The organism is Bradyrhizobium sp. WSM2254, from assembly GCF_000472645.1.
Classification (GTDB): Bacteria; Pseudomonadota; Alphaproteobacteria; order Rhizobiales; family Xanthobacteraceae; genus Bradyrhizobium; species Bradyrhizobium niftali.
This window is the reverse complement of the sequence record NZ_AXAB01000013.1, coordinates 55105-110992: the sequence shown is the minus strand read 5'-3', so window position 1 is coordinate 110992 and position 55888 is coordinate 55105. Positions and strand designations below refer to the sequence as shown.

Annotated in this window: 55 protein-coding genes (2 of these 55 running past the window's edge); 26 read left to right on the top strand and 29 right to left on the bottom strand. The window is 65.3% G+C overall.

The features are described 5' to 3' along the window. The 3 genes from A3M7_RS0110055 to xth form a co-directional block, all read left to right on the top strand. Window positions 1-1503, top strand: the 3' portion of a protein-coding gene (locus A3M7_RS0110055; RefSeq protein ID WP_027543807.1) for a DNA translocase FtsK. 966 nt of this gene lie to the left of the window's left edge; 1503 of the gene's 2469 nt are visible here — the last part of the coding sequence; its start codon lies off the left edge, out of view; the stop codon is at window positions 1501-1503. 151 nt (window positions 1504-1654) lie between these two features. Next, complete coding sequence (locus tag A3M7_RS0110050) at window positions 1655-2410, top strand: outer membrane lipoprotein carrier protein LolA (RefSeq protein ID WP_027543806.1); 756 nt, start codon at window positions 1655-1657, stop codon at window positions 2408-2410. 125 nt (window positions 2411-2535) lie between these two features. Continuing rightward, a complete protein-coding gene (xth, locus tag A3M7_RS0110045; RefSeq protein ID WP_027543805.1) occupies window positions 2536-3351 on the top strand; it encodes an exodeoxyribonuclease III in 816 nt (271 codons plus the stop codon). 119 nt (window positions 3352-3470) lie between these two features. Here the strand turns inward: xth and A3M7_RS0110040 are convergent, their stop codons facing one another. Together A3M7_RS0110040 and A3M7_RS0110035 are read right to left on the bottom strand one after the other, a co-directional pair. Then, window positions 3471-3914 carry a cyclic nucleotide-binding domain-containing protein gene (locus A3M7_RS0110040; RefSeq protein ID WP_027543804.1) on the bottom strand — a complete coding sequence of 148 codons (444 nt, stop codon included), beginning with the start codon at window positions 3912-3914 and terminating at the stop codon, window positions 3471-3473. A 58-nt stretch (window positions 3915-3972) separates the two neighbouring features. After that, on the bottom strand, window positions 3973-4659 hold the full coding sequence (locus tag A3M7_RS0110035) for a response regulator transcription factor (protein ID WP_008142830.1): 687 nt from the start codon (window positions 4657-4659) through the stop codon (window positions 3973-3975). Window positions 4660-4862: 203 nt separating this feature from the next. On the opposite strand from A3M7_RS0110035, the gene A3M7_RS0110030 reads away from it, so the two are divergent. Beyond that, on the top strand, window positions 4863-5432 hold the full coding sequence (locus A3M7_RS0110030) for a L,D-transpeptidase (protein ID WP_027543803.1): 570 nt from the start codon (window positions 4863-4865) through the stop codon (window positions 5430-5432). A 6-nt stretch (window positions 5433-5438) separates the two neighbouring features. Beyond that, the gene (locus A3M7_RS0110025) at window positions 5439-6224 is read left to right on the top strand and encodes a 2-keto-4-pentenoate hydratase (RefSeq protein WP_027543802.1); all 786 of its coding nucleotides are present in this window, start codon (window positions 5439-5441) and stop codon (window positions 6222-6224) included. 179 nt (window positions 6225-6403) lie between these two features. Here the strand turns inward: A3M7_RS0110025 and A3M7_RS0110020 are convergent, their stop codons facing one another. Further along, window positions 6404-7093 carry a YggS family pyridoxal phosphate-dependent enzyme gene (locus A3M7_RS0110020; RefSeq protein WP_027543801.1) on the bottom strand — a complete coding sequence of 230 codons (690 nt, stop codon included), beginning with the start codon at window positions 7091-7093 and terminating at the stop codon, window positions 6404-6406. 108 nt (window positions 7094-7201) lie between these two features. On the opposite strand from A3M7_RS0110020, the gene A3M7_RS0110015 reads away from it, so the two are divergent. From A3M7_RS0110015 to holA, 4 genes are all read left to right on the top strand, one after another. Further along, window positions 7202-8899, top strand: coding sequence for a diguanylate cyclase domain-containing protein (locus A3M7_RS0110015; protein WP_027543800.1), 1698 nt, complete (start codon window positions 7202-7204; stop codon window positions 8897-8899). Between the two features lie 279 nt (window positions 8900-9178). Beyond that, window positions 9179-11815, top strand: coding sequence for a leucine--tRNA ligase (leuS, locus tag A3M7_RS0110010; RefSeq protein ID WP_027543799.1), 2637 nt, complete (start codon window positions 9179-9181; stop codon window positions 11813-11815). Continuing rightward, complete coding sequence (locus tag A3M7_RS0110005) at window positions 11802-12353, top strand: LPS assembly lipoprotein LptE (protein WP_027543798.1); 552 nt, start codon at window positions 11802-11804, stop codon at window positions 12351-12353. Before leuS ends, A3M7_RS0110005 begins: the two co-directional genes overlap by 14 nt. 132 nt (window positions 12354-12485) lie before the next feature. Continuing rightward, the gene (gene holA / locus A3M7_RS0110000; RefSeq protein WP_027543797.1) at window positions 12486-13514 is read left to right on the top strand and encodes a DNA polymerase III subunit delta; all 1029 of its coding nucleotides are present in this window, start codon (window positions 12486-12488) and stop codon (window positions 13512-13514) included. A gap of 203 nt (window positions 13515-13717) precedes the next feature. On the opposite strand, the gene A3M7_RS0109995 is transcribed toward holA, so the two are convergent. The 7 genes from A3M7_RS0109995 to hemJ form a co-directional block, all read right to left on the bottom strand. Beyond that, window positions 13718-14605: a ParB/RepB/Spo0J family partition protein gene (locus A3M7_RS0109995; protein WP_027543796.1), complete on the bottom strand. Its 888-nt coding sequence runs from the start codon at window positions 14603-14605 to the stop codon at window positions 13718-13720. A gap of 160 nt (window positions 14606-14765) precedes the next feature. After that, window positions 14766-15632, bottom strand: coding sequence for a ParA family protein (locus A3M7_RS0109990; protein ID WP_027543795.1), 867 nt, complete (start codon window positions 15630-15632; stop codon window positions 14766-14768). 28 nt (window positions 15633-15660) lie between these two features. Continuing rightward, window positions 15661-16302: a 16S rRNA (guanine(527)-N(7))-methyltransferase RsmG gene (gene rsmG / locus A3M7_RS0109985; RefSeq protein ID WP_198033730.1), complete on the bottom strand. Its 642-nt coding sequence runs from the start codon at window positions 16300-16302 to the stop codon at window positions 15661-15663. Window positions 16303-16443: 141 nt separating this feature from the next. Further along, on the bottom strand, window positions 16444-18324 hold the full coding sequence (gene mnmG, locus A3M7_RS0109980) for a tRNA uridine-5-carboxymethylaminomethyl(34) synthesis enzyme MnmG (RefSeq protein WP_027543793.1): 1881 nt from the start codon (window positions 18322-18324) through the stop codon (window positions 16444-16446). Between the two features lie 540 nt (window positions 18325-18864). Beyond that, window positions 18865-20223, bottom strand: coding sequence for a tRNA uridine-5-carboxymethylaminomethyl(34) synthesis GTPase MnmE (mnmE, locus tag A3M7_RS0109975; protein WP_027543792.1), 1359 nt, complete (start codon window positions 20221-20223; stop codon window positions 18865-18867). A 315-nt stretch (window positions 20224-20538) separates the two neighbouring features. Further along, window positions 20539-21804 (bottom strand): transcription termination factor Rho, encoded by a 1266-nt coding sequence (gene rho, locus A3M7_RS0109970; protein WP_011083462.1) that lies wholly within the window; start codon window positions 21802-21804, stop codon window positions 20539-20541. 249 nt (window positions 21805-22053) lie between these two features. Next, window positions 22054-22476 carry a protoporphyrinogen oxidase HemJ gene (gene hemJ, locus A3M7_RS0109965; protein WP_027543791.1) on the bottom strand — a complete coding sequence of 141 codons (423 nt, stop codon included), beginning with the start codon at window positions 22474-22476 and terminating at the stop codon, window positions 22054-22056. Between the two features lie 520 nt (window positions 22477-22996). Here hemJ and A3M7_RS0109960 point away from each other — a divergent pair. From A3M7_RS0109960 to dnaQ, 4 genes are read left to right on the top strand one after another with little or no spacing between them, the layout of a single operon-like run. Next, on the top strand, window positions 22997-23836 hold the full coding sequence (locus tag A3M7_RS0109960; protein WP_027543790.1) for a pyruvate, water dikinase regulatory protein: 840 nt from the start codon (window positions 22997-22999) through the stop codon (window positions 23834-23836). An 8-nt stretch (window positions 23837-23844) separates the two neighbouring features. After that, window positions 23845-24453: a Maf family nucleotide pyrophosphatase gene (locus A3M7_RS0109955; RefSeq protein WP_027543789.1), complete on the top strand. Its 609-nt coding sequence runs from the start codon at window positions 23845-23847 to the stop codon at window positions 24451-24453. 23 nt (window positions 24454-24476) lie between these two features. Continuing rightward, window positions 24477-25076 (top strand): dephospho-CoA kinase, encoded by a 600-nt coding sequence (gene coaE / locus A3M7_RS0109950; protein WP_027543788.1) that lies wholly within the window; start codon window positions 24477-24479, stop codon window positions 25074-25076. A 27-nt stretch (window positions 25077-25103) separates the two neighbouring features. Beyond that, entirely contained in the window at window positions 25104-25823 is a 720-nt protein-coding gene (gene dnaQ, locus A3M7_RS0109945; RefSeq protein WP_027543787.1) for a DNA polymerase III subunit epsilon, read from the top strand. Here the strand turns inward: dnaQ and secB are convergent. Further along, window positions 25820-26305, bottom strand: a complete 486-nt coding sequence (secB, locus tag A3M7_RS0109940; protein ID WP_027543786.1) for a protein-export chaperone SecB — start codon at window positions 26303-26305, stop codon at window positions 25820-25822. The genes dnaQ and secB overlap by 4 nt on opposite strands. 415 nt (window positions 26306-26720) lie before the next feature. On the opposite strand from secB, the gene A3M7_RS0109935 reads away from it, so the two are divergent. Genes A3M7_RS0109935 through A3M7_RS0109925 form a run of 3 tightly spaced genes read left to right on the top strand, consistent with a single transcriptional unit; the run spans window position 26721 to window position 29546 of the window. Continuing rightward, the gene (locus A3M7_RS0109935; RefSeq protein ID WP_027543785.1) at window positions 26721-27428 is read left to right on the top strand and encodes a Tim44/TimA family putative adaptor protein; all 708 of its coding nucleotides are present in this window, start codon (window positions 26721-26723) and stop codon (window positions 27426-27428) included. Beyond that, a complete protein-coding gene (locus A3M7_RS0109930; RefSeq protein WP_027543784.1) occupies window positions 27406-28959 on the top strand; it encodes a murein transglycosylase A in 1554 nt (517 codons plus the stop codon). Before A3M7_RS0109935 ends, A3M7_RS0109930 begins: the two co-directional genes overlap by 23 nt. Next, window positions 28956-29546, top strand: a complete 591-nt coding sequence (locus A3M7_RS0109925; protein ID WP_027543783.1) for a Smr/MutS family protein — start codon at window positions 28956-28958, stop codon at window positions 29544-29546. Before A3M7_RS0109930 ends, A3M7_RS0109925 begins: the two co-directional genes overlap by 4 nt. Here the strand turns inward: A3M7_RS0109925 and A3M7_RS0109920 are convergent. From A3M7_RS0109920 to hslV, 5 genes are all read right to left on the bottom strand, one after another. After that, the gene (locus tag A3M7_RS0109920) at window positions 29543-30667 is read right to left on the bottom strand and encodes a hypothetical protein (RefSeq protein WP_027543782.1); all 1125 of its coding nucleotides are present in this window, start codon (window positions 30665-30667) and stop codon (window positions 29543-29545) included. The genes A3M7_RS0109925 and A3M7_RS0109920 overlap by 4 nt on opposite strands. 180 nt (window positions 30668-30847) lie before the next feature. Continuing rightward, entirely contained in the window at window positions 30848-32152 is a 1305-nt protein-coding gene (gene hslU / locus A3M7_RS0109915; RefSeq protein WP_027543781.1) for an ATP-dependent protease ATPase subunit HslU, read from the bottom strand. A 52-nt stretch (window positions 32153-32204) separates the two neighbouring features. Next, window positions 32205-32822, bottom strand: a complete 618-nt coding sequence (locus A3M7_RS0109910; RefSeq protein ID WP_027543780.1) for a DUF2585 domain-containing protein — start codon at window positions 32820-32822, stop codon at window positions 32205-32207. Then, window positions 32819-33304, bottom strand: a complete 486-nt coding sequence (locus A3M7_RS0109905; RefSeq protein WP_027543779.1) for a GNAT family N-acetyltransferase — start codon at window positions 33302-33304, stop codon at window positions 32819-32821. The genes A3M7_RS0109910 and A3M7_RS0109905 overlap by 4 nt, the downstream gene beginning before the upstream one ends. Before the next feature lie 3 nt (window positions 33305-33307). Continuing rightward, window positions 33308-33868, bottom strand: a complete 561-nt coding sequence (hslV, locus tag A3M7_RS0109900) for an ATP-dependent protease subunit HslV (RefSeq protein WP_027543778.1) — start codon at window positions 33866-33868, stop codon at window positions 33308-33310. 240 nt (window positions 33869-34108) lie between these two features. On the opposite strand from hslV, the gene hisB reads away from it, so the two are divergent. From hisB to coaA, 7 genes are all read left to right on the top strand, one after another. Continuing rightward, window positions 34109-34702, top strand: coding sequence for an imidazoleglycerol-phosphate dehydratase HisB (gene hisB / locus A3M7_RS0109895; RefSeq protein WP_027543777.1), 594 nt, complete (start codon window positions 34109-34111; stop codon window positions 34700-34702). Between the two features lie 65 nt (window positions 34703-34767). Next, window positions 34768-35298, top strand: coding sequence for a DUF2628 domain-containing protein (locus A3M7_RS0109890; protein ID WP_027543776.1), 531 nt, complete (start codon window positions 34768-34770; stop codon window positions 35296-35298). Beyond that, on the top strand, window positions 35295-35945 hold the full coding sequence (gene hisH / locus A3M7_RS0109885; protein WP_027543775.1) for an imidazole glycerol phosphate synthase subunit HisH: 651 nt from the start codon (window positions 35295-35297) through the stop codon (window positions 35943-35945). Before A3M7_RS0109890 ends, hisH begins: the two co-directional genes overlap by 4 nt. Further along, window positions 35933-36676, top strand: a complete 744-nt coding sequence (gene hisA, locus A3M7_RS0109880; protein WP_198033728.1) for a 1-(5-phosphoribosyl)-5-[(5-phosphoribosylamino)methylideneamino]imidazole-4-carboxamide isomerase — start codon at window positions 35933-35935, stop codon at window positions 36674-36676. Before hisH ends, hisA begins: the two co-directional genes overlap by 13 nt. 10 nt (window positions 36677-36686) lie before the next feature. Next, window positions 36687-37460, top strand: coding sequence for an imidazole glycerol phosphate synthase subunit HisF (hisF, locus tag A3M7_RS0109875; protein WP_027543773.1), 774 nt, complete (start codon window positions 36687-36689; stop codon window positions 37458-37460). Between the two features lie 89 nt (window positions 37461-37549). Then, window positions 37550-37870 carry a phosphoribosyl-ATP diphosphatase gene (locus A3M7_RS0109870; RefSeq protein WP_011083482.1) on the top strand — a complete coding sequence of 107 codons (321 nt, stop codon included), beginning with the start codon at window positions 37550-37552 and terminating at the stop codon, window positions 37868-37870. Between the two features lie 26 nt (window positions 37871-37896). Further along, window positions 37897-38853, top strand: a complete 957-nt coding sequence (gene coaA / locus A3M7_RS0109865; RefSeq protein WP_027543772.1) for a type I pantothenate kinase — start codon at window positions 37897-37899, stop codon at window positions 38851-38853. A gap of 253 nt (window positions 38854-39106) precedes the next feature. On the opposite strand, the gene A3M7_RS0109860 is transcribed toward coaA, so the two are convergent. The 3 genes from A3M7_RS0109860 to A3M7_RS0109850 all read right to left on the bottom strand — a co-directional run bounded on the left by A3M7_RS0109860 (window position 39107) and on the right by A3M7_RS0109850 (window position 43649). Beyond that, complete coding sequence (locus A3M7_RS0109860; protein ID WP_027543771.1) at window positions 39107-41332, bottom strand: ATP-binding protein; 2226 nt, start codon at window positions 41330-41332, stop codon at window positions 39107-39109. A gap of 213 nt (window positions 41333-41545) precedes the next feature. After that, window positions 41546-42013 carry a hypothetical protein gene (locus A3M7_RS0109855; RefSeq protein ID WP_027543770.1) on the bottom strand — a complete coding sequence of 156 codons (468 nt, stop codon included), beginning with the start codon at window positions 42011-42013 and terminating at the stop codon, window positions 41546-41548. A 97-nt stretch (window positions 42014-42110) separates the two neighbouring features. Beyond that, complete coding sequence (locus A3M7_RS0109850) at window positions 42111-43649, bottom strand: YifB family Mg chelatase-like AAA ATPase (protein ID WP_027543769.1); 1539 nt, start codon at window positions 43647-43649, stop codon at window positions 42111-42113. A 225-nt stretch (window positions 43650-43874) separates the two neighbouring features. Between A3M7_RS0109850 and A3M7_RS0109845 the strand changes: the two genes are divergently transcribed. Both A3M7_RS0109845 and A3M7_RS0109840 read left to right on the top strand, forming a co-directional pair. Further along, window positions 43875-44120, top strand: coding sequence for a PilZ domain-containing protein (locus tag A3M7_RS0109845; RefSeq protein ID WP_011083489.1), 246 nt, complete (start codon window positions 43875-43877; stop codon window positions 44118-44120). A gap of 78 nt (window positions 44121-44198) precedes the next feature. Beyond that, entirely contained in the window at window positions 44199-44972 is a 774-nt protein-coding gene (locus tag A3M7_RS0109840; protein WP_027543768.1) for a tetratricopeptide repeat protein, read from the top strand. Window positions 44973-45007: 35 nt separating this feature from the next. Here the strand turns inward: A3M7_RS0109840 and A3M7_RS0109835 are convergent, their stop codons facing one another. The 7 genes from A3M7_RS0109835 to rsmI form a co-directional block, all read right to left on the bottom strand. Then, complete coding sequence (locus A3M7_RS0109835) at window positions 45008-46297, bottom strand: AAA family ATPase (protein ID WP_027543767.1); 1290 nt, start codon at window positions 46295-46297, stop codon at window positions 45008-45010. Beyond that, window positions 46294-47028: a CpaD family pilus assembly protein gene (locus tag A3M7_RS43945; protein ID WP_049823314.1), complete on the bottom strand. Its 735-nt coding sequence runs from the start codon at window positions 47026-47028 to the stop codon at window positions 46294-46296. Before A3M7_RS43945 ends, A3M7_RS0109835 begins: the two co-directional genes overlap by 4 nt. A gap of 56 nt (window positions 47029-47084) precedes the next feature. Next, the gene (locus A3M7_RS0109820) at window positions 47085-48602 is read right to left on the bottom strand and encodes a type II and III secretion system protein family protein (protein ID WP_027543766.1); all 1518 of its coding nucleotides are present in this window, start codon (window positions 48600-48602) and stop codon (window positions 47085-47087) included. Between the two features lie 10 nt (window positions 48603-48612). Beyond that, window positions 48613-49425 carry a Flp pilus assembly protein CpaB gene (cpaB, locus tag A3M7_RS0109815; RefSeq protein ID WP_027543765.1) on the bottom strand — a complete coding sequence of 271 codons (813 nt, stop codon included), beginning with the start codon at window positions 49423-49425 and terminating at the stop codon, window positions 48613-48615. 472 nt (window positions 49426-49897) lie between these two features. Beyond that, a complete protein-coding gene (gene gshB, locus A3M7_RS0109810) occupies window positions 49898-50842 on the bottom strand; it encodes a glutathione synthase (RefSeq protein ID WP_027543764.1) in 945 nt (314 codons plus the stop codon). 10 nt (window positions 50843-50852) lie between these two features. Further along, on the bottom strand, window positions 50853-51254 hold the full coding sequence (locus A3M7_RS0109805) for a YraN family protein (RefSeq protein WP_027543763.1): 402 nt from the start codon (window positions 51252-51254) through the stop codon (window positions 50853-50855). Continuing rightward, complete coding sequence (gene rsmI / locus A3M7_RS0109800; protein WP_027543762.1) at window positions 51241-52191, bottom strand: 16S rRNA (cytidine(1402)-2'-O)-methyltransferase; 951 nt, start codon at window positions 52189-52191, stop codon at window positions 51241-51243. Before rsmI ends, A3M7_RS0109805 begins: the two co-directional genes overlap by 14 nt. A gap of 363 nt (window positions 52192-52554) precedes the next feature. On the opposite strand from rsmI, the gene A3M7_RS0109795 reads away from it, so the two are divergent. Next, window positions 52555-53790 carry a penicillin-binding protein activator gene (locus A3M7_RS0109795; protein WP_027543761.1) on the top strand — a complete coding sequence of 412 codons (1236 nt, stop codon included), beginning with the start codon at window positions 52555-52557 and terminating at the stop codon, window positions 53788-53790. Window positions 53791-53907: 117 nt separating this feature from the next. Here the strand turns inward: A3M7_RS0109795 and hemW are convergent, their stop codons facing one another. The 3 genes in view from hemW to rph are tightly spaced (at most 11 nt apart) and all read right to left on the bottom strand, a layout consistent with a single transcriptional unit that may run on beyond the window. Next, a complete protein-coding gene (hemW, locus tag A3M7_RS0109790; RefSeq protein ID WP_027543760.1) occupies window positions 53908-55065 on the bottom strand; it encodes a radical SAM family heme chaperone HemW in 1158 nt (385 codons plus the stop codon). After that, window positions 55052-55687: an RdgB/HAM1 family non-canonical purine NTP pyrophosphatase gene (rdgB, locus tag A3M7_RS0109785; protein WP_027543759.1), complete on the bottom strand. Its 636-nt coding sequence runs from the start codon at window positions 55685-55687 to the stop codon at window positions 55052-55054. Before rdgB ends, hemW begins: the two co-directional genes overlap by 14 nt. 11 nt (window positions 55688-55698) lie before the next feature. Then, window positions 55699-55888: the 3' portion of a ribonuclease PH gene (gene rph, locus A3M7_RS0109780; RefSeq protein ID WP_027543758.1), read on the bottom strand. The gene runs 524 nt beyond the window's last position; the window shows 190 of its 714 coding nt (coding positions 525-714); its start codon lies off the right edge, out of view — the gene reads right to left on this strand; its stop codon occupies window positions 55699-55701.

Here is a 55888-nt window from a genome sequence, read left to right as displayed (position 1 = left end):
GTGTCCGTGCTCGCCGCGCCCAAGGCCGGTGATCGCCAACCGCTCAGCAAGGCCGAGCTGGAAGCCAATTCGCGCGCGCTCGAAGGCGTGCTGCAGGACTTCGGCGTGCGCGGCGAGATCGTGAAGGCCAATCCGGGTCCCGTCGTCACGCTGTACGAGCTGGAGCCGGCGCCCGGCATCAAATCGTCGCGCGTGATCGGACTTGCCGACGACATCGCCCGCTCGATGAGCGCGCTGTCGGCGCGCGTCGCTGTCGTGCCCGGCCGCAATGCCATCGGCATCGAATTGCCGAACGCCCATCGCGAAAAGGTCTATCTGCGCGAGCTGCTGGTCGCCAAGGAAACCGTCGACACGGTTGCCAAGCTGCCGCTCTGCCTCGGCAAGACCATCGGCGGCGACCCGGTCATCATCGACCTCGCGCGCACCCCGCACATGCTGATCGCCGGTACCACCGGCTCGGGCAAGTCGGTCGCCATCAACACCATGATCCTCAGCCTGGTCTACCGGCTGCGTCCGGACCAGTGCCGCCTGATCATGGTCGATCCGAAGATGCTCGAACTCTCCGTCTATGACGGCATTCCCCATCTGCTCACGCCGGTCGTGACCGACCCGAAGAAGGCCGTGGTCGCGCTGAAATGGGCCGTGCGCGAGATGGAAGAGCGCTACAAGAACATGGCCAAGCTCGGCGTGCGCAACATCGACGGCTACAACACGCGCCTGCTCGAGTTGAAAGCCAAGGGCGAGGAGCCGACGCGCACGGTGCACACCGGCTTCGACAAGGAGACCGGCAAGGCGATCTACGAGGAAGAGAAGCTCTCGCTCGACCCGCTGCCCTACATCGTCATCATCGTCGACGAAATGGCCGACCTGATGATGGTCGCCGGCAAGGACATCGAAGGCGCGGTGCAGCGCCTCGCGCAGATGGCGCGCGCCGCCGGCCTGCACGTGATCCTGGCGACGCAGCGTCCGTCGGTCGACGTCATCACCGGCACCATCAAGGCGAACTTCCCGACCCGCATCGCCTTCCAGGTCACCTCCAAGATCGACAGCCGCACCATCCTGGGCGAGATGGGTGCCGAGCAGCTGCTCGGCCAGGGCGACATGCTCTACATGGCCGGCGGCGGCCGCATCAGCCGCGTGCACGGACCGTTTGCGTCGGACGACGAAGTCGAGAAGGTGGTGCGCCACCTCAAGACACAGGGCCAGCCGGAATATCTCGAGGCTGTCACGGCCGAAGAGCCGACCGAGGACGAGGACGGCGGCGCCGTGTTCGACGCCAGCGGCATGGGCGCGGATGGCGGCGGCGATCTATTCCAGCAGGCCGTTGCGATCGTCAAACGCGACCGCAAGGCCTCGACCAGCTACATCCAGCGCCGCCTGCAAATCGGCTATAACCGCGCCGCATCGCTGATGGAGCGCATGGAACTGGAAGGCATTGTCGGTCCCGCCAACCACGCCGGCAAACGCGAGATCCTGGTCGAGGAAGAAGACAGCCATATGTGAGGCGAGCCGCCTCAAAACACTATTTCACGCAAAATCGATATCTGCTTTTGCCCGAAATCACGCTAAAAGGCGCCTAGCCATACAGGACGACGCGTTGATCAGACATCCGGACATTCGATTCGCTGCCACCATCGCCGCGCGAAGCGCGCGCATGGCCGGCGTGCTTCTCGTCACCGCCGCGATGGTGACCGCGGCGTCGTCCGCGCAGAACGTGCCCGTGCCGAAGCCCGCGCCGAAGGGACGCGACAACGGTGCGGCCGCCGGCGGGCCCGCGGTCACCGGCGCGACCCAGACGCCGCCGAATCCGGTCATCCCGGATCCGCGCCGCAACGTGCCGAGCAGCATCTTCCAGACCTTCGACGCCAACCAGAAGGCGCAGGCGGCCAAGGTCAGCGCCTATCTGTCCTCGCTGTCGACGCTGGTCGGGAATTTCGTCCAGGTCGGCCCCGACGGCAGCAAGACGCAGGGCGATTTCTACATCCAGAAGCCGGGCAAGGTGCGCTTCGAATATGACGCGCCGAGCCCGATCGACATCGTCGCCGACGGATCGTCGCTGGTGGTGCGCGACCGCAAGCTCGCCACCCAGGACGTCTATCCGCTGTCGCAGACGCCGCTGCGCTTCCTGCTGTCCGATCGCATCGACCTGATGAAGGACACCAATGTCGTCAACGTCTCGGCCGACGACGTCTTCGTCAGCGTCACCATCGAGGAGAAGCAGGCGCTGGTCGGCACCAGCCGCCTCTTGCTGATGTTCGGCGCGAAGGACGGCCAGCTGAAGCAGTGGACCGTCACCGACCCGCAGGGCTACGACACCACGATCGCGATCTACAATCTCGACGCAACCAAGAAGCTCGATCCCGGCATGTTCAAGATCGACTTCACCAATTACGGCCCATCGCCGGGCTGACTGTGCGTAGGGTGGGTTACGCCAGCGGACTGCGCTTCGCGCAGCCGCGGGCTAACCCACCCTACAATTTCGGCCCTGTGGACAAGCATTTTCCCCGCGCCAATCCATGCTAAGACGCATCCCTCATGCGTTTTTCCCTGACAACCTGGAACATCAATTCGGTGCGGCTGCGCATCGATCTGGTCGCGAAATTTCTCAAGAGCGCGCGGCCGGACGTGCTGTGCCTCCAGGAAACCAAGTGCATCGACGACGCCTTTCCACTGAAGCGTTTCAAGCGGCTCGGCTATGAGCATGTCGCGCTGAACGGGCAGAAGGGCTATCACGGCGTCGCCATCGTCTCGAAGATCCCGTTCGAGTCCAAGGACATCCGCACCTTCTGCGACAAGGTGGATTCGCGCCACATTTCCGTGTCCTTCGGCGACAAGGCCAGCATCGCGAAGCCGCTGGTGCTGCATAATTTCTATGTGCCGGCCGGCGGCGACATTCCCGATCCCGCGCTGAACGAGAAGTTCGATCACAAGCTGCGCTTCCTCGACGAGATGAAGGCCTGCGAGCCGCTGCATCCGCGCGGTGAGGACCGCCACATCCTGGTCGGCGATCTCAACGTCGCCCCGCATGAGAACGACGTGTGGTCGCACAAGCAGCTTCTGAAAGTGGTCTCGCACACGCCTGTCGAAACCGAGAAGCTGAACGCGGCGCTCGCAGCCGGCGAGTGGGTCGATGTCGCGCGCGAGCGCATCCCGATGTCGGAAAAGGTCTACACGTGGTGGAGCTACCGCTCCGCCGACTGGACCGTCGGCGACCGCGGCCGCCGCCTCGACCACATCTGGGTCTCGCGCGCGCTGAAAGATGCGGTCCAGGACTTCAAGATTCTCCGCGACGCGCGGAGCTGGGAGCGGCCGTCGGACCATGTGCCTGTCACGGTGACGCTGGAGGTCTAGCGTCACGTCATTCCGGGGCGCGCGCAGCGCGAGCCCGGAATCCATAGAGCTGCAGAGTTGGTGGATGAATGGATTCCGGGTTCGCGCGTCGCGCGCCCCGGAATGACGAGCGGAGAGACCTACGTCGTCAGCTTCGCACCGGCCATCAGGATATCGCTCGCGATCTGGCTGGAGCGAACCGCGAATTCGTCGCGCAGGCGAACGGCGGCGGCGGGGTCGCTTTCGAGCACGCGCTGAAACAGGCTGCGCGCGACGCGGATGACGGAGGAATGCTCCAGCGCGATCGCGCTCGACGGCCGCTTCATCGGCACCACCAGCGCGAGCTCGCCGATCAGCGCGCCGGGACCTGCGATCATCTCGGCGCCGGCGCCGTCCTCGACCCGGAAGGCGCCGCGCTGGACCACGTAGCCGGCATCGGCGTCGTCGCCGAGATTGAACAGGATGTCGCCGCGGACGAAGTCACGCTGCTCGGAGCCGATCGCCAGCATGCGCAACGAGGCGTCTCCCAACAGGCGCAATGTCGGGACCCGCTCGAGAAGCGCTACGTCGTCGTCGATTGACATTCAGATCCGAGGCTCAAGGGCACGCGATCTAAAACGATTCGCACGCCCTTTAAGCGTATCACGGCACCAGCTTGTAGCCACCGGCTTCCGTGACCAGGATCTCCGGGTTGGCGGCGTCCTTCTCGATCTTCTGGCGGAGGCGGTAGATGTGGGTTTCCAGCGTGTGGGTGGTGACCCCGGAATTGTAGCCCCAGACCTCCTGGAGCAGGGTCTCGCGCGACACCGGCATCTGGCCGGCGCGGTAGAGGAAGCGGAGGATGGCGGTTTCCTTCTCCGTCAGCCGGACCTTGCGCGCATTGGCGGCGGTCAGCATCTTGGAGCCGGGCCGGAAGCTGTAGGGGCCGACCGAGAACACGGCGTCCTCGCTGGCCTCGTGCTGGCGGAGCTGGGCGCGGATGCGGGCCAGCAGCACGGCGAAGCGGAAGGGTTTTGCGACGTAGTCGTTGGCGCCGGATTCCAGGCCCAAAATCGTGTCGGAATCGGTGTCATGCCCGGTCAGCATGATGATGGGAGCCTTGAAGCCGCCCTTGCGTAAGGAGCGGACCACCTCGCGGCCATCGGTGTCGGGCAGGCCGACATCCATCAGGACGAGATCGGGGGAATTGGCCTTTGCGGCGCTCGCGCCCTTGGCGCCGGTATCGACGGCGGAGGCTTCGAATTCTTCGTGCAGCGATAATTGCTCCACCAACGTATCGCGCAGATCGGTATCGTCATCCACGATCAGGATCTTGCGGGCATTGGCCATAGGGTATCATCCTTTTGGGGTCCGGCTCGGCGCGCATGCATGCCGCGCCCAGCCGCGAGGGGAAGTTTAAGGGTCGCCGTTATTATTGTTGTTCGTGTTGAAGTAGTGGGCTGTTACCGATTCACAAGCCAGAAGCACTCTAACCTAGAATAGCAGGGCGTCTTGATGAATGTCCTGTAATGAATGCGACATCGCACGGTCACATGAAAAACAACGCTGCTTCAGCTACTTACACCAAGACCGGAACCTCCGGGCCGCTTCGAACGATCCGCGTTAAGCCTGCCGCCGGTAATCCGCGCCGGGGCTGGCTGACCGCCGGAGCGCTGACGATTCCGGTGGCGCTGGGGCGGGGCGGCATTCTCGCCAACAAGCGCGAGGGCGACGGCGGCACGCCCAAGGGCAGCTTCCGGCCGCGGCGACTGTGGTGGCGGGGCGACCGGCACAGCCGGCCGCAGACCTTCCTGCCGGCGCGGATCATCACCGGCGAGGACGCCTGGTGCGAGGATCCCCGGGATCGTCACTACAACCAGGGAATCCGGCTCGGCGAGGGGCAGGGCGGTGACCGGCTCAAGCGGGCCGACCATCTCTATGACTTCATCATCGAAATCGACCACAACACGCGCCCGCGTATCGCCGGCCGCGGCAGCGCGGTGTTTCTGCACCTGGCCCGCGACAATTTCGGCCCGACCGCGGGCTGCGTCTCCATGACCAAATCCGCAATGCTGCAATTGCTGCGGCGGCTGGGCCCGCGAACAAGAATCATCATCGGGTGAGGGCACGTGCTCGAGAAGGATCAGATCGTCGCCGCATCGCGGGTCCTCGTTCAACACTGGCGTGACGGCACCAAGCTCGACGCGCTGGAGAGACATCTGCGGCCGCAGACCCGCGCCGAGGGCTACGCCATTCAGGCCGCGCTCGAGGCGCAATCGCCCGGAAAACTGTTCGGCTGGAAGATCGCGGCAACGAGCTCGTCCGGACAGAAGCACATCAATGTCACGGGACCGCTGGCCGGGCGCATCATGAGCGACACATTGATTGCCGACGGCGGCACCGCGTCGATGAAGGGCAACGCAATGCGCGTCGGCGAGCCGGAATTTTGCTTCCGCATGGGACGCGATCTGGCGCCGCGCGCGGCGCCGTTTGCCGTCGACGAGGTACTGGCCGCCGTCGACAGCCTGCATCCCGCGATCGAGATTCCGGATTCACGCTTCGTCGATTTCGCCGGCGCCGGCGAGGCGCAGCTCATCGCCGACAATGCCTGCGCGCATCTGTTCGTGCTGGGTGCAGCGACGCCTGCGAACTGGCGCGCGATGGATCTCATCGCGGAACGGCCGCAGATCACGCTGCGCGGCGAGCGCTTTATCGGCCACGGCAAGAACGTGCTCGGCGATCCCCGCGTTGCGCTCGCCTGGCTCGCCAACGAGCTGCGCGGGCTCGGCATCACCTTGCGGGCAGGGGAGGTGGTGACCACGGGCACGTGCCATCCACCGCTGCCGATCCAGGCCGGCGATCACCTGGCGGTGGATTTCGGCGTGTTGGGGAAGGCGTCGGTGGGGTTTGCGTAGACGCACACTCAGCTGTCGTCCCGGCGAAGGCCGGGACCCATAACCCCAGGGAGAAATTTGGCGAAGACTAGCCGTTATCGAATCTTCGCCGGGACTAACACCACCAGCCGCCGAGAGATCACGCGGTATGGGTCCCGGCCCCCCGTGCGCAATTGCGCACTAGGCCGGGACGACAGTAATTACCTGTGCCCGAAGATCGCGCTGCCCACGCGCACATGCGTGGCACCTAACATGATGGCGGTGGCGAAATCCGCGCTCATGCCCATCGAGAGATTGTTCAATCCATTGCGCGCGGCGATCTTGGCGGTCAGCGCGAAATGCGCCGCCGGCGGCTCGTCGACCGGCGGGATGCACATCAGTCCGGAGATCGTCAGCCCATAAGTGTCGCGGCAGCTTGCGAGGAAAGCGTCGGCCTCGCCGGGCGCGACGCCGGCCTTCTGCGGCTCCTCGCCGGTGTTGATCTGGACGAAGAGCTGCGGATGTTTCTTCTGGGATTCGATTTCCTTGGCTAACGCCTGGCAAATGCTCGGACGGTCAACCGAATGGATGGCGTCGAACAGCGCGACCGCCTCTTTCGCCTTGTTGGATTGCAGCGGCCCGATCAGATGCAGCGCGATATCGGGGTAGACGGACGTTAACGCCGGCCACTTGCCTTTGGCCTCCTGCACCCGATTCTCGCCAAATACGCGCTGTCCGGCGGCGATGACCGGGGTAATTGCATCCGCGTCGAAGGTCTTGGACACCGCGATCAGCGTGACGGAGGCGCGATCGCGCCGCGCGTCCTTGCAGGCGCGCGCAATTTCGGCTTCGACCGCGGCGAGCGCGTTTGGTGAATGGCCGGTTACCGGCGCGGCATTGGCTTCTGTCATGACATCGATTGGCTGTGGTCGTAACCGAGGTAAGTCCAATTTTACCGAGTTCAAGAAAGAGTTTTTGAACCCTTCGCTTTACCTTGGCCCATGGGGTGGGCAGCGAAGATGGCAAACGTCAGTTTCAACCGTAAGCGAGCAAAACTCAAGCAGGTCCTGGGAATCCGGGCGCGGCTTGCATTGCTCGCTGTGATTCTGGTGGCGCCCTTGATGCTCGAGCGCATCCGTTCGCTCGAGGACACGCGCAGGAGCCAGATCGCGCAGGCCGCGGCCGAGTTCAACATCGTCGCAAGGCACAGCGCCGATGCGCAGCGCGAGGTGATCTCGTCGGTCGAGACCATCCTGAAATCGGAAGCCTTCATCCGCGCCTCCGTCGGCGGCATCAGCAAGAGCTGCGACGTGCTGCGCGCGAGCCTGCCGTCGAACCTTCCATGGATTCGCACGCTTTTGATCGCCGGTCAGGACGGACGCATCCAGTGTGCCACCAACAACATGTATGTCGGCCTCGACCTCAGTGACCGGCCTTACTTCCAGCAGGCCCAGGAAACCGGCCGTTTCGTGCTGAGCGATTTCATCCTGTCGCGGCCCGTGCAGACGCCGACTGTCATGGCGGTGTACCCGGTATCCGCGTTCAGCGGCGTGTCCGACGCCGTGGTGCTCGCCACCGTCAATCTCGACTGGATGTCGAAGGTCATGAGCAATCTCGGCGGCCGCGCCGGCATCACCGCCGTGCTGGTGGACAGCGCCGGCACCGTGCTGGCCGCACCGGCCGATCAGCACGGCGTAGTGGGTCGTCCGCTCGACAACATGCCGCTGATGTCTGCAATCGCCGACAGGGCGCTGCGGTCGGACCAGGATGAGGGCTCGCTGTCTTTCCTCGCCGCCGACGGCTCCCGCCGCGCGGTCAGCTACATCCGCATCGCCGGCACCAACGCCCGCCTGATCGCCAGCATCGACGAGGACAAGGTGTCCGCGGCGGTGAGCCGCGACATCCGCACCGCCTATCTCCAGCTCGCTTTCGTCGTCTTGTTCGTCCTGCTCGGCGCGCTGATCGCCGCCGAAAAACTCGTGATCAAGCCGATCGAGATGCTTGCCGACATGGCCAAGCGGCTCGGCGAGGGCGATCTGTCGGCGCGCGCGGCGCGCAATCGCCTGCCGGCCGAATTCGTGCCGCTGGCCCGCGCATTCAACGCGATGGCTGCGCAATTGAGCCAGCGCGAACGCGAGCTGATCGCGAGCAACGACCGCCTGACGGTGATGGCCTCGATCGACATGCTGTCGGGGCTCGCCAACCGCCGCGGCTTCCAGAGCCGGCTCGACTTCGAGTGGATGCGCGCGCAGCAATATGGCAGCGACCTCGCGCTGCTGATGATCGACGTCGACCACTTCAAGCTCTTCAACGACACCTACGGCCATCTCGAAGGCGATTCCTGCCTGACCAGGCTCGGCGAGTCGCTGTCCGGCATCGCCGCCGACACGATGGGCTTCGCGGCGCGCTACGGCGGCGAGGAATTCTGCCTGTTGCTGCCGAACACCGACGTGAATCGCGCCGTGGAGATCGGCGAGCTGGTGCGTGCGGCCGTGCTGAAGCTCTGCCTGCCGCACATCACGTCCGCCCACATGATCGTCACCGTCTCGATCGGCGTTGCCGCAACGAGGCCCAACGAGGCCTTGCGCCCCGGCGACCTGATCGAAGCCGCCGACGCCGCGCTCTACGCCGCCAAGCACCGCGGCCGCAACAAGGTCGTCGAGCACGGCGTGCAGGCGATCGAGACCGGCGCGGCTGGTATGATGATGGCGGGCTGACGGCTGGCCTGCGGCCTCGGTGCGATCGAGGTCGTCTCCCGTCCCCACGCGATTTCGCCACGGGCGGCAAGTTCGGCGCCTGGCAGCCACGGGTATCGAGGTCTTGGCCAGCCGCGTCCTCGCATTGACCCCTTGATCACCCCCAACGGCGTCCTCGGTATTTGCGCGGGCGGACCAGCAGCCCTGCCCCTTGCGGCAACCCGTTGACCCCACGGCTGCTTTTGTGGCCTAGTCCGCCGTCTTCAGGACGGCCGAACCCACGAAAAACCCAACGATTCCATGACCTCCGAACGCTATAACGCCCGCGATTCCGAACCGCGCTGGCAAGCCGCCTGGGACGAAAAGGCGATCTTCGTCTCCAGGAACGATGATTCGCGGCCGAAATACTATGTGCTCGAGATGTTCCCCTACCCGTCCGGGCGCATCCATATCGGCCATGTCCGGAACTACACGCTCGGCGACGTGCTGGCCCGCTTCATGCGCGCCAAGGGGTTCAACGTGCTGCACCCGATGGGCTGGGACGCCTTCGGCCTGCCGGCCGAGAACGCCGCGATCGAGCGCAAGGTCGCGCCCAAGGCCTGGACCTACGACAACATCGCCGCGATGAAGAAGCAGCTCCGCTCGATCGGGCTGTCGCTGGACTGGTCCAGAGAGATCGCGACCTGCGATCCCTCCTACTACAAGCACCAGCAGAAGATGTTCCTGGACTTCCTGCGTGCGGGCCTTGCCGAGCGCGAGAAGCGCAAGGTGAACTGGGACCCCGTCGACATGACCGTGCTCGCCAACGAGCAGGTGATCGACGGCAAAGGCTGGCGTTCCGGTGCCGTCGTCGAGCAGCGGGAAATGAACCAGTGGGTCTTCAAGATCACGAAGTACTCGCAGGAGCTCTTGTCCGCGCTGGATACGCTCGACCGCTGGCCCGACAAGGTGCGGCTGATGCAGCGCAACTGGATCGGCCGCTCCGAGGGTCTCCTGGTCCGTTTCGCGCTGGACCAGGCGACGACGCCGGCCGGCGAGAGCGAGCTGAAGATTTTCACCACGCGCCCCGACACGCTGTTCGGCGCGAAGTTCATGGCGATCTCGGCGGATCACCCGCTGGCGACGGCCGCCGCCGCGAAGAACCCTGAACTTGCGGAGTTCATCGCCGAGATCAAGAAGATCGGCACCGCTCAGGAGATCATCGACACCGCGGAGAAGCAGGGTTTCGACACCGGCATCCGCGCGATCCATCCGTTCGATCCGAGCTGGAAGCTGCCGGTCTATGTCGCCAACTTCGTGCTGATGGAATACGGCACCGGCGCGATCTTCGGCTGCCCCGCGCATGACCAGCGCGACCTCGACTTCGTCAACAAGTACAGCCTCGGCAACACGCCGGTGGTGTGTCCCGAAGGCCAGGATCCGAAATCGTTCGTCATCACCGACACCGCCTATGACGGTGACGGCCGCATGATCAATTCGCGCTTCCTCGACGGCATGACCATCGAGCAGGCCAAGGACGAGGTCGCAAAACGCCTCGAAAACGAGCTGCGCGGCAATGCGCCGGTCGGCGAGCGTCAGGTGAATTTCCGCCTGCGCGACTGGGGCATTTCGCGCCAGCGTTACTGGGGCTGCCCGATCCCCGTCATCCATTGCCCGACATGCGATGTGGTGCCGGTGCCGGACGCCGACCTGCCGGTGAAGCTGCCTGACGATGCGACCTTCGACAAGCCGGGCAACGCGCTCGACCATCATCCGACCTGGAAGCACGTCACCTGCCCCAAATGCGGGGCCAAGGCTCAGCGCGAAACCGACACCATGGACACCTTCGTGGATTCGTCCTGGTACTTTGCGCGCTTCACCGATCCCTGGAACGAGAACGCGCCGACGACGCCCGCGGTCGCCAACCGGATGCTGCCGATCGACCAGTATATCGGCGGCGTCGAGCACGCGATCCTGCATCTGCTCTACAGCCGCTTCTTCACCCGCGCGATGAAGGCGACCGGGCACGTTGCGCTGGACGAGCCGTTCGCCGGCATGTTCACGCAAGGCATGGTGGTGCACGAGACCTACCAGAAGGCCGACGGCACCTATGTGCAGCCGGCCGAGGTCAAGATCGAAGTCGGCGGCAACGGGCGCCGCGCAACTCTGCTGGCGACGGGCGAAGACATCCAGATCGGCGCGATCGAAAAGATGTCGAAGTCGAAGAAGAACACCGTCGACCCCGACGACATCATCGAGACCTACGGCGCCGACGTCGCGCGCTGGTTCATGCTGTCGGATTCCCCGCCCGACCGCGACGTGATCTGGAGCGACGAGCGCGTCCAGGGCGCCTCACGCTTCGTGCAGCGGCTGTGGCGGCTGGTGAACGATTCCGTTGAACTCGGCAAGGCCGCGCCGGCGGCCCGGCCGGCTTCGTTCGGGGCGGATGCGACCGCCTTGCGCAAGGCCGCCCATGGCGCGCTGGACAAGGTCACCATCGGGATCGAGCGGCTGCACTTCAACGTCTGCCTCGCCCATATCCGCGAATTCGCCAACGCCCTGTCCGAGGTACTCCAGCGCCCCGGCCAGTCGGCGGCTGACCTTGCTCCAGATCTGGCCTGGGCGATCCGGGAGGCCAGCCAGATCCTGGTTCAGCTGTTCTCCCCGATGATGCCGCATCTGGCCGAGGAGTGCTGGCAGGTGCTGGGCCAGAAGGGGCTGGTTTCGGAGGCCAATTGGCCGCAAATCGAACGCGATTTGCTGGTTGAAGACAGCGTGACCCTGGTGGTGCAGGTCAACGGCAAGAAACGGGGTGAGGTCACAGTTGCAACAGCGGCCCAGAATCCGGAAATCGAGGCTGCCGTTTTGGCCCTCGATGCGGTAAAACTGGCCCTGGACGGCAAGCCCGTCCGCAAGGTGATCATCGTCCCCAAGAGGATCGTGAATGTTGTCGGCTAGGATCCGTATCGCAGCCCGCTTGCTGGCGGTGGCCGCTCTGGCGGCACTGACAGCCGGCTGCTTCCAGCCGATGTATGCCGAGCGTACCGACGGCACCCCCGGGCTGCGCGAGAAGCTGATGGGGGTCGAACTCCCGCCGATCAACAAGATCAATGCCTCGCGCGAGGCCCGTGTCGGCGTCGAAGTCCGCAATGCCCTCGCCTTCAAGCTCTACGGCACGGCAACGGGAATGCCGCCGACCCACCGCCTGGATATCCGTTTCGCCTCCAGCCGGTCGTCCCTGATCGTCGATCCCAATACCGGTCTGCCGAGCAGCGAAAACTACGGCATCGACTGCCAGTACAACCTGGTCGAGGTCGCGACCGGCAAGTCGGTGATGACCGGCACCACGTTCTCGCGCGTGTCCTATGACATGCCCGGCTCCTATCAGCGTTTCTCCCGGAACCGCGCCGTGCGCGATGCGGAGGATCGTGCCGCCAACGAGATCGCCGAGAACATCAATACCCGGCTCGCCGCATTCTTCACCGCGGGCACCTGATTCAATTCCGTCATTCCAGGGCATGCGAAGCATGAACCCGGAATCTCGATCCCCAATCTCCGGATTCTCCGGTGCGCAATTGCGCACCGTAGTTCGCCTCTGACGAGGCGCCCGGAATGACAATTAGGCCCGATGGTCGCGCTGCGCGGAAAAGAGATCGACGCCTTCCTCGCCCGCCCCGATGCGGGCCGGCCGATCATCCTGCTCTACGGTCCCGACGCTGGCCTCGTGCGTGAACGCGCCGATGCGCTGATCGCCTCCGCCGTCGACGATCCCAACGATCCGTTCTCGCTGGTGAAGCTCGACGGCGACGAGCTCTCCGCCGAACCGTCACGTCTCGTCGACGAAGCCATGACGGTGCCGCTGTTCGGCGGCCGCCGCGCCATCCGCGTGCGCGCCGGCTCGCGCAGCTTTGCCAGCGGCATCGACACGCTGGCCGAGATGAGCGTGAAGGATTGCCGCATCGTGATCGAGGCCGGCGAGCTGCGGCCGGAGTCGCCGCTGCGCAAGGTTTGCGAGCGCGCCAAGACGGCCGTTGCGATCGGCTGCTATCCCGACACCGAGCGCGACCTCGCCAAGCTGATGGACGACGAGCTCCGCATCGCGAACTTGCGCATCGCGCAGGATGCCCGCGCAGCGCTGATGTCGTTCCTCGGCGGCGACCGCCAGGCCTCGCGCAACGAGCTGCGCAAGCTGACGCTCTATGCACATGGCAAAGGCGAGATCACGCTGGAAGACGTGATGGCGGTCGTCGCCGATGCTTCCGAGCTGAAGCTCGATCCGATCGTCGACGGCGCGTTCGCCGGCCGGCCCGACATCGTCGAGACCGAGTTCGCCAAAGCCATGATCGCCGGCACCTATCCCGGCGTGATCATCTCGGCCGCGCAGCGCCAGGCCGCGTGGCTGCACAAATCCGCGCTTGCGATCGCCGACGGCCAGCCTGCCTCCGCCGTACTCGACGGCGGCTTTCCGCGGTTGCATTTTTCACGAAAGCCTATGGTCGAAACGGCGCTGCGCAATTTCAGCGTGGCGCGGCTCGCCGCCATCATCGAGCAGCTCGCGACCGCCGCGCTCGACACCCGCAAGCAATCCACCCTCGCCGCCGCCATCGCCCAGCGCACGCTGATGGCGATCGCCGCGAACGCGAAGCGGCGCGGCTAGGCCTCCGCTCCACGTTATTGCGAGGAGCGCAAGCGACGAAGCAATCCAGGAAAGCCAAATCCGTCATCCTGAGGTGCGAGCCGCGCGGCGCAACGCGGCGCGCGGGGAGCCTCGAAGGATGAACGGCCCCGATGCGGCCGGGCCGTCGCCCTTCGAGGGCCGCTGAAGAAGCTCAGGGTGACGGTGATAGAGAGTCGGTGCGTCTAAAACGCGCCCTTCGCCAGCCGCTTCATCACCTCGTCGAGCTGATCGAGGTTGCGGTAGTTGATCTGGACTGAGCCGCCGGGGTCGCGGTGATTGACGGTGACCTTGAGACCGAGCGCGTCGCTGACGCGCTTTTCGAGGTCGATCGTGTCTGGGTCCTTTTCCTTGCCCCCGGTGCTGCGCGCCTTCTGCGGCTTGCGCGCCGGCACGCCCTCTTCATGCGCGAGCGCCTCGGCCTGACGGACGTTGAGGCCCTCCTCGACGATGCGCCTTGCTGATGCGAGCGGATCGGGCACGCCGATCAGCGCGCGGGCGTGACCGGCGGTCAGCTCGCCGCTCGTGATCAAGGCCTGCACTTCGGCCGGCAGTTTCGTCAGCCGCATCATGTTGGCGATGTGGCTGCGGCTCTTGCCGACGACCTTTGCGATGTCGTCCTGGCTGCGTTTGAACTCGTTGGCGAGCGCGTGATAGCCCAGCGCCTCTTCCATCGGGTTGAGGTCTTCGCGCTGCACGTTCTCGACGATCGCGAACTCCAGCGCGTCGCTGTCGCTGATGTCGACCGGCACGATCGGCACTTCGTGGAGGCCGGCCATTTGCGACGCGCGCCAGCGCCGTTCGCCGGCAATGATCTCAAAGCGGTCCTGCGCGCCCTTCACCGGGCGCACCACGATCGGCTGGATCACGCCGTGCTGCCTGATCGAATCGCTGAGCTCCTTGAGCTCCGTTTCCGAAAATGCGCGGCGCGGGTTGCGCGGATTGGGCTTGATGAATTCGATCGGCACCTTGCGCTGCGCGCGCGGACGATCGACGTGCTGAGCCTCGCCGCCGACGTCACCGATCAGACTTGCAAGACCCCGGCCCAGTCGCGAACGCGCTTCGTCGGCCATCGCCAGCTCCCTTGGATTCACGGTGCAGCACTCCAGAACTGAATTTCGAACTCCCGATCGTAGGGTGGGCAAAGGCGCGTCTTCGCGCCGTGCCCACCGTCTTGCGATCGAACGATTTTGGTGGGCACGCTTCGCTTTGCCCACCCTACGATTCTTCGCCTCAATGCGTCGTGCGCAGCTCGCGCTCGCGCTGGATCACTTCGGTGGCGAGTCGCAAATAGGCTTCGCTGCCGACGCATTTGAGATCGTAGACCAGCACCGGCTTGCCGTAGGACGGCGCTTCCGAGATGCGCACGTTGCGCGGGATCATGGTCTTGTAGACCTTCTCGCCCATGAACTGGCGGACGTCGGCGACGACCTGGTTCGAGAGGTTGTTGCGCGAGTCGAACATGGTCAGCACGATGCCGTGGATCGACAGGTTCGGATTGAGCGTCGAGCGCACCTGCTCCACCGTCTGGAGCAATTGCGACAGACCTTCCAGCGCGAAGAACTCGCACTGGAGCGGCACCAGGATCGCGTCGGACGCCGCCATCGCGTTCACCGTCAGAAGGTTGAGCGAGGGCGGGCAGTCGATCAGCACATAGGTGTAGTCGGCATCCGGCGAGACGTTGTTGTTGAGCGCGCCGATCGCATCGCGCAGCTTGAAGGCGCGGCCGGGCGTGGTGCCGAGCTCGAGCTCGAGGCCGGAGAGGTCCATGGTCGAGGGCGCGATGTGCAGCCGCGGCACCGCGGTCGAGACCACGGCTTCGCGCAAGCTCGATTCGCCGATCAGCACGTCGTAGGTCGAACAGGAGCGGTTGCGGCGATCGATGCCGAGGCCGGTCGAGGCGTTGCCCTGCGGATCGAGATCGACGATCAGAACGCGCTCGCCAATCGCAGCGAGCGCCGTGCCGAGGTTGATCGCTGTGGTTGTTTTTCCCACGCCGCCCTTTTGATTCGCCAGCGCGAGGATGCGCGGATGGCCCTGCGGGACCACAGCCTGTTCCTGGGCGGTCTGCTCTTGCTGCGGCTCGTCAATCACGCTCATCGCAATTCCCCATTCGCCCCAGAACGTCTCAGCTGCGCCGTTCGGCCGCATCGAGCTCCACGATCCAGCCGTCACCCGTACGGCTTTGGTGGAGCTGCGGCTGAATATTCCAATATTTAGCGGCTTCGGTCAATTCAGCCTCTACATCTTGACCCTTCGGAAATAACGCCTTTGCGCCCTGGCGCATCAGCGGCTCCGCAAAGCCGATGAGTTGATGTAGCGGAGCCAACGCACGCGCGGTGACGCAATCGACGGGGCCGGTGATTCTATCCACATTATCCCCGATCTCAGCGAGATGTACGACTCCCGGAGATGCGGTGATGCGAATTGCTTCGCGCAGGAACGCCGCCTTCTTGGCGATTCGCTCGACGAGGTGGACGCTTGCGCCCGGTGTCTCCGCCATGGCGCAGGCCAGGACGACGCCCGGAAATCCACCGCCGCTGCCTAGGTCGGCCCAGCGCCTGGCCGACGGGGCGAGATCGACGAGCTGAAGCGAGTCGGCGATGTGCCGGGTCCAGAGGTGCGGCAGGGTCGAGGGCGCCACGAGATTGGTCTTGGCCTGCCACTCCCGCAACAGCGCGATGTAGCGATCGAGCCGGGCCTCGGTTTCACGTGAAACGGATGCGAGCTTCAGCGCTGCGATCTTGTCGGCTGCGATGACCGAGTCCAACGACGGATCATTGGCGCTGGCCTTGTCGATTTTCGGTGTGATCGGTGCTGGTTCGGCTCGGCGCCGAGCGCCCTCACCCGCCGGGGGTTTCCCTGATGACGGTCTGCCGCCGGCCGGTCCGCGCTGTTTCACGTGAAACGCCTATGCAATTGCTTTGGAAGTCTTCCGTGCTTCGCGGCGAAGATACGCCGCGAGGATGCCGAGCGCCGCCGGCGTCATGCCGTCGATCCGGCCGGCCTGACCGACGGTGAACGGCCGCGCCTTCTCCAGCTTGGCGCGGACCTCATTGGAGAGACCGGGGACCAGCTGATAATCGACCTCTGACAGCACCAGCCCCTCGTCGCGCCGGAAGGCTTCGACGTCGGCGCTCTGACGCTCCAGATAGACATCGTACTTGGCGTCGATCTCGAGATGGGTGGCGATCACAGGGTCGATCGCCGACAGCTCCGGCCAGATGGCGCGGACCTGACTCCAGCCGATGTCCGGATAGGCCATCAGCTCAAAGGCCGAACGACGCTGACCATCCCGGTTCAGGGACAGGGCGTGCTTGATCGCCTCATTCGGGGTGATGGTCAGAGACTTCGACAGTGCTCGGGCGGCATTGAGGACGTCCATCTTGGCTCGGTGATGCCGAGTTCGGGCCCCACCAACGCAACCGAGCGCGATCCCCTTCTCGGTCAGGCGCTGATCGGCATTGTCAGCCCGCAGCGTCAGCCGGTACTCGGCCCTGGAGGTGAACATCCGATAGGGCTCGCTGATCCCGCGGGTGACGAGGTCGTCGATCATCACCCCGAGATAGCCATCGGCACGGTCGAACACCGTCGGTGCGGCGCCGCTCGCGGCCAAAGCCGCATTCAGACCGGCCACGATGCCCTGGCCAGCGGCCTCCTCATATCCGGTGGTGCCGTTGATCTGCCCGGCCAGGAACAGGCCGCGCAGACGCCTGGTCTGCAGGGTCGGATCGAGCTCGCGGGGATCGAGGTGGTCGTATTCGATGGCGTAGCCCGGACGGACCATCTTGACCTGCTCCAGACCGGGAATGCTGGCGAGGATCGCGAGCTGGACCTCCTCCGGCAGCGAGGTCGAGATGCCGTTGGGATAGACGGTGCTGTCGTCGAGCCCTTCCGGCTCCAGGAAGATCTGATGGCCATCACGATCGCCGAAGCGGACGATCTTGTCCTCGATCGAGGGGCAATAACGGGGGCCGGAGCTCTTGATCTGCCCGGAGTACATCGGCGAGCGATGGACATTGGCCCGGATCACCTCATGGGTCGCGGGCGTGGTTCGGGTGATCCCGCACTGGATCTGCGGGGTCGTGATCCGCTCGGTCATCACCGAGAACGGCTCAGGCGGCTCGTCTCCCGGCTGCATTTCCACCGCGGACCAGTCGATTGTGGTGCCGTCCAGACGCGGCGGCGTCCCGGTCTTCAGCCGTCCAAGGGTGAATCCGGCGCGCTCGAAAGAGCCTGAAAGACCCATCGCGGGGGCTTCACCGACCCGGCCGGCGGGCCAATTCTTCTCGCCAAGATGGATCAGACCGCGCAGGAAGGTGCCGGTGGTGACGACGATGGCCCCGGCTCCGAACTCGCGGCCATCGGCCAGGCGAAGTCCGGTCACCCGGCCCTCGACCACGATCAGCTCATCGGCCTCGCCCTCGATGACGGACAGACCCTCGGTCTCCCGGATCGCGGCCTGCATCGCGGCGGCATAGAGCTTCCGGTCGGCCTGGGCCCGGGGGCCGCGGACCGCGGGGCCCTTGCGGCGATTGAGAACGCGAAACTGGATGCCGCCGGCATCGCCGACCCGGCCCATGAGACCGTCCAGCGCATCGACTTCCCGGACCAGATGGCCCTTGCCGAGACCGCCGATGGCGGGATTGCAGGACATCGCGCCGACAGTGGAGAAACGATGCGTCACCAGGGCCGTCGTTGCGCCCATCCGGGCGGAGGCGGCCGCAGCTTCACAGCCGGCGTGCCCGCCGCCAATCACGATGACGTCGAAACTCTCTCGCTCTGTTCGCATGGGCCGATCTTCTAGCTCAGAGGCGGAAAAGCCGGAAGTGGAAACTGGGCGAGGCGGGGTGTTTCACGTGAAACAGGACAGCTTTGGTGCTGTCGCGCATCTTCGCGAAAACAACCCCATGCACAGTAGAAGGCGCATTGTTCCGACTGGTGTTTCACGTGAAACAAGACGGGGTCCACGCGGAGGAAAAGTGTGGTGGCGAGGCCCTCTCGCTTCCTTCGGCGTAGACGGTCAGAGTAGCGAGAACGACCGGCGCGCTCCGTCATTGCGAGCGTAGCGAAGCAATCCAGTTTCCCTCCGCAGAGGCAGTCTGGATTGCTTCGTCGCAAGGGCTCCTCGCAATGACGAGACTGAGGCACGCGCCCTGCTCCAAATCGCCACTGTTTCGCAGCGAGGTCAGATCGAGCGCGCCAACCTGGCTCAAGGCCTGTTTCACGTGAAACAGGCCCACTCGCCTACCACGCAAATGGAGCCGTGCCCTGCTTCACGTGAACCAGCAAGGAATGGAACAAGCACTAGTTCTACAATGAAAAACTAGCGCTACTTTCCGATACAGAATTTCTGGAAAATCGCCCCAAGGACGTCTTCGACGTCCACCCGGCCTAGCAGCCGGCCCAGGGCATAGGCGGCGGAGCGAAGCTCCTCGGCCGCCAGTTCTTCGCCCTCTTCTACAAGCTCAAGACTCCGGCGCAAGCTGTCTGATGCCTGGCGCAACAGATCGCGTTGGCGGGCCCGGGTCACCAATGCGCCCTCACTGGCTCCAAAGAACTCGGCGGCGAACGTCACGAGGCCGTCGACCAGCTGGCGGATCCCGTCGCCCTGGCTCGCCGAGATCCCGAACTCACCCAGTCGTCCGGCTTCCCCGCCCCCGCCGAGATCGATCTTGTTGCGCACGATCCAGACCGAGCCGCCGGACGGATGGCTGCCCTCGCCGGACGTCCACAGCGAACGCATCGCCTCCGGATCGGCGGCCTGCTCACCCTCGACCAGCCACAGCACGAGGTCGGCGTCCTCGGCGCGGGCTCGCGCGCGGCGCACACCCTCCTGCTCCACCGGATCATCGGTCTCACGAATGCCCGCGGTGTCGATGACCGTGACGGGATAGCCGTCGAGATCGAGCTGCACCTCGATCACGTCGCGCGTGGTGCCGGCATACGGCGAGACGATCGCGACCTCGCGACGCGCGAGCTGGTTGATCAGCGTCGACTTGCCGACATTCGGCTCGCCGGCGATGGCGACCACCAGGCCATCGCGTAGACGTTCAGCTTGTCCCTGTGCCGCAAGGACTTCTGCAATTTCGCCGTGCAGCGCCTTGATCGCCTTGACCGCCGGCGCCATCAATTCCGCAGGCACGTCGCCCTCATCCGAAAAATCGATGCCGGCCTCGATCAGCGCCGAGGCCTCGATGATGCGCTCGCGCCAGTCGCGCGCGCGGTTGCCGAGCAGCCCCTGCAATTGACGCAACGCCTGGCGGCGCTGGCGGTCGGTGTCGGCATGGATGAGATCGTCGAGGCCCTCGGCTTCGGTCAGGTCGAGCTTGCCGTTCTCGAAGCCGCGCCGCGTGAACTCGCCAGGCTCGGCCGCCCGTGTATTCGGAATTACAGAAATAGCGGCCAGGAGCGCCGCCAGCACCGCGCGGCCGCCATGGACGTGGAATTCGGCGATGTCCTCGCCGGTCGCGCTCGCCGGCTCCGGAAACCAGAGCACGACCGCATCGTCGATCGGCTGGCTCGCGGCGTCACGGAGCAGCCGGCGGCTGGCCTGCCGCGGTGCCGGCAGTTTGCCCGCGAGCCTCGTCAGCGCCGGGCCGGCCTGGGCGCCCGAGACCCGCACCACGGCGATCGCGCTCGGTGGACGGCCCGACGACAGTGCAAAGATGGTCTGGTCTCGCGGATGCATGGCCTATTTGTCCAGCCGCCGGGGAAAAGGCAAATATCCGTTTCGGCCGATACGCCCGGACCATTTTGCTGCACCATTTCCCGCAGCAAAAGCGCTTATTGCACCGCAACATATCCGGAGCATTCTGCTGCAAAGGTCTCTCGGCCTCGGCCAAGAGACCCTTTCTAGGGTCACGTATTATTTCGATATATCAAAATCTTAATAGAAACCGGATCAGACGGCGAACCCCTCGCCATGCTGCATCCTCGCTGCAACAAGGCTGCACAAACGAAAAGGGCGCCCGAAGGCGCCCTCCAATCCTTTGCTGCACTGCACTCAGGTGTTCATCGAGTCGAAGAACTCCGAATTGCTCTTGGTCGAGCGCAGCTTGTCGAGCAGGAAGTCGATCGCGTCCATGGTGCCCATCGGGTTCAGGATGCGGCGGAGCACGTACATCTTCTTGAGCACCTGCGGATCGGTGATGAGCTCCTCCTTGCGGGTACCGGAGCGCGAAATGTCGATCGCCGGGAAGGTCCGCTTGTCCGAAACCTTGCGGTCAAGGATCAGTTCGGAGTTACCGGTGCCCTTGAACTCTTCGAAGATGACTTCGTCCATGCGGCTGCCGGTATCGACCAGCGCGGTCGCGATGATGGTCAGCGAGCCACCTTCCTCGATGTTGCGGGCGGCACCGAAGAAGCGCTTCGGGCGCTGGAGCGCGTTGGCGTCGACACCGCCGGTCAGCACCTTGCCGGATGACGGCACCACGGTGTTGTAGGCGCGGCCAAGACGCGTGATCGAATCGAGCAGGATCACGACGTCGCGGCCATGCTCGACCAGGCGCTTGGCCTTCTCGATCACCATCTCGGCGACCTGAACGTGGCGCACCGCCGGTTCGTCGAAGGTCGAGGACACGACCTCGCCCTTCACCGAGCGCTGCATGTCCGTGACTTCTTCCGGACGTTCGTCGATCAGAAGCACGATCAGATAGCATTCGGGATGATTGTGCGTGATCGAATGCGCGATGTTCTGCATCAGCACGGTTTTACCCGTGCGCGGCGGCGCCACGATCAACGCGCGCTGGCCCTTGCCGATCGGCGCGACGATGTCGATCACCCTTGCAGAAAGGTCTTTTCGCGTCGGATCGTCGATTTCCATGCGGAAACGCTGGTTCGGAAACAGCGGCGTGAGGTTGTCGAAATTGACCTTGTGCTTGGCCTTTTCCGGGTCCTCGAAATTGAGCGTGTTGACCTTCAGCAGCGCGAAATAGCGCTCGCCCTCTTTCGGGCTGCGGATGTGGCCTTCGATGGTGTCGCCGGTGCGCAGGCCGAAACGGCGGATCTGCGAGGGCGAAACGTAGATGTCGTCCGGACCCGGCAGATAATTGGCATCGGGCGAACGAAGAAAGCCGAAGCCGTCGGAGAGCACCTCGACGACGCCTTCGCCAACGATGTCGGTCTCAGCGAGCGAAAGCTGCTTGAGGATGGCGAACAGCAGCTCCTGCTTGCGCATGGTGCTGGCATTCTCGACCCCATTCTCTTCCGCGAACGAGACGAGCTCGGCCGGGGTCTTCGACTTGAGGTCCTGGAGTTTAATTTCCCGCATTGGGGTGGTCCTGTGGGGTAACCTTAGGGAGGGGGTGCGAGGAGGCTCTGAAATGCGGACGTGAGAAGATAGGGTCCGCAGGTCTGGCAAGGTGAGTGCCGGTGGGGGCTTCAAACCTGATGCGGTGTCCGGCCTCTGGAAAGCTCGGAAACAACCACATCCGCCTGCGTTGGGTGGGATATCGCTAATATAGAAAATCGCCCTTCACTGTGCAAGCCGAAGCGCTGAGCGATCAATCGAGATCGCTGCCTAGAACGGTTTCACGATCACCATGATGACGATGAAGATCATCAGGACCGTCGGCACCTCATTGATAATCCGATAGAATTTCTGACTTCGCGGACGCCGGTCGGCAGCGAAATCTTTCAGCCAGCGCGAAAAAAAGCCGTGGACCGCGGACAGCGCCAGGACCAGTGCCAGTTTTACGTGCAGCCAACCGGATGCAAACCAATGGCCGGACCAGGCGAGATAGAGCCCGGCAAGCCAGGTGATGGTCATGGCCGGGTTGATGATCGCCTTGAGCAGCCGGCGCTCCATGATCTTGAACGTTTCCGACTGCCTGGAGCCGATTTCGGCCTCGCAATGATAGACGAACAGCCGCGGCAGATAGAGCATGCCCGCCATCCAGGAGATGACGGCGATCACGTGCAGCGCCTTGATCCACTCGTACATGCCGGCGGCCTCCCTTTTCTTGTTTCAAAGCGTTTTCTCGCGGCGAACCGGAATCCGCTTCGCTCGAAAACGCTTCTGCTCACCAAACGGTGGATGGAATGAGCCCGGTAAGAATTCATTCATAGATGGGAGCGCAGACTTATCCGAGCGCTCGGCTTATCTAAACCTAAACTTTTAGAATCTTAAGGTTTGAGTCTTAGTGACGGTGGATTGGACTCACACAATTCTGTCCGCCACTTCGCTCGCGCTTGTTCACATCCATCAACATATCCCGCGCAGGCCCTACCCGTTTCGATAAGTCATCCGGGCTCAAGGGCTTGCGTGCGCCTGTCGGCAGCTTATCAAGGGGGTTATCCGCGCAATCCCGCTCCCCTCTCGGCGGGCTGCCGGACTTGTTCTCATGGGCAGCGGTGTGAAGAAAATTGGCCGTTGTCCCGCCCCTGGTGTCGCGCAACCCTTTCCAAGGGGTTAAGCTCCACAGAAATCCACACACCACACCGTCCTCATACAAAGAGTTTTTGTGCCGACCTCGAACAATTATTTCCATCTGCACCTCGTGTCCGACTCCACCGGCGAGACGTTGATCACCGTCGCGCGCGCCGTCGCCGCGCAGTACGCGAACGTCACGCCGGTCGAACATGTCTACCCGCTGGTGCGCAGCCAGAAGCAGCTCGACCGGGTGCTCGACGAGATCGAGGAGGCGCCGGGCATCGTGCTGTTCACGCTGCTCGAGAAGGATCTGGTCTCCCGGCTCGAGGACAAGTGCAAGGGGATCAATGTTCCGAGCCTGTCGATCATCGGCCCGGTGATGCAGCTGTTCGAGGCGTATCTTGGCGCCGCGACCACGGGGCGCGTCGGTGCGCAGCACGTGCTCAATGCGGAATATTTCAAGCGCATCGATGCGCTGAACTACACGATGATCCATGACGACGGTCAGCATGTCGAAGGTCTCGACGATGCCGACGTGGTGCTCGTCGGTGTGTCCCGCACCTCGAAGACGCCGACGTCGATCTATCTCGCCAATCGCGGCATCCGTACCGCCAACGTGCCGCTGGTGCCGGGCATTCCGGTGCCGGCGCAATTGGAAACGTTGACGCGGCCGCTGGTGGTGAGCCTGCACGCGACGCCGGAACGTCTGATCCAGGTCCGTCAGAACCGCCTGCTCTCCATGGGCGCCGATTCCAGCAGCGACACCTATACCGACAAGCAGTCGGTCGCCGAGGAGGTGGCGTTCGCCCGCAAGCTCAGCGCCAAGCACGAATGGCCGCTGCTCGACGTCACGCGGCGCTCGATCGAGGAAACCGCCGCGGCGATCATGAAGCTCTACAGCGATCGCCAGCGCAACCGGCCCTCGGAATAGTTTTCGCGATGGGTCTGTGGCGCGGCAAATCTCCGTTGATCCTGGCTTCGCAAAGCAGCGCGCGAAAGATGCTGCTGGCGAATGCCGGGCTGGAATTCATAGCGATTACGGCCGATATCGACGAGCGCGGCATTCAGGCTGCGTCGAAGCTTTCGAGTCCGCGCGACATCGGTCTCTTGCTGGCGCGCGAAAAGGCCAAGGCTGTCTCGGCCAACCATCCGGGAAGCCACGTCATCGGCGCCGACCAGACCCTGGCTCTGGGCGATCGTCTCTTCAACAAGCCCGCCGGCCGCGCGCAGGCGATGGCGCAATTGCGCGATCTCGCCGGCAAAAGCCATGAGCTGAATTCGGCGGTGGCCGTGGCGCATGACGGCAAGATCGTCTTCGAGGACGTCTCGGTGGCCCGCATGACCATGCGACGGATGAGCGAGGCGGAGCTTTCGGCCTATCTCGATGCGGCCGGCGATGCAGTGACGACCAGCGTCGGCGCCTATCAGCTCGAAGGTCTCGGCATTCATCTGTTCGAGCGCATCGAGGGCGACCATTTCACCATTCTCGGCCTGCCGCTGCTGCCGCTGCTTGCGTTCCTGCGGCGCGAGCGGCTAGTTGCGGTGTGAATGACAGAGATGGCTGGGCGCTGATGCGGATCCTGGGACTGACCGGCTCGATCGGGATGGGCAAATCGACCACCGCGAAATTGTTCGCGGAGGCCGGCGTCCCCGTCTACGACGCCGATGCCGCCGTCCATCAGCTCTACGAGGGCGAGGCTGCGCCTGCGATCGAAGCCGCCTTCCCCGGCACCACCGCGAACGGCAAGGTCGATCGGACAAAACTGTCGGCGCGCGTCGTGCACGATCCCGCCGCGATCAAGCAGCTCGAGCAGATCGTTCATCCGATGCTCGGTGCCTCCCGGACGAAATTCTTTGCCGACGCCGAAGCCGCCAACGCGCCGGTCGTGGTGCTGGATATTCCGCTGCTGTTCGAGACCGGCGGCGAGAAGCGCGTTGACGCCGTCGTTGTGGTCTCGACCTCGCCGGAACTGCAGCGCGAGCGGGTGCTGGCGCGGGGCACGATGGACGAGGCCAAGCTCAACGCCATCATCGCCAAGCAGACGCCCGACGCGGAAAAGCGCAAGCGGGCCGATTTCGTAGTGGATACGTCGCACGGACTTGAACCGGTGCGGGCGCAAATTGGGCACATCCTGGCCGAGGTCGTTAAGATGCCGCAGCGGCGAGCCTGATTCGCCGTCCCACACGGCCTCCTGATCATGCGCGAAATCGTCCTCGACACCGAAACCACCGGCCTCGATCCGCTCCGCGGCGATCGCCTGGTCGAAATCGGCTGCGTCGAGATGTTCAACCGCATGCCGACGGGACAGACGTTCCACCGCTACATGAACCCCGAACGGGACATGCCGGCGGAGGCGTTTGCGGTGCACGGGCTATCGGCCGAATTCCTGGCGACGAAGCCGTTGTTCCCCGAGGTCGTCGACGAGTTCCTGGAGTTCATCGGCGATGCGCCGCTGGTGATCCACAACGCCTCGTTCGACATCAGCTTCATCAATGCCGAGCTCGACCGGATCAAGCGCGCCGCGATCCCGCGCGAGCGGCTGGTCGACACGCTGCTGCTGGCCCGGCGCAAGCATCCGGGCGTGTCCAACCGGCTCGACGATCTCTGCTCGCGCTATGCGATCGACAATTCCCACCGCACCAAGCACGGCGCGCTGCTCGACGCCGAGCTTCTGGCCGAGGTCTATGTTGATCTGGTCGGGGCGCGGCAGTCGCAGCTGCTGCTGGCTTCGGAAGGCGAGGAAATCCGCATCAATGCGGCTGGCGATACGCCGCGGCGGCAGCGGCTGACACCGCTTGCGCCGCGGATTTCCGACGCCGAGCGCGAGGCCCACAGGGCCTTCATCGCAACACTCGGCGACAAGGCGATCTGGAACGAGTTTTTGCCCGCTCCAGCTGCCGTCGATCCGGCTGGTTAGGCCTGACCGGCCTGACCACCGGCGGCCATTTGCCGCTCCATGTTCTGACGATAGAGACCGACGAAATCGACCGGGTCCAGCATCAGCGGCGGGAACCCGCCGTCGCGCACGGCCGTGGCGATGATCTCACGGGCGAACGGGAACAGCAGACGCGGGCACTCGATCATAACCAGCGGGTGCAGGTTCTCCTTCGGCACGTTGACGATCCGGAACACGCCGGCATAGGCGAGTTCGAACGAGAACATCACCTTGCCCGCGGTCTCGGCCTTGCCCTCGACCGACAGCGTCACCTCGAATTCCTGTTCGCTGAGGTTATTGGCGCCGACATTGATCTGGATATTGATCTGGGGAGCCTGGCCCTGCTGCTGGAGCGAGCTCGGCGCGTTGGGATTTTCGAACGAAAGGTCCTTGGTATATTGCGCCAGCACGTTGAGCTGGGGAGCCGGGGCCGCCTCGGGAGGGGTGCCGTTACCGTTGGTCATGAAAGTCTCTCCTTACCCGATTGGGGGCTGAATTTCGCGGCGGTTGGCTAACATAGGGCTACCTCGTTCCACAAGGACGAACGGTCCCGGATCGGGCGGCCGGGCCGCAGCCACAACTGTGACGTTCTGCCCGGCCTCCGGGCCAAATCGCGCCTTAAACGATTGAAGATGCGCGATTTCCGGCCACGATCGGGTTTCCCCTTAAGCATAAAACGCGCTACACTCGGTGCTGTGCCAAAAGGCGCCATTGGCCGGGCAAGATTTCGTGCCTACATCCCACGGACCTGACGTGCGGACCCGAAATGGTGATGTAGACTTGCCGTTCCCGTATGGAACGGTCTACTGGCCGGATTGATTTTCCCGGCGACGACCTTCTAGGCGGCCCTTCTAGAGAAGACCAGAAAGCGAATACCTCGTGGACATCTACACCATCATCTTCCTGGCGCTGGCGGTCTTCATCTTTTTGCGGCTGCGCAGCGTGCTGGGGCAGCGCACGGGCAACGAGCGGCCGCCGTTCGACCATACTGCCGCCCGCAACGCGCTGGGGGGTGCCCAGGACAAGAACGTCGTGACCATGCCGGGCAAGGTGATCGACCAGGCCCCGCTGGCGCCGACGGTCGAGCCGACCCCGCCGTCCGACCGCTGGAAGGGCCTGACCGAGCCGGGCACCGCGCTCGCGCAGGGCCTCGACGCCATCGTCGACAAGGATTCCACCTTCGATCCGCGCCATTTCATCTCGGGTGCCCGCGGCGCCTATGAGATGATCGTGCTGGCCTTTGCCAATGGCGACCGCCGCGCGCTGCGCGACCTGCTGTCGTCGGAGGTCTATGAAAGCTTCGACGCCGCGATCAAGGAGCGCGAGAAGAACGAGCAGAAGACCGAGACGCGCTTCGTCTCGATCGACAAGGCCGAGCTCGTCGGTGCCGAGCTGCGCGACCGCACCGCCCAGCTCACCATCCGCTTCGTCTCGCAGATGATCTCGGCCACCCGCGACAAGGCCGGCAACATCGTCGACGGCAGCGCCGACACGGTCGCCGACATCACGGACATCTGGACTTTCGCCCGCGACACCACCTCTCGCGATCCGAACTGGAAGCTGGTTGGCACCGGAAGCGCGAATTAAGGTCTTCCTGAAGACCAGCGCGACGGCGCTTTGCGCGGGTGTCGTCGTGCTGTCGTCGTTTTCGCTCGGCGCCGAGGCGGCGCGGCGCCACTATCGCAGCCACCATCACCATCTTCCGGAATTGCCCGCCACCCCGCCGCGGGCCTTGCCCTATCCGCAGCTCCCCCTGCCGTTCGAGATATCCGGCGCGCAATACCTGCCGCTGGCCTGGGCCGACGTGAAGGGCTGGAGCGAGGACGATCATCTCGCAGCCTACAAGACGTTCCGCGCGAGCTGCCGGTCGATCAACGCGCAGACCGGCGCTCCCGAACCCAAGAGCGAATACAAGGCGCTGGGGGCATCGCTGAGCGAGCCGTGCCGGGCCGCCAAGACGCTCGAACTCAGCGACGACGCCAAGGCGAAAACCTTCTTCGAGGAGAACTTTGCGCCGCTGCGCATCTCCCGCCTCGGCGAGCCCGATGGCTTCGTCACCGGCTATTACGAGCCGGTGCTGGAGGGATCGCGGACGCAGACCGACGTCTACAATGTCCCGGTCTATCGCCGGCCCTCGAACCTGTTCGTGCGCGGCTACAAGCAGGATTCGGTCAGCCTGCCCAACAAGGGCCCGGTCTATCGCAAGATCGGCCGCCGCAAGCTGGTGCCCTATTACGACCGCGGCGAGATCGAGGACGGCAAGATCGCCGGCCGCGGGCTGGAGATCGCCTGGCTGAAGGACCCGACCGATCTGTTGTTCGCGCAGATCCAGGGCTCGGCGCGGATCAAGTTCGATGACGGCACCACGCTCCGGCTCAACTATGACGCCTATAACGGCTATCCCTACACGGCCGTGGGGCGCATCCTGATCGAGCGCGGCATCATTCCGAGGGAAGAGATGTCGATGCAGAAGATCAGGGAGTGGATGGCGCAGAACCCCGATGGTGCCAAGGAGCTGCGCCGCCAGAACCGCGCCTACATCTTCTTCCGCGAGGTCAATCTCTCGGACAAGGACGAGGCGGTGGGTGCGCAGGGCATCCCGCTGACGGCCGGCCGCTCGATCGCGGTCGACAAGTCGCTGCATGTCTATGGCACGCCGTTCTTCATCGAAGGCGAGCTGCCGATCGACTCCGAGCGCTCCAAGACGCCGTTCCATCGGCTGATGATCGCGCAGGACACCGGCTCGGCCATCATCGGCCCAGCGCGCGCCGATCTCTATTTCGGTGCCGGCGCGGATGCCGGCCGTGTCTCGGGCCGGCTGCGCCATCCCATGCATTTCGTGATGCTGGTGCCGAAAGGCCTCGATCCTACGGCGCGCGCCGCGCGGCTCCCGGTGCCGGACCCGCGGCCCTCGCAGAAGATCGCAAAGCTGTTTCCGCAAACCGAACCTGCTAAGGATCAGGCCAAGCCGGCGGCTCCGGCCGCAGCCGAGGCGCCAGGCAAAGGTGAGACGGTCGCTGTCGCCAGCCCTGTCCCATTGCCGGTGCCGCGTCCCGTGATAGAGCCCGTTCAAGAGCCGCGGCGGCCGGTGAAGAATCGTTCCCATCGGCAACAATGAAGCGATCGTCCCGTCCGCCCGTGCTGGAGCCTCGCCCCTCGCCGCGCCGCCGCGCGCTGAGCGAGGATGAGCGCGCGCTGTGGGATACGGTCGCAAAACAGGTCAAGCCGCTGAGGAAACAACGTGCGCCGAAGGCGCAGGCTGTGCCGCGGGCCGAGCTATCACCCGCCGCGCCGGCTACGCGGCCAGCGCCATCGCCGCGTCCGATTGCTGCGGCACCGGCGCCACGTGCCGTCAAGCCGTCCGTCCCGCCTCTGGCGCCGCTCGGCAAACGCGAGCGCACAAAGCTGTCGCGCGGCCGCAGCGAGATCGAGGCGCGGCTCGATCTGCACGGCATGACCCAGACGCGCGCCCATCGCGCCCTCACCGGTTTCCTGCACCGCGCCCATCACGACGGCCTGACCTTCGTGCTCGTGATCACCGGCAAGGGCCGGAGCGGCGGCGAAAGCGGCGTGCTGCGCCGCCAGGTGCCGGAATGGCTGAGCCTGCCGGAATTCCGTGCCTTCGTGGTCGGCTTCGAGACGGCGCATATCGGCCATGGTGGCGAGGGCGCGCTTTACGTGCGGATCAGGCGGGCGAGATACTAGAACGGCCGCACGATTCCGACGCGCGGGATCAGCGTGATGACCAGGCCGAAGATGTTTGTGTTCTGCTCCTCCGCCGGAATCAGCGGAGTCTCGCGCGCGGCCGGCAGCATCTTCACCGCATGCAGGATCAGGAACATGCAGACCGCCCAGTTCGAGATCCAGCGCGAATAGTCGAACACCATCGCGAACATCACGAGATAAGCGAGGCTGACGCCGATCAGCGCGGCGACGACGAGGCGCCGGTGCGTCTCGCTTGCGAGCGCGCCGATCAGGCTCGCAAAGTAGCGCCATAGCGGCGTGTGCAGCCAGATCAGGAGCGCAAACACGGGCAAACCGAGGATGTTGTGCGGCAGGCGGCCCCAGGTGTCCGAAATCTCCTTCGCCAGCGGCTGGTACCAGATGTAGCTGAATTGCAAGAGGTCGGTGCGAGAGGGATCGGCCATCCGGGTCTTCAGATACGCGACGAAATCCGCTTCCGGGATCGGCATCGTTCCCAGGAATTGTGCCGCGAAGAACAGCGCGGAGACGAGGAGAAAGGCGATGGTGCCGAAGGTGACGTTGCTGCGATTGCAGCCGCAGGCGAGATAATGCCTGACCACGACGATCGCGATGATCGTCGGCACGTACATCAGCAGATGGATGTGATGGATCAGCACGAGCGCGATCGAGAACAGCGCCGCCGTCGCCACGAACAGCAATGAGCCCGCCGGCATCAGCAGCAGGATGATTGCCAGCGTACAGCCATAGATGTCGAAATGGCCGAGCGTGTGCATGAAGTTCTTCAGGAAGAACGGCGAGCCCGCGAGGAAGACGAACAGCGGCAGCGTCCTGGCAGTGAAGCCGAAGGTCTTTTGAAACAGCCTTGCGAACAGCGCCAGCGTCACCAGCCACGTCACCCCGCCGAGCGCGAACACCAGCCAGACCGGCACCTTCGCCGTGAACAGCGCGACCACCGCCCCGATCAGCGCGCGCTTGATGAAGCCGAAATGATAGTCGACGAGCAGGTGGATGTAGGGGACGTAAGGCGGCAGCTGGATCTTGTGAACGAACACGCCGACGATGATTGCGGCGTTGATCGCGAGCAGCAGGCGCCAGGGGTTTTGCAGGACGCTAGCGGGCACGCGGCACCCGACGCGCGTCTATCTCCGCCGTCGTCCCGGCGAAGGCCGGGACCCATAGCCACGAATGTTCGTTTTGAGCCAACGCTGGGGCCGCTATCATTTCCAACAAGCACCGCCCGTGATTATGGGTCCCGGCCTTCGCCGGGACGACGGCGGAATGAATAGCGCGGACCTTTGGAATTACAAAATGAACCGGCTGAGATCGGCGTTCTTGGCGAGGTCGCCGACGTGCTTCTGCACGAAATCGGCATCGACCCGGATGGTCTCGCCGTCGCGGTCGGGGGCGGTGAAGGAGATCTCGTCCAGCACCCGCTCCATCACCGTCTGCAGCCGCCGCGCGCCGATGTTCTCGACGGTGGAGTTGACGGCGACCGCGACGTCGGCGAGCGCGTCGATGGCGCTGTCGGTGATGTCGAGCGTGACACCCTCGGTCTGCATCAAGGCGACATATTGCTTGATCAGCGAGGCCTCGGGCTCGGTCAGGATGCGGCGCATGTCGTCGCGGGTCAGCGGCTGCAATTCGACGCGGATCGGCAGGCGGCCCTGCAATTCAGGCAACAGGTCCGACGGCTTGGCGACGTGGAAGGCACCCGAGGCGATGAACAGGATGTGGTCGGTCTTCACCGCGCCGTGCTTGGTCGAGACCGTGGTGCCCTCGATCAGCGGCAGCAGGTCGCGCTGCACGCCCTCGCGCGAGACGTCGCCGCCGACGCGGCCGTCGCGGGCGCAGATCTTGTCGATCTCGTCCAGGAACACGATGCCGTTGTTCTCGACCGCGCTGATCGCCTCCAGCGTGAGCTGCTCGGTGTCCAGCAGCTTGTCGGATTCCTCGTTGACGAGGATCTCGTGCGAGCTTTCCACCGTCAGCCGTCGCGTCTTGCTGCGGCCGCCCAGCTTGCCGAAGATGTCGCCGATCGAGATCGCGCCCATCTGCGCGCCCGGCATGCCCGGAATCTCGAACATCGGCATGCCGCCGCCGGACGACTGCGTCTCGATCTCGATTTCCTTGTCGTTCAGTTCGCCCGCACGCAGCTTCTTGCGGAAGGATTCCCGCGTCGCCGCGCTGGAATTGGCGCCGACCAGCGCGTCGAGCACGCGCTCCTCGGCGGCGAGCTGGGCGCGCGCCTGCACGTCCTTGCGTTTGCGCTCGCGCACCTGGGCGATCGCGACCTCGACGAGATCGCGCACGATCTGCTCGACGTCGCGGCCGACATAGCCGACCTCGGTGAATTTCGTCGCTTCGACCTTCAGGAACGGCGCATTGGCAAGTTTTGCCAATCGCCGCGCGATTTCCGTCTTGCCGACGCCGGTCGGCCCGATCATCAGGATGTTCTTCGGCAGCACCTCCTCGCGCAAGGAGCCTTCGAGCTGCTGCCGGCGCCAGCGATTGCGCAGCGCGATCGAGACGGCGCGCTTGGCATCGGCCTGGCCGACGATGAAACGGTCGAGTTCGGAAACGATTTCGCGGGGAGAGAAGTCTGTCATGGGACCTTAGCTAGGGTCAGATGCGGGCCGGGACAAGTCGCTTTTTCGGCGGTCAGATGATCGGCGGCCCCGATTGCCATTGCTTCACGGCCTCGATCGGATGGATCAGCATCAAGATATTGAGCGTCAGATTGTCGCGAATGTGGAGCGCCAGCATGATCTCGAAGGCGAGCCCGAGCAGGACGGTCACCGTGACAGGCAGCACGCGCGCGGCAAGGAACCCCAGCGCCATGAACAGCGTGTCCGACACCGAATTGACGATGCTGTCGCCAAAATAGTCGAGCGAGATCGTGCCGGCGCGGTAGCGCTCGATGATGAATGGCGAGTTCTCGACGATCTCCCAGGCACCTTCGATCAGCATGGCGACGATCAGCCGTGCCGGCCACGACAGAGGCAGCAACGGCAGGCGCGCGAACAGCAGAAAGGTCAATGCGTAGAACAGGAAGCCGTGCAGGACGTGCGAGAAGCTGTACCAGTCGGCGATGTGCTGGGAATTCTCCGAGCTGTTCACCACGCCGTGCCACAGCTTGACGTAGCCGCAGGTGCAGATCGGCACCCGCCCCATCGCAAACAGGATCGAGGCCTGCAGCGCCAGCAGCAGCAGCGCGATGCCGACCCAGGCGAATGCTGGCACCGCGGCTTTGCTTTCGCGCGCGCTGGCCAGCGTCATGGCTCGCGCACCATCAACAGTGCCGGCCCGTCCGGCGTCTCGATCATGCGGTCGCGGACGAAGCCCGCCTTCTCGTAGGCGCGCAGGGCGCGCAGATTGAGCGGGTCTGGATCGGTGACGACGCGTGGCAGGCCTTGCCGCAGCTCTGCGTCGACGAATTGGCGGATGAAGGCCGAGCCGTGGCCGCGCGCGATCATGTCGCTTTCGCCGATGAACTGATCGATCCCACGCGTGCCCTCCGGTTGTGGCCCGAAGCCCGTATTCCAGGCGGTCAGGCGGTAGCACTGAAGATAGCCGAACGGCTTGTCGCCGGCCAACACGATGAACTGGTCCATCGCCGGCTCATCGAGGTCGCCGCTGACCAGCGCAAGCTGCTCGGCCGGATCGCCCCACCATTCCCGCACATGCGCCTCGCCCAGCCACCGCCGGATCAGCGGCAGGTCAGCCGCGGTCATCGGGCGGAAGGCATAGGCGGGCGTCATGGCCTAGCCGGTCGCCAGGCTTTCGATGGTCACATTGCGGTTGGTGTAGACGCAGATGTCGGCGGCGATATCGAGGGAGCGGCGGACGATGGTCTCGGCGTCCTTGTCGGTGTCGAGCAGGGCCCGCGCGGCCGCCAGTGCATAGTTACCGCCGGAGCCGATCGCCATCACGCCGGCCTCGGGCTCGAGCACGTCGCCGGTGCCTGTCAGCACCAGGGAGACGTCCTTGTCGGCCACGATCATCATGGCCTCCAGCCGCCGCAGGTAACGGTCGGTGCGCCAGTCCTTGGCGAGCTCGACCGCCGCCCGGGTCAACTGCCCCGGATATTGCTCGAGTTTGGCTTCCAACCGCTCAAAGAGCGTGAAGGCGTCGGCGGTGGCGCCGGCAAAGCCGCCGATGACGTCGCCCCTGCCGAGCTTGCGAACCTTCTTGGCATTGGATTTGATCACGGTCTGGCCGATCGAGACCTGGCCGTCGCCGCCGACCACCACCTTGCCGCCCTTGCGGACCGTCAAGATCGTGGTGCCGTGCCAGCCCGGCGAGCTGTTCTGGGAATCCTGCATGAAGTACCTCATTGTCCGGCCTGATTTAGGCGGTCGGGAGCGAGGGCACAACGGGCCGCTCCGGGCCCAATTTCGCTCACCATAGGCAGAAGTAGAGGCCCGGCCAGCCGTTCCCGCAGTAGCGAAGGCGTCATGGGGCTGTTAAAAGACCCCCGTTTTCGGCCCCCGAGCATGATCCGGAAAAGTGGGCACCGGTTTTCCGACAAAGATCATGCTCAAATGAAGCGAAAGCTAGTTTTGATGCGCACCGCGACGATCAAGCGCAAGACCAAGGAAACCGACATCGAGGTCACCGTGAACCTCGATGGCACCGGCGTGTCCAATATCGCGACCGGCATCGGCTTTTTCGACCATATGCTCGATCTCCTCGCCCGCCATTCCCGCATCGACCTCACGGTCAAGGCGGTCGGCGACCTGCACATTGATCATCACCATACCACCGAAGACACCGGCATCGCGCTCGGCCAGGCGGTCAAGCAGGCGCTCGGCACCATGGCGGGCATCACCCGCTATGCCGGCGTGCACATGCCCATGGACGAGACGCTGTCGCGCGTCGTGATCGACATCTCGGGCCGCCCGGTCCTGGTGTTCAAGGTCGACTTCCCCCGCGACAAGATCGGCGAGTTCGACACCGAGCTGGTGCGCGAGTGGTTCCAGGCCTTCGCCATGAACGCCGGCGTGACTCTCCACGTCGAGACCCTATATGGCGATAATAGCCATCATATCGCCGAGTCCTGCTTCAAGGGTCTGGCGCGGGCGCTGCGGGCGGCGGTCGCGATCGATCCGAAGGCGGCGGGTGAAATCCCGTCCACCAAGGGCTCGCTCGGCGGCTGACATCTCCGTCTCGGTGGCAATCGCTGCCGGCGGCATCACTGAATTCTCGAGAACGGGGCATCACCATGCCTGTCTACACAGTTCATGCTCCCTTCCCTGCCGGAGCCGATCTGCGCGCGACCGACAAGTTCGTCTTCGTGCGCGACGGCTTCCATTACTGGGCGATGGTTTTCGGCCCGTTCTGGCTGTTGTGGAACCGGCTGTGGCTGGTGCTGATCGGCTGGCTGGTCTTCGTCGCCGCGTTCAATGCCGGACTGTCCAGCCTCGGCATCGGACGCGGCGCGATCTTCTTCTCCGATATCATCGTTGCGCTGCTGATGGGTTTTGAGGCCTCCAGCCTGCGCCGCTGGACGCTGTCGCGCGGCAAATGGCGGCTGCTCGATATCGTCGTCGGGGACGACGAGGACACCGCCGAGCGCCGCTTCTTCGAGCGCTGGAGCCAGAAGCAGCACGGCATCGTCAACGATCAATGGGCCGTCGATCGCGGCGGCCCGCCGCCGACCCGCAACACGCCGGGCCAGCAATTTTCGAACCCGCCGCCGCTTCCGGCCGGCGGCATCATTGGATTGTTTCCAGAACCGGGAGGGTCAAGATGAGCATCGCCATCATCGATTACGGTTCCGGCAATCTGCATTCCGCCGCGAAAGCCTTCGAGCGCGCCGCGCGCAGCCTGGAGAACCCGCAAAAGGTCTTCGTCACCAGCGATCCGGACCAGGCTTACAGCGCCGATCGCCTGGTGCTGCCGGGCGTCGGCGCCTTCGCCGATTGCCGGCGCGGCCTTGACGCCGTCAACGGCATGGTCGAGGCGATCACCGAAGCGGTGCGCGTCAAGGCGCGGCCGATGTTCGGCATCTGCGTCGGCATGCAGCTGTTCGCCACCCGCGGCAAGGAGCATGTCATCACGCAGGGCCTGAACTGGATCGGCGGCGACGTCGAGAAGATCACGCCGCGCGACGAGAGCCTGAAGATCCCGCACATGGGCTGGAATACGCTCGACGTGCTGCGCGAGCATCCGGTGCTGAACAAGCTGCCGCTCGGCCCCAAGGGCCAGCACGCCTATTTCGTGCACTCCTACCACCTCAACGCCGCCAATGAGGCGGACGTGCTCGCGCGCGCCGATTACGGCGGGCCTGTCACCGCGATCGTCGCCAAGGACACCGCCATCGGCACGCAATTCCACCCCGAGAAGAGCCAGCGTTTTGGGCTCGCCCTGATCTCGAACTTTTTGCGATGGAAGCCGTGATTCTCTTTCCCGCTGTTGATCTCAAGAACGGCCAATGCGTGCGCCTCGAGCAAGGCGACATGGCGCGCGCGACCGTGTTCAACCTCAATCCCGCGGCGCAGGCGCAGAGCTTTGCCGAGCAGGGCTTTGAGTATCTCCACGTCGTCGACCTCGACGGTGCCTTTGCCGGCAAGCCGGTGAATGCGCAGGCCGTCGAGGCGATGCTCAAGACGATCAAGATCCCGGTGCAGCTCGGCGGCGGCATTCGCGACCTCGCGACCATCGAAGCCTGGCTCGAAAAGGGCATCACCCGCGTCATCATCGGCACCGCCGCGGTGCGCGACCCTGAACTGGTGAAAGCTGCAGCCAGGAAATTCCCCGGCCGCGTCGCGGTCGGGTTGGACGCCCGCGACGGCAAGGTCGCGGTCGAGGGCTGGGCCGAGACCTCGCAGGTGACGGTGCTGGAGATCGCACAGCGCTTCGAGGATGCCGGCGTTGCCGCCATCATCTTCACCGACATCGCGCGCGACGGCCTGCTCAAGGGCCTGAACCTGGATGCGACCATTGCGCTGGCCGACGCCATCTCGATCCCCGTGATCGCCTCCGGCGGTCTCGCCTCGATCGAGGACGTCAAGGCGATGCTGACGCCGCGCGCATCGAGGCTCGCCGGCGCGATCGCCGGCCGCGCCCTTTACGATGGCCGGCTCGACCCCGCTTCCGCCCTCACCCTGATCCGCAACGCGCGCGCCTAGGAGCCGACACATGTTCAAGGTGCGCGTGATCCCCTGCCTCGACGTCAAGGACGGCCGCGTCGTCAAGGGCGTCAATTTCGTCGATCTGCGCGATGCCGGTGATCCCGTCGAAGCCGCGATCGCCTATGACGCCGCCGGCGCCGACGAGCTCACGTTCCTCGACATCACCGCGACCCATGAGAACCGCGGCATCATGCTCGACGTGGTCCGGCGCACGGCGGAGGCCTGCTTCATGCCTGTGACCGTCGGCGGCGGAGTGCGCGCGGTTGACGATATCAAGACGTTGCTGCGCGCCGGCGCGGACAAGGTCTCGATCAACAGCGCCGCGGTGTCGCGGCGCGAATTCGTCAAGGAAGCCGCCGAAAAATTCGGCGAGCAGTGCGTGGTGGTCGCGATCGACGCCAAGCGGGTCAAGCGCCCGGGCGGCGACCGCTGGGAGATCTTCACCCATGGCGGCCGCAACTCCACCGGCATCGACGCCATCGAATATGCCCAGGAAGTGGTCTCGCTCGGCGCCGGTGAAATCCTGCTGACCTCGATGGACCGCGACGGCACGAGGCAGGGGTTCGACATCCCGCTGACCCGGGCGATTGCCGACAGCATTCCCGTTCCCGTGATCGCCTCGGGCGGCGTCGGCAATCTCGACCATCTCGTCGACGGTATCCGCGACGGGCACGCCACGGCGGTGCTGGCGGCCTCGATCTTCCATTTCGGGGAATTCACCATCCGCGAGGCCAAGGAGCACATGGCCCGGCGCGGCCTGCCCATGCGCCTGGATGCCTGACGACTCCCGCTCCTAGAAATGCTACACAGGCCGGCGGGAATGGCCGCCGTGGCAAGTGTGCCGCCAAGTGTGTTTTTCGAGTAATTCCGATGCCGCGTTTCACGATCCACGATCTGGCCGAGACCATCGACGCCCGCGCGGCGGCCGGCGGCGAGGGCTCCTATACCCGCAAGCTCCTGGACAAGGGCGCCGAGCATTGCGCCAAGAAGTTCGGTGAGGAAGCAGTCGAAACCGTAATCGCAGCAGTCGAAAACGATCGCGCGCATCTGATCGCCGAGGGTGCCGATCTGCTCTATCATTTCCTTGTGCTTTTGAAGGCACGCGGCATAAAGCTGGAAGAGGTCGAGGCTGCGCTCGGCAAGCGAACCTCGATGTCAGGGTTGGAAGAAAAAGCTTCGCGTAAAGAGTGAGTAAGTCGCAACGGAAAGGCGGCGTTATGGATATCCGCGCACCCGAGCAGCAGTATAATCCGTACCGCGTCTATACGCGCGAGCAATGGGCGCGGTTGCGGGACGATACGCCGATGACGCTGGAGCCGGGCGAGTTCGACCGCCTTCGCTCGCTGCACGATCGCCTGGACTTGCAGGAGGTCGAGGACATCTACCTGCCGCTGTCGCGCCTGCTGTCGATCTATGTCGATGCGATGCAGCGCCTGTATTACGCGGAGCGCCAGTTCCTCAACATCCGCGACCGCAAGATGCCCTACATCATCGGCGTCGCCGGTTCGGTCGCGGTCGGAAAATCCACCACCGCCCGCGTGCTCCAGGCGCTGCTGGCGCGCTGGTCGCCGCGCCCGAAGGTGGACCTGATCACGACCGACGGTTTTCTGTACCCGAATGCCGTGCTCGACCGGCAGGGCATCATGCAGAAGAAGGGTTTTCCGGAGAGCTACGACCTGCCGCTGCTGCTCGGCTTCCTCTCCGACATCAAGGCCGGCCGCCGCCACGTTCGCGCGCCAGTCTATTCGCATCTGACCTACGACATCGTGCCGAACCAGTGGGTGGAGATCGACCAGCCCGACATCCTGATCGTCGAGGGCGTCAACGTGCTGCAAACCGGCAAGCTGCCGCGCGACGGCAAGGCGGTGCCGGTGGTCTCCGACTTCTTCGATTTCTCGGTCTATATCGATGCCGACGAAGCGGCGCTGCGGCGCTGGTACATCAAGCGCTTCCTGGCGCTGCGCGACACCGCGTTCACCAATCCCAAATCCTACTTCAACCGCTACGCGCTGTTGTCGGACGAGGAAGCCACCGCCACCGCGATCGCGATCTGGGAGCGCACCAACCTCGCCAATCTCGAGGACAACATCCTGCCGACCCGCCCCCGCGCGACGCTGATCCTGAAGAAGGGCCCCGACCACGTGGTCGAGAGCGTGGCGCTGCGGCGGCTGTAGGTTTAGGCGTCGTCCTGGCGAAAGCCAGTGCCGTAGGGTGGGCAAAGGCGCGAAAGCGCCGTGCCCACCATCTATCATTACTGTCGGACGTGAACGGTGGGCACGCTACGCTTTGCCCACCCTACGATATTGCGCTTGAGGCGCGCCTGCCCCCACACCCGTCATTGCGAGCGTAGCGAAGCAATCCAGGCTGTCTCTGCGGAAAGATTCTGGATTGCTTCGCTGCGCTCGCAATGACGGCGGCGAGACCCTTCTACACCGCCAGATGCCGTGACGCCGCAAGTCCCGCCAGCGCTTCGTCCAGCTTCTCGCGGTCGAGCGGCTTGATCAAAAACCCGTTCATGCCGGCCTCGAAGCACGCGTAGCGATCCTCCACCAGCGTGTTGGCGGTGAGTGCGAGGATCGGGGTGTGCTGGCCGCCGGTGGCGGCCTCGTGGGCGCGGATGCGTTTTGTCGCTTCGATGCCGTCGAGTTGCGGCATCTGGATGTCCATCAGCACGAGATCATAGGGCGTGCCGGCCGAGCTGGCAGCGAGCCAGGATTCCAGCGCGGCCTCGCCATGGACGGCGATGACGACGCGGTGGCCGAGCTTGGTCAGCAGCGAACGCATCAACAGCGCGTTGATCTCGTTGTCCTCGGCGACGAGGACCGACAGTCCCTTTGCCGGTGCCGCGCTCGTGGATTCGACCGGGGGCTCCGGCGCAAGCTCGGGCGATGCGACCTCCGGGGGCAGCGCGAGGCGTGCGGCGAGCGAGGCCGCCCGCAGCGGCTTCACCAGAAAGCCGGTGAAGGCCGCCGACAGCTTTTCATGGCGCGAGCTCGACGTCAGCAGCACCAGCCGTTGCGGCGCATGGGCGCGGGCCACGTCGCCCAGCCGGTCGGCAATTGCAGGGCCGATCGCGCGATCGACCAGCACTGCCTGCCAGGAGCGCTCCGGCAGCAGCGCTTCCGCGACAGTGGCGTCAGTCACGAGGCATGTCTGGCCACCCCAGCGTTCCAGTCGCCGTGCGATCAGCGAAGCCTCGATGCCCTCGGCAATCAGCAGGATCGACTTGCCCGTGAGGTTGGGACTCGGGAACGCGGTCTGCCCCGCGCCTCCTTGCGATGGCGCGAGCGGCACCGCGACCTCGAAGGTCGAGCCCCTGCCCGGTTCGCTCGTCAGTGTGATCCGGCCGCCCATGCGCTTGACGATGCGTTCGCTGATGGCAAGGCCGAGCCCGGTGCCGCCATAGGTGCGGGCGACGCGCTCGTCGGCCTGCTCGAACTCGCGGAAGATGCGTTGCTGCGCTTCGGCTGCGATGCCGATGCCGGTGTCGCGGACGAGGAAGCTGATCTCGTTCGGCCAGATGCCGGGCTCGACGATCAGGGCCACGCCGCCGCTCGCGGTGAACTTGATGGCGTTGCCGGCGAGATTGAGCAGCACCTGGCGCAGCCGCGCGGCGTCGCCGACCACCTCGAGCGGCAGGCGCTCGTCGACATAGGCGGCGATCTCGAGTGTCTTCGCCTGCGCGCGCGGCGCGAGCAGCTCGGTGATCTCCTCGATCAGGCTCGAGAGCGCGAAGGGGCGTTGCTCGAGGTCGAGCTTGCCGGCCTCGATCTTGGAATAATCGAGCATCTCCTCGATCAGCGCCATCAGCGCTTCGCCCGAGGTTTTCACGGCTTTCGCGTAGGTCGCCTGCTCCGGCGTCAGCGTGGTGTCGAGCAAGAGGCCGCCCATGCCGATGATGCCGTTGAGCGGAGTGCGGATCTCGTGCGAGGCCATCGCGAGGAAGCGCGACTTGGCGCGGTTGGCGGCATCGGCCTGGTCGCGGGCGTCGGACAATGCGCGCTCGGTCTCGGTGCGGTCGGTGACGTCGCGTCCCACACTCTGCAACTCGGCGGGCTGGCCGGCATCGAGGCGGACATAACCCTCGCGCCAGGCGATCCAGCGCGCGCCGAGCGGGGTTGCGATCTTCTGATCGTGAACGCGCGTGCCATTGCTTTCGCGGGCATTGTCGCCCTGCTCCAGCACGTCGAAATCAAAGCGTGTGCCGACCAGTGCGCCGCGCGCCTGCCCTGCGAGCGCGCAATAGGCGTCGTTGGCGAAGGTGATGCGGCCGTTTGTGTCGCGCAGCACGATCAGGTCGCCCTGCTGTTCGAACAGGCTGCGGGCGCGTTCCTCGGCTTCCTTCAGCTCCCAATTGCGGTCGATCAGCGCCTCGTTGTGAGCGGCGAGCTTGCGCAGCCGCTTGTTGACGAAGCGCAGCCGCATGCTCATCGTCGCCAGGCCAAGGCAGGCGAGCGCGAACAGGAAGCTCGCGCCGATCGCAAAGGCGTTGGGATCGTAGCCGGAATTCTCGGCGCGGCTGCCGGAGACGAAGCCATAGGCGCCGCCGAACGTCGCCGAGAAGATCATGAAGGAGCGGATCGCGAAGGCGATTCTCGGATGCTGCCGCCTGAAGCGGCGCATGCGCACCTTGATCCGGAACGTCCGACCCATCGCCACCGATCCCGACTCTTGTCTTAAAAACCCCGTGCTTGCCACGTGCGACGATGTCCCGCCGACCTTGCGAACAGCTTGAGGCTTTGGCGCCGCCTCCAAACAGGGTTGACGAGGTGTTAACGGCTCAGAGCATGATCCGGAAAAGTGTGCAGCGGTTTTCCGGAAAGATCATGCTCCAACACCAACCTGAAGCGCGATGATCATCGCGCTTCAGAGCGAGGCGGCCTGGAACGGGCGGTGACCGCCGTGGGCGCCGACGATCAGCGCCGCCGCCTCGCGCTGCGAGAACGACTTCGAGCGCACATAGATGCGGTAATCGGCCGGCCCGTCGGTGGAGAGATAGATCACCGGCCCGCCGTCGACCGGCTGTGCGGCAATCGTGATGAGCCGGGTCTGCGGATTGGCCTGGCAGGAATCCGGCTCGGAGCCGAGACCGTCGTCGACCACCGCGAAGTCCGCACCGTCCGCATCGTCGGTGATCTGAACCCTGACCGTGGCCCGCGTCGGATCGTCGGTGAAGGCGACATGGACGCCGGCGGTCCAGAACAGCGATGTCAGCTCGACAGAGGTGTCGCCCAGGGCGATGCAGGGATGCGAGACCGATCCGATCTCGCTGCGGGCGAACACCGCAGCCGCCAGCAGGGGAACGACCGAGGCCAGGATCTTGAAACGCAACATGACACTCTACTCGCCAGGCCCGTACGGGAACTTGTGGGCCTTATGGTTTGCAGAGCGTAAAGGAAACTCGTTACCGCCGGGTTGATGCGCGGAATGATCACGCCATTTGGCGCACATCCTCTGCGAGTGCGCGGTAGGACAGCGCTTCGGCGAGATGCAGCCGGCCGATCTTGTCTGCGTTGTCGAGGTCGGCGAGCGTGCGCGCCACCCGCAGCACCCGGTGATAGCCGCGCGCCGACAGCCGCATGGTCTCGGCGGCGTCGCGCAGCAGCTTGGCGCCTTGCACATCCGGCTTGGCGATCTCTTCGAGCACCGAGGCCGGCGCCTCGGCATTGATGCGGACCCGCGGCAGGCCGATCGCCGCGTAACGCGCAAGCTGGATGTCTCGCGCCGCCGCCACGCGCGCGGCGACCTCGGCTGATCCCTCCGCCGGCGGCGGCAGGATCAGGTCGGCTGCGGTCACCGCCGGAACCTCGATGCGCAGGTCGATGCGGTCCATCAAGGGCCCTGAGATGCGCGCCTGGTAGTCGCCGGTGCAGCGATCGATGCGACCGCGCTTGCAGGCATAGCCGGGTTCGAACGCGTTGCCGCAGCGGCAGGGATTCATCGCCGCGACCAGCATGAAGCGGGCAGGGTAGGTGACGCGATGATTGGCGCGGGACACCGAGACCTCGCCGTTCTCCAGCGGCTGGCGCAGCGAATCCAGCACGCGCGGATCGAACTCGGGCAATTCGTCGAGGAACAGCACGCCCTGGTGCGCCAGCGAGATCTCGCCGGGCTTGGCACGCATGCCGCCGCCGGTGAGCGCGGCCATGCTGGCGGAATGATGCGGCGAGCGGAACGGGCGCCGCGCAGTCAGCGCACCGCCTTCGATCTCGCCGGCAACGGAGGCGATCATCGAGACCTCGAGCAGCTCGCCCGGCGACAGCGGCGGCAGGATCGAGGGCAGGCGCGCCGCCAGCATCGACTTGCCGGCACCGGGCGCGCCGATCATCAAGAGGTGATGTCCGCCGGCGGCCGCGATCTCCAGCGCCCGCTTGGCGCTTTCCTGGCCCTTGATGTCGCGCAGGTCGAGCGGCGAGGCGGCGGCCTCGTGCACCCTGGGCGAGGGACGCGACAGCACCTGCGTGCCCTTGAAGTGGTTGGCGATCTGGATCAGCGATTGTGCGGCGATGATCTGGATGTCCGGGCTCGCCCAGGCCGCTTCCGAGCCGCAGGCGGCCGGACAGATCAGGCCTTCCTCGCGCACATTGGCGCCAATCGCGGCGGGAAGAACGCCGGCCACCGGCGCGATCGAGCCGTCGAGGCCGAGCTCGCCGAGCACGGTGAAGCCAGTCAGCGCATCCGGCGGAATCGCGCCGATCGCCGCCATCAGCCCGAGTGCGATCGGCAGGTCGTAATGGCTGCCTTCCTTCGGGAGGTCGGCGGGGGCCAGATTGACGATGATCCGCCGCGCCGGCAGCGCCAGGCCTGATGCAATCAGCGCCGAGCGGACCCGCTCCCGCGCCTCCGACACCGCCTTGTCCGGCAGGCCAACGATGGCAAAGGCCGGCAGGCCCGGCGCGACCTGCACCTGCACGTCGACCGCGCGGGCCTCGATCCCCTCAAAGGCGACGGTAGAAACCCGTTGAACCATGCCGAACCAGCCTGCCCACTTGCACAATCGAGGGTAGCAGAGCCGGCCACCCTCCGCAAGAACAATACGGGAACATATCCGGCGGCGCCCAAGCCCTAACCAATCGTAAACAAGGCGCGGACACTACGCCTCGAATGCGAGCGGCTGTCCTCAGCACATTCCAACGAATGTCCGCTACTCCTAGGGCTGCGGGATGGGCCGTGATCTAACAAGTGAACAATCAAAATGCTTGCAAATCGCCGGAGAAGCGAACGTCGGGTGTGCAGCCGACTCGCCAAGATTCACTTTGGCGCGGGCTCGCTGCCGCGGGATTGCACAATCACGGATATTTCGGACGGGGGCGTGAAAGTGGTGGCGGAATTCCTGGAAGTGCCGCCGCAATTCACCATCATCTTCGCACCCGACTATTCCCGCCAGTGCCGGCTGCGTTGGCGCATCGGCTGCGAATTCGGTGCCGAGTTCACCGATTAGGCTGCGGGGCTGACTTCCTTAACGGGAATTTAGCGTTAATCGGTAAGCATCTCTGATCAGTCGCCGAGTGATCAGAGTATGCCCAAGCGTTTGTCCCGTGCCTCTGCCCCGGCGAAATTCCTGCTGCCCGCGCTTCTGGTGCTTGCCCTCGGCGGTTGCCAGACCGTCGGCGTCGAGGACGTGACCGGCGCGCTTGGCGGCAAGTCGGAAACAGCCGGCAAGGCCGATCCGAAGTCGGACATGGATGTCCTGCGCGAGCGCTATCGCGCCAAGCCCGGTGATCCCAACCTCGCGCTCGAGTATGGCAAGGCGCTGCGCGCGAGCGGCCAGCGCGCGCAGGCGGTCGCGGTGCTGGAGCAGGCCGTGCTCGGCCATCCCAGCAACAAGGCGCTGCTCGCCGGCTACGGCCGCGCGCTCGCCGACAACGGCAATTTCCAGCAGGCTTTCGACGTGCTGGGCCGCTCGCATTCGCCCGAGGATCCGGACTGGCGCATCCTGTCGGCGCAGGGCGCGGCGCTCGACCAGCTCGGCCGCAACGAAGAGGCGCAGCAATATTACGCCGCGGCGCTGAAGATCGTGCCCGACGAGCCGACCGTGCTGTCCAATCTCGGCCTGTCCTATATGCTGCAAAACAATCTGTCGAAGGCCGAACAGGTGCTCGGACGCGCTTATCAGCGCAATCAGAACGATGCGCGGGTCCGCGCCAATCTCGCGCTCGTGCTGGGATTGCAGGGCCGCGAGGCCGAGGCTGAAATCCTCGTGAAGGCAGATTTGCCGCCGGACCAGGCCGCGGCCAAGGTCGCGGCACTGCGCCAGGTGCTGGCCAAGAAACAGCAAAGGGCGGACAAATAGTCCGCCCACTTGCCGGCCTTTGCGAGTTCAGCTCCTTACGAAGCCTTGCGATGCGGCGCGGAATTGCGGCTTGATCGGCCCTTCAGCTTCTTCAGGAGCGGTGCGAGCAGCGAGCGCTTCGGCTTCTTCACCTCGCCGCGCCCGGCGAGGCGGTTCGCCATGTTCTGGAACAGCTCGGTGGTGCGGTGGCTCTTGGAGACCTCCGCGATCATCTGGCCGTTGTTGGCCGCGGTGGAGAACAGTTTCGAATCGAACGGGATCACCGCGATCGGCTGGCTCTCCATGGTCTTGACGAACGACTTGACGTCGATCTCCGCGCGCTTGTGCATGCCGACCTGGTTGATGCAGTACAGCGGCGGCCGGTCGTTCGGCCGCGCCGCCTTCAGCACGGTCAGCATGTTCTTGGTGTTGCGCAAGTTGGCGAGATCGGGCTCGGCCACGATCACGATGTCGTCGGCGTTGATCAGCGCGCGCCGCGTCCAACCCGACCATTGATGGGGGACGTCGAGCACGATGCAGGGCGTGGTCATGCGCAGCGTGTCGAACACCGCGTCGAAGGCCTCCGCGCCGAAATCGTAGACCCGGTCGAGGGTGGCAGGCGCGGCCAGAAGGCTGAGGCGCTCGGTGCATTTGGCGAGCAGGCGCTCCATCAGCGCCGTGTCGGGCCGGTCCTGCGACAGCACCGCGTTGGCGATGCCCTGCACCGGGTCCTGGTTGTAGTCGAGACTCGCGGTGCCGAAGGCGAGGTCGAGGTCGATCACGACGGAATCGAGCGCGAGGTCGCGGGCGATGGTCCAGGCCACATTGTGCGCGACGGTGGACGCGCCGACGCCGCCCTTGGCGCCGACCACCGCGATGACGCGGCCGGTGATGATGGCTTCGGACGCCGAGAACAGGCTGCAGATCGAACGGACCACGTCGAGCGTTTCGACCGGTCCCACCACATAGTCGTTGACGCCGCGACGCACCAGCTCGCGATAGGGCGCCGTGTCGTTGGGGTTGCCGATCACGACCACGCGGGTGCCGGGATCGCAGACGCCGGCGAGATCGTCCAGGCCCTCCAGGATGTCGCGCGTGCCGTCGGATTCGATCACGATCACGTTCGGCGTCGGCATCGATTCATAGACTTCGATCGCCGCGGCGAGGCCGCCTTCCTTGGCGGTGACATGCGCCTTGGCAAGCCTGCGATCCTGCCCGGCCGCCGTCACTGCGGCGAGCGTCTGGTCGGTCTCGCAAAAGGCTTGCACGGAAATGCGAGGAACCGGCGCAATATGCTCCTCGGGGTGCCGCGGATGGTCCGCTTCTTCGTCGTTGACGCTCGTCATCTGCCTGTATCGCTGAGCTTGGCCTTGTCGGCCTCGGGGTTGGGAGTCGCGACCGGCGTGCCCTTGCGATAGCGTTCGAAGGCGATGTCGCGACGTGCGGTGTAGACCGGCGTTTCGGCACGCGGCTGCTCGAGGTCGGCGGGATTGTCGATCATCGCCGCGAGATTGCGCTGGCTGGCGCAGCCTAGGTTGAAGTACGGCCGGTTCTCGTTGTAGCCGGGGTCGAGGATGGACGGACCGACGTCTTCGGGCCACAGCCCGCAGGGGCCGGCGACCGCGGCGATGCGGGAGTAGCTCAGGCGGATGGTCGGCAGCAGTCCGGGATCCTCGGGCCGATAGGGATGCTGGACGATGGCACGCGACGGCACGCCGCTGGACGCGAGCACGGAACGGATTTCCCGATAGGTCGCCGCGGCGGCACGCGAATTCGCGGCGTCGATCGGCACATCGACGACGACGGACCCGGTGCCTTCGCGCACCCAGTCCCGGGCGATGCCCGCGACGTCGGACTGCTGTTCGGCCGAGAGGCCGCCTCTCGCCTTGCCGACGAAAATCACGATCGACTTCTTGGCTTCCTGCACAGCGATCGGATGGCGCTGGCGATAATCGGTCGGCACCGTCTGGGTGACGATCTCGCCCGTGGTGTTGCACGCACCCAGCATGACGGAGAGCCCCGTCAGCGCCAGCGCGACGCTTAAGCCGCGACGTCGATCGGTCATGGTCTTCGTCATCGCTTGATCCCCTCTTGCCCCGATCCTTGCCCCGTTCCCCAAGCCGTCCGTCGGTCTCAGTCGATGATGAAGCCGAAATCGCCGCGGGCGCCGTCGATCGGATCGACGCGGCGCGCGATGCCATAGAGGCGGTTCATGCGGCCGAGCAGCGCCGTCTGCGCGTCCGAGGCCGGCGCAAAGCCGTCGTCGGGCCGCGACAATTCCTTCTGGGCGACCGCGCGCACCACATAGGGCGTCACGATCACCATCAGCTCGGTCTCGTTGTTGACGAAGTCCTGGCTGCGGAACAGCGCGCCGATGATCGGCACCTGGTCGACGCCGGGCAGGCCGTTGATCGCCTGCTTGGTCTGCTGCTGGATCAGGCCGGCCATCGCCATCGAGCCGCCCGAGGGAATCTCGAGCGTGGTCTCGGCGCGGCGGGTCTGGATCGAGGGGATGGTGATCGAGCTGGTCTGGCCCGCGGACACCGCCTGCGTCACGGAGATGGCGTTCTGATTCGACAGCTCCGAGACTTCGGTCATCACGCGCAGGCTGATACGTCCCTCGCTCAACACGACCGGCGTGAAGTTCAGGGAGATGCCGAACTTCTTGTAGGTGATCTGGGTGGTACAGACGTGGGTGACCGGATCGCAGGAATAGCCCGCAGGGATCGGGAATTCGCCGCCGGCGATGAAAGTGGCGGACTCGCCGGAGATTGCCGTCAAGCTCGGCTCGGCCAGCGTCCGCATCACGCCGGCGCTTTCCATCGCGCGCATCGTGGCGTTGACGGTGGCCACGCCTTTTGCCAGTCCGGTAAGGCCGAGCCCGTTGCTGGTTACGAGCGGGCCGCCAGAGACCGAGAACGGGTTGGAATTGTTGAAGTTCACGACCGCGGTGCCGGCATTCAGGCTGGCGCTGAGATCGACGCCCAATTGCTTGACGATGTCGCGGCGCACTTCGCCGACGACGACCTTGAGCATCACCTGGTCGCGGCCGCGCACCACGATGTTGTTGACCACCTTGTCGGAGCCGCCGACCAGCTTGGCGGCGACGTCGCCGGCCTGCTGCGCCTCGACTGGGCTCGACACCGAGCCGGTCAGCATCACGCTGTCGCCGACGCCTTCGATCTGCACGCCCGGCAGCGACTGGCGCAGCGCGGCACGCATGCCGTTGAGGTCGCGCTTCACCGCGATGTCGTAGGCGGCGACCTGCTGGCCGTCGGCGGTGAAGAACACGACGTTGGTCTGGCCGACCTGGCCGCCGATGATATAGGCGCGCTGGGCCGAGCGGATCACCGCGTTGGCGATCTTGGGATCGGCCACCAGCACATCCTTGACCTCGCGGGGCAGGTCGATGACGACCGACTTGCCGACGCCGAGCGACAGGAAGCGCGTCTTCGCCGGCGCGATCGTCCCGACCGACGCCACGCCGAGATCCGGCGCCTGCATCGGCGCCTGGTCGCCGACCGGCGTTTCGGCGGCGCCGACGAAGTCGGGAGCTGCGAGCAGCCCCAGCATCAACATCGCCCCCGTCCAGAACGTGCGTGCGCGATTCCCCCGAATGCGCAAGCCCGCCCGATCATCCCCGTAGTTCATCATGTCCCCATCACTTCTGTGACGTCAGTTGTCGCACCTGCACGCCGTAGCGGATCACGTTGACTCCGCCGGAACGCTTGATCGCCAAATCCTCGGCCGTGAGCTCGGCTGCGTTGGCATCGACGATGCTCCGCAGCGCAAGCTGGAGCGTGCCGCCCTGGCGCGCGGCGGCGAGCGTTGCGACCTGGTCCGGCTTGAGCTCGAGTGTGACGGTCTTGCCGAGCACGGCGTTCTGGCCGTCCTTTTCCTTCGGCGCCTGGTCGATCGCGAGCACGCGGACGTTGCTCAGGATGACCTCGGACAGGATGAGGTCGTTGCCCGCGGTCGTGCTGCTGGCGTCGGGACTCTTCAGGCGGCGGGTCAGGACGATGTCGACGCGGTCGTTCGGCAGGATGAAGCCGCCGGCGCCGGTCTCGGCTGAAATCTCGGTGGAAACGGCGCGCATGCCCGACGGCAGAATCGCGGCCATGAAGCCGGAGCCCTCGGCCCTCACCAGCTTCTGCTCGCGGATCGGCTCGCCCTGCATCAACGGCACGCGCGCGATCGAGCCGGCGATCTGGGTCTGCGCCTCGGGCCTGCTGTCGCGGCGGATGAAAGCGCTGCTCGCGGTGGTCGACGGCCAGGTCTGCCATTGCAGGTCCTCGACCTTCACGGCCTGGCCGAGCTGGATGTCGTTTTTCGCGACGAGAACCTCGACCGTCGGCAGCTTCTCGGCGACGGGAAGGGCGGGCGCGGGCTTGTTGTCATAACCGCTCGCCAGATACGCAGCGACGCCGCCGGCGCCCAGCGCGATGACGAGAACGACAATGCGTGCGGTATTCATACGCCTCTACTCTTACGCGGGGTACTCGAACCGCACGTGGCGGGTTCCCCTGTGTCGATGAGTAGGGAGTAAAAGTATAAGGGGTGTTGCGAGGCCGAATGCGATGAGCGGCCACGGCCCGAGTTCTGGGCAGATGGTGAACGGCGCGTTATTCGATCGGCCAGCAGCCACCGTAGATTCACGCAGTACGAGACGTTCGTCCGAACGATGCGCGCGGCGTCATGGTGAACGGGTGGTTAGTGGCTCGTGGGACTCCGCGCCGCCATGGTGTCACCTCAGCATGCCGCGCCGACACAGGTGATCCGTCATCCTGAGGTGCGAAGCTTGCGATGCAACGCATCGCGAGGTGAGCCTCGAAGGATGTACGGCCGGGATGCGGCCGGGCCGTCGCCCTTCGAGGCTCGCCGAAGAGGCGAGCACCTCAGGGTGACGGTGAGGGAGTGAGTATCCGGGAGACGAAGTGAGAGGCGCCTTACTTCGCCCGCTTCTGCTCGATCGTGTCCCAGACCTTTGCCGCGACGTCCGGGCCGCCGAGACGCGCGATGGCGCGGATGCCCGTTGGCGATGTCACGTTGATCTCGGTGAGGTTGCCGTTGATGACGTCGATGCCGACGAACAGCAGGCCGCGCTCGCGCAGCGCCGGGCCGACGGTGGCGCAGATCTCGCGTTCGCGCGGGGTGAGCTCGGTCTCCTGCGCGGCGCCGCCGCGCACCATGTTGGAGCGGAGGTCGTCGGCGGCGGGCACGCGGTTCACGGCGCCGGCGAACTCGCCGTTGACGAGGATGATGCGCTTGTCGCCGTGCTTCACCTCGGGGATGAACTGCTGGATCACCCAGGGCTCCCTGAACGTGACCGAGAACATGTCGAACAGCGAGCCGAAATTCATGTCCTGCGGCATCACGCGGAACACCGCCGCGCCGCCATGGCCGTGCAGCGGCTTCATCACGACGGCGCCGTGCCTGTCCCGGAATGCGTTGATCTCATCCAGGTCGCGCGAGATCAGCGTCGGCGGCATCAGCTGCGGAAAGTTCATCACGAACAGCTTTTCCGGCGCGTTGCGCACCGAGGCCGGATCGTTGACGACCAGCGTCTTCGGATGGATGCGCTCCAGGAAATGCGTCGAGGTGATGTAGGCGAGGTCGAACGGCGGGTCCTGGCGCAGCAGCACCACGTCGAAGCCGTTGAGCGCCTCGCGCTTGGGCTCGCCGAGGGTGAAATGATCGCCCGGCTCGTCGCGCACGGTCAGCAGCTGCACCGGCGCGACCAGCTCCTCGCCGACCATCGAGAGCTTGTCGGGCGTGTAGTAGGACAGGCCGTGGCCGCGCTTCTGCGCCTCCAGAAGCAGCGCAAAGGTGGAATCGCCCTTGATGTTGATGCGGGCGATGGGATCCATCTGGACGGCGACGTTCAGTTTCATGGTCTGCCTTTCAGGTCGAGGCGTCGAATGCTGCCAACACATGGCGCGGAAGTGACCGCGGCGCAATCAGCATGGCGTCGAATCGCAATTCGAATTCGGCATGCTCGGGATGCGCGACGAGCCAGCCTTGCGCGGCGTCGATGATGCGCTGCTGCTGGCGCGGCGTTACGGCAAAGGCGGCATCGTCCAGGCTCGCGCGGGCCTTGACCTCGACGAAGGCGATCAGGTTGCGCCGGCGCGCCACGATGTCGATCTCGCCATGCGGGGTGCGATAGCGCTTGGCGAGGATGCGATAGCCCTTGGCCATGAGATAGGCGGCGGCGCGGCTCTCGGCCGAGATGCCGGTGCGGAACGCGGCGACGCGTTCGGGCGAGGCGACTTTCGGTTCCGCTCCGCCCTCAGTCTTCGCCATCGCCGCCCCGCAAATCTTTTGCGAGCTCGAGTGCGCGGGCATAGATCTCGCGCCGCGGCCGGCCGGACAGCTCGACGGCATGAGCCACGGCGTCCTTGACGCTGTGGGTGGCGAGCTGCGCGCGCAGGAGATCGTCGAGCGCATCCGATGTCAGCATCTCGGCATCCGCCGCAGGCGGTGCGATCACCAGCACGAACTCGCCGCGCGTCTCCAGCGTGTCCGCCTCGCGTGCCAGCTCGTTCAGCGTCGCGCGCGAAATCTCCTCGTGCAGCTTCGTCAGCTCGCGGCAAATCGCGGCCTCGCGCGTCCCCATGATCTCGGCGAGCTCGGCAAGCGTATCCTGCACGCGGTTGCCGGATTCGAACATCACCAGCGTCGCATCGATGCGGGCAAGCTCGGCAAGGCGCGACCTGCGCGCGGCGGATTTTGCCGGCAGAAAGCCCTCGAAGAAGAAGCGGTCGGTCGGTAGCGCCGCGACCGACAGCGCCGCCAGCACCGAGGACGGGCCGGGCAGCGCGTAGACGGCATGGCCGGCGGCGCAGACCTCGCGCACCAGCTTGAAGCCGGGATCGGAGATCAGCGGCGTGCCGGCGTCCGACACCAGCGCGACCGAGCCGCCTTGCGAAAGCCGCTCCAGGATCTTCGGGCGCGCGGCCTCGGCATTGTGCTCGTGATAGGGCTTGAGCTGCGCGGAAATGTCGTAGCGCTCGGTCAGGCGCCGCGTGATGCGGGTGTCCTCGCAGGCGATGACATCGACCCCTGCGAGCGTCTGAAGCCCGCGCAGCGTGATGTCGCCGAGATTGCCGATCGGGGTTGCGACCAGATGGAGGCCTGCGGCGGCTTTCGGCGCCACAAGACGATGGGCATCGATGGAGAAGCCGCGCGGTGCGGCGTCTGTGCCTTCAGGCGTATTTATCGGGGCCGGCTTTGCGCGCATAATGAAACGAACTTAGGCATGATCCACGGGGCTGGGAACCGGTCCTCCGAAAAAGATCGTGCCGGGGCAAGAGGGCAAGCGAGGGGCGAGGCAGGAACTGAAGAGGACGGGAATGTGATCCATCCGGGATCACATTCGTGAGGGGATCAAGAGCCAGCGCCATATTCGCGGCGGAAACGCCGCCTTGATGCTGGGTGACGAACGGCGGACAGCTAACCAGGAATTGATGTACGGCTGCGTTAAGCGATCATTATCCTTTTGTTTTGGTTAACTATTTGCCGACAATATGCCTGAATCCGCGGCTTCTGTCGCGGCAAGTTTGTTGTGACCGGCCGGCGACGGCAGGTCAGAAGAGAAGCTGTCATGCTGGGCCCGCGTTATCCAAAGTCTTCCGATCCGGGGCCCCAATCGTCGGGTGCGACCCGGCGGAGCGCGCTCGGCTTGTTGCTCGGCGCGCCGCTGCTGTCGGCCTGCGCCGGCGTGCAGCAGAGCCTCAGCCAGTTCTCCAATCCCTTCAGCAGCTCCTCCACACCCCCGGCTCAGCCGGCCGGCCCGCCGCAACAGGCGACGACCGCCGGTACCGGCGGGGTGAAGGTCGCCGTGATCCTGCCGCTCTCGGCCGCCGGCAACGCCGGCCTTGCCGCGCAGTCCATGCGCAACGCCGCCGAGATGGCGCTGGCCGAATTCCAGAATCCGAACATCCAGCTGCTGATCAAGGACGACAATGGCAGCCCGCAAGGCGCGCAGGCGGGTGCGCAGCAGGCGGTCGACGAGGGCGCCGAGATCATCCTGGGACCGCTGTTTGCGCAGTCGGTGCCGGCGGTGGCGCAGGTCGCGCGCACGCGCGGCATTTCCGTCATGGCGTTCTCGACCGATTCCAGCATCGCCGGCCGCGGCGTCTATCTGCTGAGCTTCCTGCCGGAGTCCGACGTCAACCGGATCGTCGAATATTCCGCCAGCATCGGAAAGCGCTCAGTCGCCGTGCTCGTGCCCGACAATGCCTATGGCAACGTAGTCGAGGCCGCGGTGAAGGCAGCGGTGCCGCGGCGTGGCGGCCGCATCGTTGCGTTCGAGAGATACGGTGCCGATCGCGCCGCGCCGGCGCGCGCCGTGGCGCAGCAGCTCGGCAGCGCCGATGCGCTGTTCATCGCCGACGACGGCGATGCGGTGGTGACGGTCGCCGATGCGATGACGGCCGCAGGCGCGAACTTGCGCAACATCCAGCTGCTCGGCACCGGCCTGTGGGACAGTCCGCGCGTCTACGCGAATGCGAACCTGCAAGGCGGCCTCTACGCCGCGCCGGATCCGGCCGGCTTCCGCGCTTTCTCCGGCCGCTACCGCACCAAATACGGCGCCGAGCCGATTCGCACCGCAACGCTCGCCTATGACGCGGTCGCCCTCGTCGCCGCGCTCGCGCGCACGCAAGGCACCACGCGCTTCTCGTCCGACGTGCTCACCAACCCCTCCGGCTTTGCCGGCATCGACGGCCTGTTCCGCTTCCGCGCCGACGGCACCAACGAACGTGGCCTCGCCGTGATGAGGGTGACGACCGGCGGCGGCGTCGCGGTCGCGGGCTCGCCGAAGAGTTTTGGGGCCTGATGGCTTCGTAGCTATCGTAGGGTGGGCAAAGGCGCACTTGCGCCGTGCCCACCATCTATCCGCAAGTTGCATCGAGGCGGTGGGCACGCTTCGCTTTGCCCACCCTACGGCAACTCGCTACGCCGCCAGATCCGCAACCACGGCATCCAGCACCGGAAATCCGCTGCTCGTCACGCGCAGGCGGCCGCTGCTGGTGTCGACGGCGATTGCACCTTCCTCGCGCAGCAGCGCGATGCGCTTGGGGTCGAGCGGGCGGCCGGAGAGGGCGGTGTAGCGCTCGGGGTCGATGCCCTCGGCGAGACGGAGTCCCATCAGCAGGAATTCGTCGGCGCGCTCCTCGCTGTTGAGAAGATCGTCGGTGACGACGCCATGGCCGCTGGTCTCGACCCGCATCAGCCAGGCTTCGGGGCGCTTCTCGGTGGCGGTGGCGTGCCTGATGCCGTCGATGTCGAGCCGGCCGTGCGCGCCGGGGCCGATGCCGGCATATTCCTCGCCGCGCCAGTAGACCAGGTTGTGCCGGCATTCGGCGCCGCGCCGCGCGTGATTGGAAATCTCGTAGGCGGGCAGGCCGAGCTTGTCGCAGGTCTCCTGCGTGATGTCGTAGAGCGCGCGCGCGACCGCCTCGTTCGGCGTCTTCAATTTGCCGGCCTGGTGCAGGCCGAAGAACGGCGTGCCTTCCTCGATCGTCAATTGATAGAGCGACAGATGCTCGGCCGCTTCGTCGATCGCGAGACGCAGTTCATCGGCCCACATCGCCGGCGTCTGGTCGGGGCGGGCGTAGATCAGGTCGAACGAATAACGGTCGAACGAGCGGCGCGCGATGGCAACGGCATCAAGCGCTTCGCGCGCGCTGTGCATGCGGCCGAGCGCCTTCAGCGAAGCATCGTCGAGCGCCTGCACGCCGAGCGAGACGCGGTTGACGCCGGCGGCGCGATAGCCGGCGAAGCGCGTCGCCTCGACGCTGGTCGGGTTTGCTTCCAGCGTGACCTCGACGTTCTTCGCCACCGTCCAGTGCTTGCCGATCGCATCGAGCACGGCGCCGACGGTCGCAGGCTGCATCAGGGACGGCGTGCCGCCGCCGAGGAAGATCGAGGTGACCTCGCGGCCGGGCGCGCGCTGCGCGGTCGTTTCGATCTCGCGCCCGAAGGCGGAAGCGAAGCGCGCTTCGTCGATCGCGGCGTGGCGGACATGGCTGTTGAAGTCGCAATAGGGGCACTTCGACAGGCAGAACGGCCAGTGCACGTAGACGCCGAAGGCTTCCTTAGCGCGGCTCAAGGCAGATCTCCGCCAGTTTCACGAAGGCGCGGGCGCGGTGCGACAGGCCGAGGCCAAGCGGCGGCAGCCCGTGCTTCTCGATGCTTTCCATCTCGCCGAAAGTACGGCTGTGGCCGTCGGGCAGGAACATCGGATCGTAGCCGAAGCCGGCGGTGCCGCGCGGCGGCCAGACCAGCGTGCCGTCGACGCGCGCCTCGACCTCGTCGAGATGATCGTCGGGCCAGGCGACGCAGAGCGCGGAGACGAAATGCGCCTTGCGCTTGTCGGGCATGGTCGCGCCGCGCTCCTGCAACAGGCGCTCGATCCGCGTCATCGCCGCGGTGAAATCCTTGGTCGGCCCGGCCCAGCGTGCGCTGTAGATGCCGGGCGCGCCGTCGAGCGCGTCGACCACGATGCCGGAATCATCGGCGAAGGACGGCAGCTTGGTCGCCCGCGCCGCCGCGATCGCCTTGATCGCGGCGTTGCTGCGGAAATCGTTGCCGGTCTCGTCTGGCTCGTGAAGGTCGAGCTCGCCGGCCGACACCGCCTCGATGCCGTAAGGCGCCAAAAGCTCCTTCATCTCGGCGAGCTTGCCGGGATTGTGGGTGGCGATGACGAGCTTTCCGGTGATTCGGCGGTGCATGGGCCTATTGACTACGCGACAGACAGTTTCTGCAAGTCCACGAGCCGCGCGACGCCCTTGCGCGCCAGCGCCATCAGCGCCAGGAACTCGGTTTCCGTAAACGGCTCGCGCTCCGCGGTGCCCTGCACCTCGATGATGCGGCCGTCGCCGGTCATGACGAAATTGGCGTCGGTCTCGGCCTCGGAATCCTCGGCATAGTCG

What these genes read in the sequence shown, in the direction of transcription:
- A3M7_RS0109955 (WP_027543789.1), top strand. Translation starts at nt 23,845, where the DNA reads ATGGGTCTGTGGCGCGGCAAATCTCCGTTGATCCTGGCTTCGCAAAGC.
- hslV (WP_027543778.1), bottom strand. Translation starts at nt 33,868, where the DNA reads ATGCAGGATTCCCAGAACAGCTCGCCGGGCTGGCACGGCACCACGATC.
- A3M7_RS0109850 (WP_027543769.1), bottom strand. Translation starts at nt 43,649, where the DNA reads ATGGTTCAACGGGTTTCTACCGTCGCCTTTGAGGGGATCGAGGCCCGC.
- A3M7_RS0109820 (WP_027543766.1), bottom strand. Translation starts at nt 48,602, where the DNA reads ATGAACTACGGGGATGATCGGGCGGGCTTGCGCATTCGGGGGAATCGC.
- A3M7_RS0109855 (WP_027543770.1), bottom strand. Translation starts at nt 42,013, where the DNA reads ATGTTGCGTTTCAAGATCCTGGCCTCGGTCGTTCCCCTGCTGGCGGCT.
- A3M7_RS0109870 (WP_011083482.1), top strand. Translation starts at nt 37,550, where the DNA reads ATGCCGCGTTTCACGATCCACGATCTGGCCGAGACCATCGACGCCCGC.
- mnmG (WP_027543793.1), bottom strand. Translation starts at nt 18,324, where the DNA reads ATGCGAACAGAGCGAGAGAGTTTCGACGTCATCGTGATTGGCGGCGGG.
- rho (WP_011083462.1), bottom strand. Translation starts at nt 21,804, where the DNA reads ATGCGGGAAATTAAACTCCAGGACCTCAAGTCGAAGACCCCGGCCGAG.
- rdgB (WP_027543759.1), bottom strand. Translation starts at nt 55,687, where the DNA reads ATGCACCGCCGAATCACCGGAAAGCTCGTCATCGCCACCCACAATCCC.
- rsmI (WP_027543762.1), bottom strand. Translation starts at nt 52,191, where the DNA reads ATGCGCGCAAAGCCGGCCCCGATAAATACGCCTGAAGGCACAGACGCC.
- A3M7_RS0109805 (WP_027543763.1), bottom strand. Translation starts at nt 51,254, where the DNA reads ATGGCGAAGACTGAGGGCGGAGCGGAACCGAAAGTCGCCTCGCCCGAA.
- A3M7_RS0109995 (WP_027543796.1), bottom strand. Translation starts at nt 14,605, where the DNA reads ATGGCCGACGAAGCGCGTTCGCGACTGGGCCGGGGTCTTGCAAGTCTG.
- A3M7_RS0110035 (WP_008142830.1), bottom strand. Translation starts at nt 4,659, where the DNA reads ATGGCCAATGCCCGCAAGATCCTGATCGTGGATGACGATACCGATCTG.
- A3M7_RS0110040 (WP_027543804.1), bottom strand. Translation starts at nt 3,914, where the DNA reads ATGTCAATCGACGACGACGTAGCGCTTCTCGAGCGGGTCCCGACATTG.
- A3M7_RS0110020 (WP_027543801.1), bottom strand. Translation starts at nt 7,093, where the DNA reads ATGACAGAAGCCAATGCCGCGCCGGTAACCGGCCATTCACCAAACGCG.
- A3M7_RS0109835 (WP_027543767.1), bottom strand. Translation starts at nt 46,297, where the DNA reads ATGACGAGCGTCAACGACGAAGAAGCGGACCATCCGCGGCACCCCGAG.
- A3M7_RS0109890 (WP_027543776.1), top strand. Translation starts at nt 34,768, where the DNA reads ATGCCTGTCTACACAGTTCATGCTCCCTTCCCTGCCGGAGCCGATCTG.
- A3M7_RS0109990 (WP_027543795.1), bottom strand. Translation starts at nt 15,632, where the DNA reads ATGAGCGTGATTGACGAGCCGCAGCAAGAGCAGACCGCCCAGGAACAG.
- hslU (WP_027543781.1), bottom strand. Translation starts at nt 32,152, where the DNA reads ATGACAGACTTCTCTCCCCGCGAAATCGTTTCCGAACTCGACCGTTTC.
- hisH (WP_027543775.1), top strand. Translation starts at nt 35,295, where the DNA reads ATGAGCATCGCCATCATCGATTACGGTTCCGGCAATCTGCATTCCGCC.
- A3M7_RS0110015 (WP_027543800.1), top strand. Translation starts at nt 7,202, where the DNA reads ATGGCAAACGTCAGTTTCAACCGTAAGCGAGCAAAACTCAAGCAGGTC.
- A3M7_RS0110050 (WP_027543806.1), top strand. Translation starts at nt 1,655, where the DNA reads ATGGCCGGCGTGCTTCTCGTCACCGCCGCGATGGTGACCGCGGCGTCG.
- A3M7_RS0109925 (WP_027543783.1), top strand. Translation starts at nt 28,956, where the DNA reads ATGAAGCGATCGTCCCGTCCGCCCGTGCTGGAGCCTCGCCCCTCGCCG.
- hisB (WP_027543777.1), top strand. Translation starts at nt 34,109, where the DNA reads ATGCGCACCGCGACGATCAAGCGCAAGACCAAGGAAACCGACATCGAG.
- xth (WP_027543805.1), top strand. Translation starts at nt 2,536, where the DNA reads ATGCGTTTTTCCCTGACAACCTGGAACATCAATTCGGTGCGGCTGCGC.
- A3M7_RS0109910 (WP_027543780.1), bottom strand. Translation starts at nt 32,822, where the DNA reads ATGACGCTGGCCAGCGCGCGCGAAAGCAAAGCCGCGGTGCCAGCATTC.
- A3M7_RS0109840 (WP_027543768.1), top strand. Translation starts at nt 44,199, where the DNA reads ATGCCCAAGCGTTTGTCCCGTGCCTCTGCCCCGGCGAAATTCCTGCTG.
- coaE (WP_027543788.1), top strand. Translation starts at nt 24,477, where the DNA reads ATGCGGATCCTGGGACTGACCGGCTCGATCGGGATGGGCAAATCGACC.
- hemJ (WP_027543791.1), bottom strand. Translation starts at nt 22,476, where the DNA reads ATGTACGAGTGGATCAAGGCGCTGCACGTGATCGCCGTCATCTCCTGG.
- mnmE (WP_027543792.1), bottom strand. Translation starts at nt 20,223, where the DNA reads ATGCATCCGCGAGACCAGACCATCTTTGCACTGTCGTCGGGCCGTCCA.
- A3M7_RS0109860 (WP_027543771.1), bottom strand. Translation starts at nt 41,332, where the DNA reads ATGGGTCGGACGTTCCGGATCAAGGTGCGCATGCGCCGCTTCAGGCGG.
- secB (WP_027543786.1), bottom strand. Translation starts at nt 26,305, where the DNA reads ATGACCAACGGTAACGGCACCCCTCCCGAGGCGGCCCCGGCTCCCCAG.
- A3M7_RS0109795 (WP_027543761.1), top strand. Translation starts at nt 52,555, where the DNA reads ATGCTGGGCCCGCGTTATCCAAAGTCTTCCGATCCGGGGCCCCAATCG.
- A3M7_RS0109905 (WP_027543779.1), bottom strand. Translation starts at nt 33,304, where the DNA reads ATGACGCCCGCCTATGCCTTCCGCCCGATGACCGCGGCTGACCTGCCG.
- gshB (WP_027543764.1), bottom strand. Translation starts at nt 50,842, where the DNA reads ATGAAACTGAACGTCGCCGTCCAGATGGATCCCATCGCCCGCATCAAC.
- hisA (WP_198033728.1), top strand. Translation starts at nt 35,933, where the DNA reads ATGGAAGCCGTGATTCTCTTTCCCGCTGTTGATCTCAAGAACGGCCAA.
- A3M7_RS43945 (WP_049823314.1), bottom strand. Translation starts at nt 47,028, where the DNA reads ATGACGAAGACCATGACCGATCGACGTCGCGGCTTAAGCGTCGCGCTG.
- hisF (WP_027543773.1), top strand. Translation starts at nt 36,687, where the DNA reads ATGTTCAAGGTGCGCGTGATCCCCTGCCTCGACGTCAAGGACGGCCGC.
- A3M7_RS0110005 (WP_027543798.1), top strand. Translation starts at nt 11,802, where the DNA reads ATGTTGTCGGCTAGGATCCGTATCGCAGCCCGCTTGCTGGCGGTGGCC.
- dnaQ (WP_027543787.1), top strand. Translation starts at nt 25,104, where the DNA reads ATGCGCGAAATCGTCCTCGACACCGAAACCACCGGCCTCGATCCGCTC.
- A3M7_RS0110030 (WP_027543803.1), top strand. Translation starts at nt 4,863, where the DNA reads ATGAAAAACAACGCTGCTTCAGCTACTTACACCAAGACCGGAACCTCC.
- coaA (WP_027543772.1), top strand. Translation starts at nt 37,897, where the DNA reads ATGGATATCCGCGCACCCGAGCAGCAGTATAATCCGTACCGCGTCTAT.
- leuS (WP_027543799.1), top strand. Translation starts at nt 9,179, where the DNA reads ATGACCTCCGAACGCTATAACGCCCGCGATTCCGAACCGCGCTGGCAA.
- cpaB (WP_027543765.1), bottom strand. Translation starts at nt 49,425, where the DNA reads ATGAATACCGCACGCATTGTCGTTCTCGTCATCGCGCTGGGCGCCGGC.
- A3M7_RS0109845 (WP_011083489.1), top strand. Translation starts at nt 43,875, where the DNA reads ATGCTTGCAAATCGCCGGAGAAGCGAACGTCGGGTGTGCAGCCGACTC.
- holA (WP_027543797.1), top strand. Translation starts at nt 12,486, where the DNA reads ATGGTCGCGCTGCGCGGAAAAGAGATCGACGCCTTCCTCGCCCGCCCC.